Genomic DNA, 57,093 nt, shown 5'->3' on the forward strand with positions numbered 1-57,093 from the left:
AACAGCAAAACGCTTGGAGCCAGGGCTTGAGAGTTTTGTCAGAAACTAATCCGCTCGAGTTTGAAAGGGTGTTTGCTTCCTCTAAGAAGCAGGCTGTGAGGGATGTAGGATTCGATAATTTCATGAATTACAGCAAAGAGTTGGTAGAGCTTGATGTGATTGATCTTGTCTCAATGATTCTTCACCGACCTTATAAGAATCGAAAATTCAAACGTAAACATTTTCATGTTGGCAGGTTAGATCATTCAATAGGATACACGCGTTCAAATGTGGCTTTACAAGACGCTAGATCAAACATCAGAGAGTCTAGAGCTAGAAACGGTGTAGTTTCATCAATTAGATACAACTTGGTCTCTTTGGCGCATTTGCTAGCTAGTGATGAACGTCTACAGCAGTTAGAGTATTTCGTATCGATTCATGTCTGGCTTGTAAATGCTGCTCGGTATGCTCCTGAAGCCTTGCAGGCAAGCTATAACTTAATTGCGGATATGAGAGATGATCTATTTGCTGTTCTTCATGAGCCAGATTCTTTGCTGCCCAGTCAAAGAGATACGATCAGAAACTTTTTGTGCATCAATGAAGGGATGAATCCTTTTTATGACTTGAGAGTAGCTTCTCACATTTCACCGTTCTCTACTAAAACAATAAGCGCAGCCTATTTACCTAAGAATGATACCTTAGATTTTAATTTAGATAGCTCGGAAGAAAATAATCTTGATTATTATATTGAAGAACTGATGGAGTGGTTAAATTATAATTACGTGGTTTGTGATTCTGAAACGCCTTATCTGATTCGAAATATTAAGAAAATGTTCATAGATGGTATGAAAACTTCAGAAGTTGTTGACTTTATGTTGGCTTGATTTAATAGGGAGGCGGAAGCCTCCTTTTTATTTTTAAAATTTGTCATGAATTTTTACAAAAATTCATTATTGCTTTTTTTTCTTTAAAATTATATTTTTGTATTACGGATTAATAATAATAAAAAGAGGTGTCCGCAAATGAAGAATATTAAATTAAATCTAACTCAAAGACCTAGTCTATACAGAATTGGTAAAACTGATTACCAATTTGATGGCAACTTAAGTGAACTGTTCACAGCAGACGAAGTTATCCACGCTTACGAAATAATTAGTGAAATTGGTAATGAAGACGTTGTGATGGCTTCTCCGTTATTTCATTTATTCAAGAAAGCCTACCCCGAAAAAAATGATGAGCTATCACACTCAGAGCACTCAGCTAAGCTGAGGTATACGTTATACAGCCCTGTACAAGACGCGCTTCTAAGATTTGTTACATCAAGGGCATTGGAACTAGCTGATGCAATTCCTGTAAGAGATAAGGTGAATGAAAGTGATCGCTGGGAGCGATTCATTGATGCATTTGATCTGTTATCTAGGAAGTATAAGAGTCTACCTAATAGAATCTTACCTTTAGAATTGTTGTCAGACAGTAAGAATGATCTTTGGAAGATCATGTATAAGCTGCTTAGTGATCGAAAAATGTATTCCGCCGATATGAGTGCTGCAAATTTCTCGGACTGGGTTGAGCAGTATGCAATTGAATCGATAGCGATTGATCACAGTAATATAGCACCTGAATTCTTCGACACTCTTTCGAATGATCAGACTTTCAAGATACTCAAAGTATCTAGGATCGTAGAGCATGAGGTTCCGTATTTGGAAACAAAGACAAAGAACCCTTATACCCTTATGGCTGAAAATAAAGTTCTGGGAGGAGTTGATAAGTCATTTCAACGTTTCGTTAACATCTCTTCGTATAGTGCTATCGGAATTGATTTGGCACAAATTGCAGACAAACTTCTTACTGACGATAAGGAAGATCTCTTAAATTGGAGTGCGATAAAATCAATACCTCCCCGCTACAAGCAAAAAGAAAGATCGGAACTTAATTTCGACTTCTAGGGGCATAGCGAACATAATGTCTAAGCGCGTAGTGAGTGTTCACATGGATGACAGCTTACAGTCGCTTAGAGAGCTATTTTCGGCAACGGGATTTCATCATTTACTCGTGGTACATGACAATGTACTTACCGGAATCATTTCAGATCGCGATTTTTTAAAAGCGATAAGTCCGTTTATTGATACCGTTGGTGAGCGAGTGCGAGACAGAGCAACATTTAGATAAGCGTGCCCATCAAATCATGACCCGAGAAGTCATCACCTTAACCCCGGAGGATTCCGTTTTTACTGCCATCGAATTGTTCAATAACAATAAGATATCGTGCATACCCATAGTCGACATACATTATCACCCAGTGGGTATAGTGTCGTGGCGAAATGTGATGAAGTTTATGCAGAAAAGGGTAGAAGCAAAACGCTAAAATGGCGCTAGCACCTTTGACGAGCGTTTTATCAAAGGTGATAGAGCGTATCGAGCAAGCGCCAAATTAACGTTACATTTATTCAGAAGCTGCTAGGCTTTTCTATAACTTACTTTAAATAGCAGGCTATATAAAACGGGAACGGCAATAAGCGTTAGAATTGTCGCGAATGTGAGTCCGCCCATTATGGTCACAGCCATATCGGCAAAAAAAGCATCAAACAACAATGGAGCCATCCCCAATATAGTTGTCACGGCCGCAAGTGCTACGGGTCTGACGCGGCTTAGTGTGGCTTCAACGATGGCGCTTTTTATTGCCAATCCTTCTTCAATTTGAAGATCAATTTCTTCAATAAGTACTATGGCATTTTTAATCAGCATCCCGAATAAACTCAAAAAGCCCAGTAGCGACATAAAGCCGAATGGCATATCAGTAGACAACAAGCCCGTGACTACACCTACTACCGCCATGGGGACAACCAGCCATATAATAAGCGGTTGGCGTACGTGGCCAAACAATAACACCGAGATAATGAACATCACTAAGAAACCAGCGGGTAAACCTGCACCTAAGGCCTGTTGAGCTTCGCTAGCGCTTTCAAACTCACCACCCCATTCAAGGTTGTAGCCCGCAGGCAAATCAATATCTTCAATTAACGGGCGAATACGCGCCAGCGCTTTGCCTGCGGTTTCATGTTCGCCAGGCTCTGCTTCAACGGTTATGGTGCGCAGGCGATCTTTGCGATGAATGCGCAGCTCTTCAGTCATAAGGTCTAAGCCATGTGATACCTGGGTAAAAGGAATATACTGACGTTGCTGAGAAGACCATACTTGAGACTCGCGAATAGACTGAAGAGCCGTGTCATCGGCGTTCCCCATTTTTGCCATGATATTATAGGCATAATCACCATCTTGCACGGTGCCCAGTTTCACACCACTGCTTGCGTACTGTACGGTTTGACTAAAATCTGAATGCGAAACCCCAGCAATTCCCGCATTGTAGTTGTCGAACTGTGTGTTTATTGCAAACCCTTTCTCTCGCCAGTTATGACGAACATCAATCACCTGACCATCTTCAAATAAACGGGCTTTGGCTTCTTCTGCTAGTTGGCGTAACACTTCAGTATCTGGACCTGAGAAACGCGCTTCGAGTTTAGCGCCTGAGCCTGGACCAAATTGCATGCGCTCCATATAGAAATTGGCATCTAAATCCAAATCACTTAGCTTGCTGGTTAATGCACGTTGAATGGCAGGAATGTGCTCTAATTCGCTGGCACGGACCATAAAGAATGCATAGTTTTCATTAGCGCTTTTTGGCGCGTATGTCAGCGTAAATCTATCAGCACCTTGCCCAATAAATGTGGTTACGGCACTGACATTATCCAGCGCTAAAATACGTTTCTCTGCTTCTTTGGCAATTTGCTCTGTCGCGCGAATGTCGCGGTCTTGGGGCCCCCAATAGTGCACAAAAAATACCGGTGCATTTGATGGTGGAAAGAACCCTTGTTTGACCATACCAAAACTGCCATAGGCAACAATGGTAATAACGAGGAGTGCTGCAATGGTTACCCAACGCAGTTTCAGTGCGCCGATAAGTGTGTGTTTAAACCACTGTTGTGCAGCGGAGGGCGCATCACTTTGTGATTGCGACATGCCCTTGCGATAAAAATGTGCGCCTAATACGGGGACCAACGTTACGGCAAGTATCCAGCTGATCATCAATGAAACCAACACTACGGCAAACAATGAATAAAGGAACTCGCCGGTTGCATCGTTAGATAAACCAATGCCAGAGAAGGCGGCAATACCTATTATGGTTGCGCCTAATAACGGCCATTGTGTGCGCTTAACAATGAAGCTGGCTGCATCTTTTGCTGAGGCACCTGTTGCCATTCGCAGCATCATGCCTTCTGCTACCACTATTGCATTATCGACCAGCATACCCATGGCGATGACCATTGCCCCTAATGAAATACGCTGAAGCTGAATATCCATCAACCACATGATGAGGATGGTACCGAGTACGGTAACAAGTAATACAGTGCCTACCACAACCCCAGAGCGCCATCCCATGAATAAACACAAGGTTAATGTTACCACGGCCACAGACATCACAAGGTTATTGATAAAGCCGTCCACCGAATCATCAACTACTGAGGCTTGATCGTAAATGGGAGTCAGGGTAATACCAACTGGAAGTTGTTTGAGCAGGGCCTCCACTTTTGCATTTACTCGCTCGCCGACATCTACGATGTTCACATCCGTTAATGCTGACACACTTAGCGTAAGGGCTTCTGCACCGTTATATCGCACTAATACAGGCTGAATATCAGCAGGTTCGAGTTTTAAGGTCGCAACATCAGCAACACGCAAAGAACGGTTTGTACCAGGGATCACCAGTGATAGATTTGAAATTTCATCTAATCTGTCTGGTGCACGCTTGACAATCAAGCGCACGTTTTTTTCATCCACCTTTACGCGCCCACCATTGAATGGTCGAAGATTGTCTTGGAACAATGAGGTCAAATCTGGGAAAGAAATACCCAACCCAGCGAGTTGATATGGGTTGATGTAAGCAACAATTTGCTCTTTTTGAATACCGGTTACGTTGACCTTTGCCACACCTTCAGTGGTAAGTAAATCTCGACGAATAATTCGGGCAAACTCACGTAACTCATGGGTGTCGAAATCTGGAGCGCTGAGAGCGTAATAAAGCCCATAAACATCACCGAAGTCATCAAATACTACGGGGTCTTGAGCGCCCGTGGGCAGCGAACTGGCGGTGTCGTGAAGGCGCTTCCTCAATTCGTCCCAAATTTGAGGTAACACATCACTATCGTAAGTACTCTTTACCTCTACGGTAATTTCAGAACGCCCTGGAGAAGATATTGAAGTCACTTCTTTTAATTGGGGCATTTGTTGAATAGCGATTTCTAAACGTTCTGTGATTTCACGTTCAACTTTTTCCGCGCTAGCGCCAGGATAAGCAGTGTATATCTTAACTTGTTTGATGGTAAAAGCAGGGTCTTCAAGTCGACCAATTTTGGTCATAGCCAGCACACCACCTAGTAGCAGTATGATGACCATCAGCCAAACATTTACGGGTTTGTCGATTGAAAAGCGGGCGATATCCATGGTTTATTTTTCTCCCTTATACGGAAGCACTTTCATGTTTTCTCGCATTTGTGCTGCTCCAGCGGCAACCACCTTTTGACCAAGTGAAATTGGCCCTTCTACTACAGCAATATCCCCCTCGATATGTTTGACATCAACGCTGTGTTGTTTCACTGTTTGTAGACTGTCATCAAGTACCCAAACGGCAAAGCCATCGTTCTCATCACCGACTAGTGCTTTCACTGGCACGACTAAGCCGTCGGAATATAAACTACCTTGAAGGCTTACTTTAACCACTGCTCGAGCACCAGGAGTGAGTGGTAATTCTTTTCGAGGCTCCATGGCGAATACTACTTCGTAGGTTTGAGATACGGGGTCCGGTTGTGTGGAATGCTCAACATAAGTTACTGGGTACCACTGACTGCGGTTTGTCGCCAATGTGGCACTCGCTTGCTTAATGCCACGCCCTATGTTGGCGGTAAGTAAGCGCTCTGGCACATTGATATTAAAGTAGATTTTCGACACATCTTGCAAACGGGCGATAGCAGTCCCTGATTTTACAAAACTGTTATTTTCTACAAGACGTTGGGATACTTTCGCATCAAATGGCGCGTAAAGCCGAGTATAACTTAAGTCTTGTTCTGCGTTTTTAAGGTCAATAACAGATAATTCATAGGATGTTTTTGCCGAATCCAGTGCGCTTTGAGATACCAAATTTTGTGCGAACATTTTTTCAATTCTATCGAGTTCTCGTTTTGCTTGTTCTAATCTGGTTTTAGACTCTTCAACTCTGCGCTCAAAGGGCTTTCTGTCTATTGTGGCAAGCAGCTTGCCTTTAGTGATATCACTGCCGGTAACTAAATCGGTTTGTATTAATCGGCCAGAGACTTCAAAACTCAAATCAACAGTTTTCACAGCAGATACGACGGCAGGAAACGTAAATTCGTCAAAATTGGGAATAGGTGAGACTTCAGCAAACTTCACATGCCGCACTACCTCCGATTGTTGCTGCTGAGCTTTTTCAGGTGAGCAAGCGGTGAAAATAAAAATAGAAAAGAGACTTAGCGCTAGAGTATGTGAGTAGTGTTTCAAGGACATAGTCGTATGCCATCCATTAGTAATATGTTGAACATAGATAACCAGTATCGTTGCATTTAAAAACAACCTACGTTGCAAACATTGTGCGCCTTATAGTATGTTAATACAAAAGTAAACTGGCGAGTGCATTATGGTTCATCTGCATTGAAAAGTAAACTGGTCGGTGTAAAAAGAAGTTTTATATGATTAAGAGAGTAGACCAATGGCTGGCAATACACGAACCCTTAGCGACTTAAAACGCGAAGCGATTATTCAAGCAGCGACGCAAGCGTTTCAAGAATTTGGCGTGAAAGGTACTAGCATGGATAAGCTTGCTGAGTTGGCTAATGTGTCTAAGCGTACTGTGTATAATCACTTTTCTACGAAAGAAGATTTAGTTATGCATCTTGTCACCGAGCAGTGGCAAAGTGCCATAATGAATATCACAGCGCATTACTTACCTAACGAACCTCTCGATACACAGCTGCAAAGCATCATTCTCAAAGACATCGAGTTTATGGTAAGTGAAAGTCATCTTGATTTAGCCCGTGTAGCGATTGGCTACTTCTTTTATGAACCTGATAAACTCAAAGACGAAGTAGCGCAGTTAAAAGCTCAGGAAACGGCCATGCATCGATGGCTCAATGATGCAAAGGCTGATGGCAGATTGGCTTTTGATGATGTTAAATACGTGGTGAATGAAATAGACAGTTTGGTAAAAGGGCAGTGTTTCTGGCCACAGCTTTTTAAAATTGAAGATGCGCTAAGTGACGAGGCTAAAAAGAATATTGCCAAGAACATTGTTGCACTAATTTTGAGTCGATATGCAATAGAGAGTAAATAGCGTGTTAAACGGGGAATCTATTATCATACGTAGCTGTTTGAAGTAATGCTCAGAAGATCTGAAGGCTCAGGTGGGCTATCGCAGGCCACGTCATCGTGGTGGTGAGAGTCACATTGTTGTTCCCAACCGGTTGCAGCGTCAGTTTAATCCTACGGCGCCAGATGAAGCCTGGGTAACGGATATTACACATATCCGCACTCACGAAGGTTGGTTATATCTGGCAGTGGTCGTGGATTTGTTCTCACGCAAAGTGATTGGCTGGTCAATGCAGTCACGCATTACCAAAGACATTGTGCTGAATGCGCTGCTGATGGCTGTCTGGCGGCGTAATCCTAAACAACAAGTGATGGTGCATTCCGACCAGGGAAGCCAGTACACCAGCCATGATTGGCAAGCATTCCTCAAAGCTAATGGCCTGGAAGGTAGCATGAGCAGACGAGGAAACTGTCACGACAATGCTGTTGCTGAGAGTTTCTTCCAACTACTGAAACGTGAACGCATCAAGCGAAAAATCTACTCAACAAGAGACGATGCCAGAAGCGATATCTTTGAATACATCGAGATGTTTTATAACTGCAAAAGAAAACATGGTTCCAATAATCTGCTGTCACCAGTAGAGTATGAAAACCGTTACCAAGAAAGGCTGGGAAGTGTCTAAGTTATTGGTAGCGATTCACTGGCATATTAATCTATAATCAACCCTATGAATGAGCCTTGTATAGAGTAAACTTTGTTATGCCACACCATATATCAAAAATTGATAATTCTCACATTATAATGGTGGTATATGAAGGAGAGATAGACTTCGATGAACGCACTCAAATCTTTCAAACAATAATTACTGATTACAAACAAAAAGCCATTTATAAGTTACTCATTGATTATCGATTAGCCAATTTAAAAGCTTCAAAAGTTGAACAAACTATTTTCGCGAGATTTGTAACATCAGAACTAAAATTCAAACACGCTGCAATTGCAATACTCGATAATGAACCTCAAAATGGTATCTATCCTGCAATCAAAGATAATGTCCAACTTACTCAATATAGAGTAAAACAGTTTTCAGATGAACTTGAAGCATTGAACTGGTTAAATTCAATCTAACTCAACACAGTGCCATCTAAGGAAGATGCGAATAAGTTCCTGATGTGAGATCATAGTGACATAGCAATCCAGCAGGAACCAATGTTCCATGAGCCACCAGTTCACCTTTGCCGATAGCGAGTTTTCCAGCAAACGCCGTCAGACTCGTAAAGAGATATTTTTATCCCGAATGGATAACCTGCTACCGTGGTCTCAATTGCTGGATGTAATAGACCCTTTCTACCCCAAGGCGGGTAATGGTCGCCGTCCGTATCCGCTGGAAACCATGTTCCGCATTCACTGTATGCAGCAGTGGTACAGTCTTGGTGATGAAGCCATGGAGGACGCGCTGTACGAGATTACTTCAATGCGCCAGTTTGCACAACTGTCACTGGATAAGGCCATTCCTGACCGCACCACCATCATGAATTTCCGGCACTTACTGGAAAAACACACACTCACGCGCAAGTTATTTAAAACCGTCAACCAATGGCTGTCGGATTGTGGTGTGATGATGACACAGGGCACGTTGGTGGATGCGACGATTATTGAAGCGCCTAGCTCCACCAAGAACAAAGACAAGCAACGTGACCCGGATATGCATCAGACCAAGAAAGGCAACGAATGGCACTTCGGCATGAAAGCCCATATTGGCGTGGATGCCAAGAGCGGCTTAACCCATACGCTGGTGACTACTGCCGCCAATGAACATGATCTGAATCAGTTGAAAAACCTGTTGCACGGCGACGAGGAATTCATCTCTGGTGATGCTGGTTATCAGGGCGCAGAGAAGCGGGAAGAACTGAAAGACTCGAATGTAGAATGGCTAATTGCCGAGCGTCCCGGCAAGGTGCGAGCCCTGAAAAAGCATCCTCGTAAGAACAAAACCATTATTAACATCGAATACTTAAAAGCCAGCATCCGGGCAAAGGTAGAGCATCCGTTTCGGATCATCAAATGTCAGTTTGGCTTTATCAAAGCACGCTATAAAGGACTGATGAAAAATGACTCTCAGTTAGCCATGCTATTCACCTTGGCAAACCTGTTTAAAGTAGACCAAATGTTGCGACGACAGCCAAGATCTGTCTGAAATCCGGGAATCGCCCGAAATAGGGTCGAAATCCGGCCGAAAATTGGGGAGAATTGGAAATTTGGTGTTCAAAAGTTAGGCGGTCAGCTCAAAGCTTCGCTCGATACCTAAATCGCAGGACCTATTCGCAGCTTCCCTAGAATAAGTACACTTACAGAAATTTCATACTTTGGAGTAATTTTTGGGTAAGCTTAATTTTTTTCTTCAACTAATCCGCCAAATGGATTCAGCTGCAAATGACCTTGGGTTAGGCAGTTTGACCGACTCCGATCGAATAGTGCTCGTTAAGTTATGGGATGCCCTTGATCAAAAGAGTTCTCAAGCGACGCTCAGTCATGAAAAGTTTGAAGAGTTAACAAGAAAGCAGGAAATAGAGGTTTCTCGCTCTCAATTCTTTAAATCACTTAAAAAGCTTGAAGATATTGGTCTTATAAAGCGCATTGGTGGCCCCAGAAGCGCTACATACCAGCTAATTGATGATAATTCATGAAACATATTTTAATCACCGGTGTATCCCCTGGTGGAATCGGTTACTACTGTGCTTTACGTTTAAGAGAGCTGGGTCATAACGTTGTTGGGACCATACGAAACAATGAAGATGCTGAAGAGTTAGCATTAAAAGGTATTCCTACAGTCTTCATCGAGATGTCTGATTATAGAAGCATTCAGAGTGGCTTTAATGCAGCGTTAGAACTCTTGGATAATCGTATCGACGTTCTATTTCAAAATGCAGGGTTTGGCCAAGCAGGCTTCGTAGAAGACCTACCCGTCGAAGCGTTTGAAGAACAGTTCAAAGTAAATGTTTTCGGATTGCACCATCTCAATACGCTTGCCATCCCTCACATGAGACAACAAGGAGAGGGGCGAATTGTCATTCACAGTTCTGTACTAGGGTTTGTTGGTATGGCGTGTCGTGGAGCCTATGTCGCCAGTAAGTACGCCCTTGAAGGCATGGTTCAGTCGATGCGAGTTGAGATGAAAGGCAGCGGAATAGAGTTCAGTCTCCTTAATACAGGTCCAGTAGAGAGTCGATTCAGAGCGAATGCTTTAAAAGCCTTATTGAAGTATGTGAATGTCGAGCACTCTGTTAACAAAGATATTTACAATGAAACTGTGTTACCACGCCTAAATAAGCCTGATCATGAGAGCACTGGAAACTACCCACAAGAATACGTTTTTAAAGCGCTAGACCATGCCATCAATGCACGAAAACCCAAAGCGAATTACTTTATTACCCCTCCTACAAAGGCCCTTTACTGGTTAGAAAAGTTGCTTCCGAAGTATCAGCTTGATCGTTTGCTAAGAATAGTGGATCGATAAATCTAAGTGATGTTACTAGTATGAGAGCAAAGGGATTCATCAAGGCTTTAGTTTAGTTCTAGGAAGAGTAAGTCCGTATCAGTAAACCCCAGATCCTTGTCATTATAATTTGAATATCAAGCTTAATTTGAATTTAAATATTAGATTGCACTAATATATATCCACAGCCTTCTCCAATGCACAGTTTTAAATTCAAATCATGTTGATACCAGTATCAAACTTAGTTTGAAATAACATAATTCTGCATCAGTGTCGCCAAAGTACTAACTTAAGTTCTATTTTCGACATTATGATCAAGTTAGGCCCAAAATAGACAATTTAAGATTACATTGCCAATGTAAGTTATTGTTTATTATAGGCTTAATGGTATTGGTTAAATTTTAACCAATTTTCTGCTTTTACCTTTTAATGACGCTTTAGTTCACCTTTGATGACTCTGTGCACAGGGTTATCCACAGATAATGTGAGCACACTTTGCTAGCCCCCATGGTTACTGGGGTGGTCGATTTTAGAGAATTAAAGGTTAAAAACGATCAGTCGATGTCAAGGATTTTGTGGGTCTGAATGCTCAATTTCCATTGAGGATTTTGCATACAATATTCGATACAACGTGCACGATTTTCAAGCGCGTTTTGGTCATCCAGGGGTTGGATGTAGAAGTGTTCGAAGCTTAGATTTTGGAACTGTTCTGGCTGTGCTCTGAGCTCTTTTTGCGGGTAGACCAGCTTCAACTCGTGGCCCTCTAAAAGAAGAATCTCGGAGCTCCCTTTGGGGCTGACACAGACCCAATCGATTCCGTTTGGAAGCGGTAGGGTGCCGTTGGTCTCAATGGCGATCTCAAACCCTTGGTTATGTAGAGCATCGATCAGATCGCTGTCCATCTGCAGGGCAGGCTCGCCCCCGGTGATGACGACAAAGGGTTGTCCTTGCTTAGGATCTGGCCAGAAGCTAGCGATCCTTTGTGCCAGGGCTTCGGCGGAGGTGAACTTGCCGCCGTTTTGACCATCCGTACCCACGAAATCGGTATCACAGAATTGGCAGACTGCAGCCACTCGATCGGCTTCACGACCACTCCAAAGATTACAACCGGTAAAGCGACAGAACACCGCAGGGCGTCCTGCGTGAAAGCCTTCGCCTTGTAGGGTGTAGAAGATCTCTTTTACGGAGTAGGTCTTTGCCAAAATTAAGCCTCTTCTGCCTCACCGCCCAGGGCTTCCAAAAGCTCAGGGAGTAGGCGGGTAAATTCAATGCCCAACAGGGCTAGATCAGCATCCAGTGCCAGTGCTTCGTCCTCTTGCTCGCGGTCGCTCTGTTGCTCTTGGTACTGATCCGTCATTTTAATCGAGTGCAGGGTTAGATCCGAGTGCATGACAAACTGCAATTGATCACGCCACACCAGTTCTAGGCGCTCTGCTAACATGCCTCCGCTAAGGTGCGCTTGGATCTCTTTATCTGTCAGGTTTTGGCCTTTAATCTTGATCTGGCTGCTGGTCTCTAGAGGATCGGTAAACTCGGTGACAGCACCCAGTTCAAGTGCACGGGGTAGATCACGGTTCTCTAGTAGCCAGTCGCTGAATACTTTGTTGGCAGGAAGCGCGGTCGAGGTCAGTTTTACCGATAGTGACCCTAGATCTTCACGCAGTGTGCTTAGCAGCTCTTCTGCGCGCTTAAAGCTGCTGCCTTCCACAATCAGTAGTTTATGGTGAGGCGCAATAAGAGCACGTGTGGTTTTACGGTGTGTAAATGCGCGTGGTAGCAGTGTCAGAGTGATCTCGTCCTTAAGCTGCACCTTCTCTTTACGGTAGACCTTACGATCTTCGGTCGCCTCTATCTGTTCTACCTTCTCGTTGAGCTGATCTTTGATCACGCTCGAGGGTAGGATCTTCTCCTCTTCTCGCAGTGAGATAAGGTGAAAGCCGTGACTGGTCAGTACCGGTAGATCGATGACACCTGGCGCCACTTTACCCCAACCCACTGAACGTGGTTCTGCGCCTTTGCAGGGTACGAAGGGTCTGGCTTCTAGCGCCTCCATCAGTGCGGCTTCATTGAATGAATCACTGGGAGAAAAACGGTACCAAATAGCGTTACGAAACCAGAGCATAAAACCTCTAAATGCGGATTAGGTGAAGGGGCGCTATTATGTTGCTCTGATAGAAGGGATGCAAGCAGAGAGCCCTCTGCTTGCGGTTAGTTTCTGAGCTTAAAAACTGTTACGAGCCGATTTAATCGCTTCATCGATGTAGTAACCGTAGAACTCTGGCGTGTTCACACCGACGATCTTTTTAGCGCGAGTCTCGCCCTTTGCATCGACAAATAGAATGGTCGGGGTGAAGCGTCCACCCAAGCTTTTAGCAACCTGTTCAGCCGAGCCCGTTGAGCCATCAAAGTTGATAACGGGAGTAGGGTTGCTCAGATCCAGTACCTGAATAGGGGGTGCATCGTTCGTTTGTAAAAGAGGTTTTAGGAAATCCTCTTTGACGGTAACACAGAAGGCACAGCCATCCTGAGAGACCAACAGAACAATTACTTCGTTAGGGTTCGCTTTACCAAGCGACTGAAGATCCGTAGCTGTCTCAAGCTTTACCTCGGCTTGGGCGCTTATCATAAGGCCCAAGCTGAGAAGAAGTGCGCTACAGGTTTTCGATAAAATCGACCGCATATTCCACCGCCTCGTCGGCAAACAGATCTAAGAAGAAGTGATCTGCATCCTCAACGACTACTAGTTCAATGTTCTCTTTGTCGATACTTTCCATCTTTTCAGGAAGATCTGCAACCACGGTATCCAAGCTGCCTGCGATGACTAGAGTAGGGATGTTCGTCTCTTTTAACACTGTGGGTGTGTCGTACTCTGGGTAGTTGCCGTAGTAGCTTAGGACGGCTTCAGCCGACGCACCGCTGTTCTCACAGTAGATGACGCTGATGCCATCGATTATCGCTTTAGGGTCCATGCCCTTAGCTTTCTCTAGAATCGGCTCGATGGGCGTTTCATAGCGTTTGCCATAACCCTCTAACGTCTTGCCGTAGTCCCAAGTTGCAGGTGCTAATAGAACTTGGCCTTTGATCTTATCTTGGTTAGCTGCAGCAAATTGAGCCGTCTGGTTGCCGCCACGTGAGTGACCCATTACCCAACGATCGCCTGCGCCCTGTCCATCCAGCCAAGTCTGCCAAGCATCCATTTCAGCCAGTGCTTGCTGCATGGTGTGTTGAGCCGGAACGGTACAGTCGTACATCGCTGATTCGCGGTTATCCAATCCATAACTTAGGTTGATGGCTAAAGTAGAGATGCCGTAATCGACCATCTGTTCCTGCACGTAGCTGATGATCTCCATCTCGTTGTGAGCCAGGGTGCCGTGCGTCAGCATTAGGACACCGTCTGCTAAGGATTTATCAGCAGCCAGTTCAAGATTGCCGTTGAGTGTTAAACCCTCAAAAGGAATCTGAACCTGTTCAGCCTGTGCAGTTGCTGCCATAAGTGATGCAGCGAGTAGGGTGGTCGATAGTCGAAGCATTTAAAACTCCATTAAACTTAAAATTTTTATCGTTTCTAGGTATAAAAAAACCGAGGTGGCTAAACCTCGGTTTCTATTAGAGACCGTCGTAGGCCAGTAAGCAGTATACGGGGACGCCGGTGTCTTGGATTTTTTGTGATCCGTTAAGGTCTGGCAGGTCAATCAGCGCTGCTACCTCAACAACGCTAGCCCCTAGACCGTTGATCAGTGTGCAGGCCGCCAGTGCTGTGCCCCCAGTGGCAATAAGGTCATCGATCAATACCACTTTGTCGCCAGCGGTAACGGCATCCTTCTGAATCTCCACGGAGGCTGTGCCGTACTCTAGCGTATAGTCTTGGTGAATCGTTTCACCGGGCAACTTGCCTTTTTTACGAACCAAAATCAGAGGCTTGTTCAGCTGGTGCGCAATAATCGCACCAAATAGAAAACCTCGAGCATCGATACAGGCTATGTGGGTAATATCCATCTGCATGTAACGATCAATAAAGGCGTTTGCGACCATGCGAGAGGCACGTGGATCTTGAAAAATCGGCGTAATATCACGGAACAGAATGCCAGGCTCTGGCCAATCTGGAATAGAGCGGACAACCGATTTTACATAGTGCTCGTCGTAAGACATTAAAGATCCTTATTTAACCGTGGTGTTGATTGCACTCTGGGCTGGGTGCTTCACCAGCCGCATCCAGCAGCGCTGCTTGATCAAGAATTTCCAGCTCTTTACCTTCAACACGAATCAGCTCTTGTGAAGAGAAGCGTGTAAAGATTCGACTGACCGTCTCGACCGCTAGGCCAAGGTAGTTGCCTATTTCGTTACGTGACATCGAAAGTCGGAAGGATTGTGCAGAGTAGCCACGCAGGGCATAACGTTGCGACAGCTTGAAAATAAAGGTTGCGATACGTTGTTCCGCCGTCTTTTTAGAGAGCAGCATCATCATCTGTTGGTCATCGCTGATCTCGTGGCTCATAGAGCGCATCACAGAACGACGCAGCTCTGGCATTTGACCTGCCAGATCGTCCAAGCGTGAGAAAGGGATCTCACAGACAGTGGTCGTCTCAAGCATCTTAGCCGACATTGGGTAGCTGCCTGAATCGAATCCGGCTAGGCCAACCAGTTCACCTGGGAAGTAGAAACCGTTGATCTGCTCTTCTCCCTCAGGGTTTACAGAGTAAGTTTTTAACGACCCCGCACGAATGGCGAACAGTGACGTGAACTCTTCACCCTGTCTAAACAGGAAGTCGCCCTTGTGAAGTGGTTTGCTCTTATCAACGATATCGTCGAGGCGAAGCGCCTCTTCGTCGTTTAGAGAGACAGGCAAGCAGAGTGTACTCAAGCTGCAGGTGTTACAGCTTACCTGGCCGATGCTGGCGAGTTTGATGTTTTTGGTGTCAGACATAAGGGCTCCTTAGTTGCCTGACAGTATATCCAAAAGCGCTTTATTGACCCAAGTCAATTTAGATAAAAAAGTGGACTTTTTAACGGTCCACTTTTAGTGAAATTTACTGTGCAAAATCGGATTAGATGATTTTAGAAAATCGCTGTTCTGAGTGATCGATATAGGCATCAAAGGTCATGCAGATTCGACGAATCAACAAACGCCCAGCGGCGGTGACATCCATTCCATCCTCTCTTAAATGAATCAGGCCATCCTGTGCCATCGGCTCAAGCAGTTTTAATTCGTTAGCAAAATACTCTTTAAAGTCGATATTGAGCGCTTTGGATTGATCGGCAAAATCGAGTTGGAAGTCACAGATCAGGCGGGTAATCACCGCTCTGCGAATTTTGTCATCCTCATTGAGGCAGTACTCTTTGGTTAATGCTGAGCCCTGAGATTCAATATCTTGCGTGTAGCGCTCAATGTTAGGGCTGTTCTGTAGGTAGTAATCGCCAATCTGACTAATCGATGAGACGCCCAAACCAATCAAGTCACACTGTGAGTGAGTGGTATAGCCCTGGAAGTTACGGTGCAGCGTTCCATCATCTTGGTGTTGTGTCAGTGTGTCGTCTGGCAGAGCAAAGTGATCCATACCAATGTTGCGGTAGCCCGCTGCCGTCAGCTTCTCAATACTTTGATGGTGAATCGCAAGTTTAGTGAGCGCGTCGGGTAACTCATCGGCATTGATACGACGCTGTGGTTTAAAGCGCTCGGGTAGGTGAGCATAGTTAAATACCGAGAGACGATCGGGTCGTAGCTCTAGAATTCGGTCCAAGGTCTCGGCAAAGCTCTCTTCAGTTTGCAGCGGCAAGCCATAGATTAGATCAACGTTGATTGAGCGAAAGCCCAGTTCACGCGCCTCTTTAAGCAGGTCCGTTGTCATCTCTAGGGATTGCACGCGGTTTACCTTGATTTGAACCGCTTCGTTAACATCCTGAACCCCTATGCTGATGCGGTTGAAACCCAATTCACGCAGCAGCTTTAAGCGGTCTTTAGTCATTTCACGAGGATCGATCTCAATGGCGTAGTCACCTTGATCGTCATCACGCAGTTTAAAGGCCTCTTTTAGCGCCTGCATTAAACGAGCGGTCTGCTCATCATCAATGAAGGTGGGTGTGCCGCCGCCCCAGTGAAGCTGATCCACTTGAACGTCACTGCCCAGTTCAGTGCTACGCAGTTTAATCTCTTTTAACAGCGTCTGAAGGTAGGGTTCTGCACGGGAGCGATCTTTTGTGACCACCTTGTTGCATCCGCAGTAGTAGCAGACGTGCGCACAGAAGGGGATGTGAATATAGAGTGATAAAGGCTTACGACTGTCGCGCTCACTGATCGCTTTAGAGAGCGTTTTGACACTGTCTGGGGTGTCAGTAAATTGCAGTGCGGTTGGGTAAGAGGTGTAGCGAGGACCTGCTAAATCATAACGGCGAATCAGGTCGGTATCCCACTGGATGTTGGTCTGTTGCAGCACAGTAATATTCCTTAATCTTCAGATGTCAGAATATTAAGCAATAATAGGGAGTTATGTGTTGATACGGGTCAACCGCTACGCGCTTAGCAGTGTCCAAATGCCCATCAGTATCAACAGTAGCCCCGAGAGTTTGCGCACCAATGTGTGGGCGACCAGCTCGCGTAGTTGTTTAGCCAGTAGCCCAGTGGCGAGCATGGCTGGCAAAGTGCCCAAGCCAAAGCCCAGCATGAGTAGAGTGCTCTCTGCAACGCTACCGGCGGCCGATGACCAGATTAAGGTGCTGTAGACCAGACCGCAAGGTAGCCAGCCCCAGCCAATGCCCAGTACTAAGGCTTTAAACGGGGTGTCGGCAGGCATAAAGGGTTTAAGAAGAGGCGCTATCTGTTTCCACAATAGCGAGCCAGCCTGTTCCAGTTTCGTTAGGCCAAACCACCACTGTGCGATGTAGAGGCCCATGCTGATCAGTAGAAGGCCTGCAATCCAGCGTAGCGCAAAGGCTATCTCTGTCTGTTGTAGGGTTGCACCTAACAGACCAAGAATGGCACCCGCTGCACAGTAGCTAGCGATACGTCCAAGATTGTAGCTAAACAGACCTAATAGGGAGTTGGCTCGACCTGTTCCACCTATACTGAGACTCGAGGCAAGTCCACCACACATGGCTAGGCAGTGTGTTGTGCCAAGAAGGCCAATGATGAATGCCGAGGTGAAGCTAAGAGAGGCGGGCAGCATGCTCAATCTTTTGGTGTTTCAGAGGATGGAGCTTCAGGCTCTTTTTTGACGCGCGCGTCTTCAGGAATCATATCTTCATCATCGTCGTATAGAATGCGATGAGCAGGGGACTCTAGGTCATCAAATTGACCAGAATTAACGCTGTAGAAGAAAGCCCAGGTCGCAAAGGCTACCAAGATGATCGCGACAGGGATAAGTAAATAGACGATTTCCATAAAAACCTACAGCTGTTTGGTTAGACGAAGGGCATTGCCGACAACAATCAGCGAGCTAAGGGACATGCCAATAGCCGCCATCCAGGGGGCAATAAAACCACTTGCTGCTAAGGGTAGCGCGATTAGGTTGTATAACAAAGCCCAGCCAATATTTTGACGAATGATGTTTCGTGTTTTACGAGCCATGTTAAGGGAGCCAGGGATGCGTCTTAGATCAGAGCTGACCAACACAGCATCAGAGGATGTTTTGGCAAGGTCTGTCGCGCCGTTCATCGCAATAGAGGTCTGCGCACCGGACAGAACGGGAATGTCGTTGATACCATCGCCAATCATCAGGATGCGTTCACCGTTGTTTTGCATCGCCTTTACACGAGCTAGCTTATCTTCTGGCGACAAGTGCGCTTCAACATGATCGATCCCTAACTCAGAGGCGATGCGTTGTGCATTCGCTTCGCGATCACCGGTTAGCATGCCAACAGGTAATCCCAATGCTTGGATCTGCTTAACCGCTTCAATAGCCTCAGGTCGAAGTTGATCGTCAATCGAAAACCAGGCGAGAGGGCCGGAGCTATTACCCATCAGAAGAAAAATCCCTGTCCCTTCTGGGTGAGTGGGAGGTTGGTTTCCAAAGAGTTCGGATACAAACCCGGGTTTACCAATACGATAGGTGTTTCCGTTAATCGTTCCCTCTACGCCTCTACCCACATGGTTAGTGGCCTCTTCAACAGAGTATTCAAAGTAGGGAGCAAAAGCGGACGCGATGGGGTGCTCTGAGCGGCTCTCAATTGCTGCCGCTAGTTGATTGAGCTCATCAACGGACTGCTCACAGAGAGGGGTGGTCTCACGCAACGTCAGTTTGCCGGTGGTCAGTGTGCCGGTTTTATCAAAGTAGACGGCCGTGCACTGTGCCAAACTCTCTAATACATGCCCGCGAGTAACCAGCAGTCCCATTTTACGCAGAGAACCTATGGCTGCTGTTAAAGCCGTCGGTGTAGCCAAGGAGAGTGCGCAAGGGCAGGTGACTACTAGGACGGAGAGTGTCACCCAGAAAGCGTCTGAAGGGGATATCTGCCACCAGATAAGACTGACAACGACAGCCGTTAGAAGAACGCCAGCGACAAAATAGCTCGCAACCTTGTCGGCAATCTGAGCCGCCTTGGGTTTATCAGCCTGAGCACGATCCAATAGATTCAAAATGGAGGACATGCGAGACTGTTCAGCACTGCTGGTGATCTCCATCTCAATCGCTTGCTCCATATTGATGGTACCGCCTACTAAAGGGTCGCCAAGCGCTTTGCTGACGGGCAGAGGCTCACCGGTGAGGGCCGACTCATCAATGCTGGTGTGTTGCGTAAAGAGTATGCCATCAGCTGGTATGGAGTGACCGGGCTTAACCAGTACGCGATCGCCTGGGTTGAGTTCCGATACCGGGACAAGCTGTTCGCCTGTCTCGGTCAATCGCGTAGCGCTGGCTGGAAGAATATTGGCCAACTCATTGCCGGCCATACCGGTTCTGTGGCGCGCTTTCATCTCGAAGAAGCGGCCAATCAATAGGAAGAAGGTGAACATCGAGACCGAGTCGTAGTAGACCTCGCCGCTCTGCGTGATCGTAGCCCATACGCTGGCTATATAAGCGCCACCTATAGCGATAGATACCGGCACATCCATACTGAGGTGTCGGGTGCGAAGATCCCGTCGGGCCGCGTTGAAGAAGGGGCGCGCGGCATAAAATACAACAGGGGTGGCAACAATGAAGCTGGTCCAGCGAATAAAGTTCTGGATGTGCTCCTCCATGAAGAAGGCGTCACCTAGGTAGAGTGCCGATGACATCATCATCACCTGCATCATGCCGACACCGGCAACACCCAGTCGGCGCATCGCCTTTTTCTGCTCCTGTTCGTAGAGCTTCTCTTCTTGGTTGGGCGTAAACGGGTGAGGTGTGTAACCGATCGAAATGATGGCGGCCATCAGTTCACTTAAGGGTTTATCTGACGGGTTCCAAACGAGTCGAGCGCGGTGGTTGGTTAGGTTAACGGTAAAGCTAGTGACACCAACCTGTTCGGTCAGATGCTTCTCTAAAAGCCAAACACAGGCAGCACAGTGGATCCCTTCAATGACAAAGAGGGCCTCTTTGCGATCGGAGTCTATGGTTCTGACGAAGGGTGCTTGAATGGATTCATTATCATAGAGTGCGAGTTGATCTTCGGACTCTATTTCAGTGGGGCGTTCTTGCTGTTGACTGCCGCGGTGCTGGTAGTACTTCTCTAGACCTGAGCCCAGTATTGTTTGAGTGACCGCACGGCAGGCGGGGCAACAAAATGACTCTTGCTTTCCATCGATTGAAAGCTCAACGTTCACCCCCTTAGGAATAGGGGTGGCACAGTGAAAACAAGAGTCTTTTGGATTACTCATTTTGGTCTGTTAGAACTTACCCACCTTGAAGGTATTTTGATCGTAAGGGGGCAATATTTCGCGACGTAGACGCCAGTTACCCTCAGTGTTGGTAATGATCAGGTAGCGTTTGCCGGTAAGTGTGCTCTGTAAGTTGCCAACGTAGACACCTGTACCGCCCACTGAACGAACCGTAAGGCTTTGATCATACTTCTGGTGGGTAGGGTGAACCAGATCAACAGAGAGTTGATCACCCAAAAAACTGTTCGATTTAAGATCCAAGCGAATGTCACCGGTCAGTGTGTCCAACAATACTTCACCATGAATGCCTAGGCGATTCGCCTCATCTGAACGGCTGGTGTCGACATTAGTACCACGTGCCTCTTTGTAGTAATCGTCTTTAACCACGCCATCCATAGTCGTAATAGCAAGATAGAGGAAGGTTGTTCCATAGATAACCACAGCGATCAACGGCGCCAATACAAACCATAGCCATTTCTGCTTGTACCAAGGGCCAATGTCGTGAGTCTGTTCAGTCATGTAAACCTCAAAATAGTGACTAAAATAAAGCGCGGATACCCCTAAGAATATCCGCGCGCGAGTATATCACAGATTCTCTGTGACAATGTCTTAACGCTTAGGCGCAGGGCCTATGAAACGACTTTCCGATTCAGCTTCAACGCCTGAGCCATCAGTCGCTGTTACGATAAAATCGATCTCATAGTTTGCTCGCTCCATAGCGCGAGGATCCAGAATGATCGACAGGTTGTGATCCAGTAGTTCACCAACGGCTACATTAACAACGGTATCACCTTTGATGATGGCATCCTCTAACCCTTCAACACGGATCTCATACTGGTAATCACGTTGTGATTTGTTTGCCAGTTTTAGTGTGTAGGTGTTACGAATTAACCCATCATTGGTGGTGCTGTAGAGCTGACCGCGTTCACGAATAACGTCCACCTCAAGCGGTACTCGCGTAAAGAGTACATAACTGAAGGCGATGAACATGGCACAGATCGCGACGAAGTAACCGATCAAGCGAGGGCGGAAGATATGGGTTTTGTTACCGTTAAGCTCATGCTCTGTGGTGTAGCGAACCAGACCTTTCTCATAGCCCATCTTCTCCATGATGTTGTCACATGCATCGACACAGGCACCACAAGCGACACACTCATATTGAAGACCATCACGGATATCGATACCGACAGGGCAGACGTGTACACAGTGACCACAGTCGATACAGTCACCTAGGCCTTCAGCCTTGTGATCGATGTGGCGTTTACGAGCACCACGGTTCTCACCGCGTTTCTCATCGTAAGAGATGATCAAGGTATCTTGGTCAAACATAACACTCTGGAAACGAGCGTATGGGCACATGTAGATACAGACCTGTTCGCGCAACCAGCCAGCCGCACCGTAGGTGCCTACCGTAAAGAACGCCAACCACCACAGCTCCCAAGGTCCAAGATTGAAGCTTAGGATGTTTGGAACCAATTCGCGTACCGGCGAGAAGTAGCCAACAAACGCAACAGCTGATACGGCTCCTATGGCAAGCCAGATAAGGTGCTTAGCCAGTTTGCGCAGTACCTTGTTCGCACTCCAGGGCGCTTTGTCTAGCTTCATGCGAGCGTTGCGATCACCCTCGGTCAGCTGTTCGATGCGTATGAACAACCAAGTCCAGACAAACTGAGGGCAGGCATAGCCACACCAGAGGCGACCGGCAAACACTGTTACAAAGAAGAGGGTAAAGGCGAGAATGATCAGCAGCCATGAAAGCAGCATGAAATCTTGTGGCCAAAACGTGAAGTTAAAGACATGGAACTGGCGGTTTGGTAGATCAAATAGTACGGCCTGTTTGCCATCGTACTGGATCCAAGAGAAACCGTAGAACATCAGCAGCATGATCGCACTTGAGATGTTTCGTAGATTCTTAAATAGGCCGGTCGTGTACTTAACGTAGATCTCTTCACGCTTCGCGTACAGATCGTAGGTTTCAGTAGCGCCAGAGCCCTTTTTTGGGGTGACATCTTTAACTGGGATATTAGACATGCAACTCGCCTGTGCTTATATGACTTGATTTGATTGTCTATTATAAATGGAATAAAAAAAAGGCGACTTGATATATATCAGGTCGCCTTTTCTTCTGCAGGGAGTCTATTAGTTGTTAGACAAGCTGTAGACGTATGCAGAGATCAGTTTGATCTTATCTTCTGAAAGAAGATCTTTATGCGCTGGCATCACGCCTGCACGGCCAGCACGGATAGTGTGAGCGATCTGCTCAAACTTGCCGCCATATAGCCAAGTGTCATCAGTTAGGTTTGGTGCACCCAGTGCCGCCATACCTTTACCTGTTGGCATGTGACATGCCGCACATAGAGTGTTGTATTGTGCTTGACCACGTTCAGCTGCTGCTGCGTCGTGTTCGTTGCCGCTGATGCTAAGCACGTAGTTTGTCACGTCTTGAACACCATCTTCACCCAGTACCGCACCCCAAGCAGGCATCGCACCACGACGACCATTGACGATAGACATCATAATGGTTTGTGGCTCGCCACCGTACAACCAATCTTTGTCGGTTAGGTTAGGGAAGCCGTAAGCGCCCTGACCGCCAGTACCGTGACAAACAGAACAGTTGTTGGCAAACATACGCTGACCCATTTTAAGGCCCGCTTCGTTACCTGGTTGGTTTAGCTCTTCAATTGATAGAGAAGCGTATTTAGCGAAAACAGGTTTGTAGACCTCTTCTGCGTGTGCCACTTCCTCTTCCCACTGGTTAGCCGACGTCCAACCAAGAAGACCTTTGAAGTTACCAAGACCTGGGTATAGCGCTAGGTAACCGAGAGAGAAGATAACCGTACCAATGAATAGTTGGAACCACCAGCGTGGTAGTGGGTTATCAAGCTCTTCGATGCCATCGAATTCGTGGCCCGTAGTCGCTTCAGTTGTTTCTTTGTGTGTTTCACTTTTGCGCGTTGCTAGAAGCAGCCAAGTACAGCCGATAATAACGGCTAGAGTGATGACTGTGATCCATGCGCTCCAAAAAGCACTCATCTTTCTACTCCTTACTCGACGTCTTTGTCTGTTTTTCTGGTGCGTTCATCAATCTCCTCATCCTGGAAGGGGAGGTTGGCTGCATCGTCAAACCGTTTGCGGTTTTTCGGATTCAGTACCCAGATGAACAGGGCCAGAAACGTTACCAGCATCACTACTGGAATGTATGGACCGTAGACGTCGTAGCTCACTATTAATTACCGCTTGTTGTTGTACACAGTATGCATCTTGCCTAGCGCTTGTAGGTAAGCAACTAGAGCATCGATCTCATATTTGCCTTCTACGTTTTCACGCGCTGAAGCGATTGTTGCATCGTCAAATGGAACGCCTAGCTTACGAAGAGCTTCCATCTTCGCAGCAGTATCTTTACCCGTTAGCTTCTGTTCGAACAGCCAAGGGTAAGATGGCATTTTTGATTCAGGTACAACGTCACGTGGGTTGTATAGGTGAGCACGCTGCCAGTCATCTGAGTAACGACCGCCGACACGAGCTAGGTCTGGACCAGTACGCTTAGAACCCCAAAGGAATGGGTGCTCGTAAACGTGCTCGTTAGCAGTAGAGAAGTGACCGTAACGCTCAGTCTCCGCACGGAAAGGACGGATCATCTGAGTGTGACATACGTGACAGCCTTCACGGATGTAGATATCGCGACCTTCAAGCTCTAGAGCTGAGTAGGTGCGAAGACCTTCGATTGGCTTAGTCGTAGAGCTCTGGAAGAACAGAGGTACGATCTCAGCCAAACCACCACCACTGATCACGATGATGATCAGTAGGGCAAGGAGGCCGACGTTCTTTTCAATAGTATCGTGTTTAATCATCTTAATGTCTCCGGTACTAATTACGCAGTAGCTGCTGATGGATCTGGGTTTTCAGCTTTAGCTACTGTGCTGCCTGCACGTACGGTCTGCCATACGTTGTAAGCCATTAGAAGCATACCGGTTACGAAGAAGACACCGCCTAGGAAACGTACAAAGTAACCTGGGTGGCTCGCTTCTAGCGCTTCTACGAAGCTGTAAGTTAGCGTACCGTCTTCGTTAACTGCGCGCCACATTAGACCCTGTAGGATACCGTTAACCCACATTGCACAGATGTATAGAACTGTACCGATTGTTGCCAACCAGAAGTGAGTGTTGATTAGGCCGACGCTGTACATCTGAGCCTTACCAAACAGCTTAGGAATCATGTGGTAAACCGCGCCGATAGAGATCATTGCAACCCAACCTAGAGCACCAGCGTGTACGTGGCCGATAGTCCAGTCAGTGTTGTGTGACAGTGCGTTGACTGTCTTGATTGCCATCATTGGGCCTTCGAATGTTGACATACCGTAGAAGGATAGAGAGACAACAAGGAAGCGAAGAACTGGGTCTGTGCGAAGCTTATGCCAAGCGCCAGATAGCGTCATCATACCGTTGATCATACCGCCCCAAGAAGGTGCAAGAAGGATCAAAGACATAACCATACCCACTGACTGAGTCCAGTCTGGAAGCGCAGAGTAGTGTAGGTGGTGACCACCAGCCCACATGTACGTTGCGATCAGTGCCCAGAAGTGAACGATCGATAGACGGTATGAGTAGATTGGACGCTCTGCTTGCTTAGGTACGAAGTAGTACATCATGCCTAGGAAGCCTGCCGTTAGGAAGAAGCCTACTGCGTTGTGTCCGTACCACCACTGAACCATCGCGTCGACAACGCCAGGGTAGACAGAGTAAGACTTCCACAGTGTAACAGGCATAGAGATGCTGTTAACGATGTGAAGCACTGCAACAGTGATAATAAATGCCATGTAGAACCAGTTGCCCACGTAGATGTGCGACGTTTTACGGTTCTTAACGGTACCTAGGAACACGATTGCGTATGAGATCCATACAACCGCGATCAAGATATCGATAGGCCATTCAAGTTCAGCGTACTCTTTAGTGGTTGTCAGACCCATCGGCAGCGTGATTGCTGCTGCGACGATGACTGCTTGCCAACCCCAGAAAGTGAACGATGCTAAACCGTCAGAGATTAGACGCGTCTGACAGGTGCGCTGTACAACGTAGTAAGACGTTGCAAATAGTGCACATCCGCCAAAGGCGAAGATAACTGCGTTGGTATGCAACGGACGAAGACGTCCGAAAGAGAACCATGCAGTGTCGAAGTTAAGTGCCGGCCAGACTAGTTGTGCGGCGATGAGTACACCCATCGTCATACCAACTATGCCCCAGACTACAGTCATGATGGCGAACTGGCGTACAACTTTGTAGTTGTAGGTCGTGTTTGCTGTTGCAGTGCTCATTTCATGCTCTCATCAAAGCTAAGTGAATTGATAGTTTTTGAAACCGTTGCGAATTATCAGTTATGGGGCAAGATTTTTCAATGCAAAACGCCCCTAAATAGGGCGTTGTAGCTATCCATTAGTATTATCTAATAAGTCGGTTGTCGTGAATTTTAAAAAGGCGGATACGATTTGTTAATGGTGTAAGTTACTGATATTAAATGACTTAATCATTTATTACGATTGGTTCAAACTATATATCTGTTTATTATTTGTTCGATTTTAGTCAATTTTTTGATTCATCAAAAATAACGCTTTTTTGATATGTATCAATTTTCATAAAAGTGACTGATTTTTGCTATTACGACGGCTAACTCGTTAAACTGTCGCCTCTGTTTTAGGGAGAGGTTCCTTTGAATCACATTATTATCTATTGTCGCAGTGGCTTTGAGAGTGAGGCCGCCAGTGAAATATCAGTAAAAGCGGCGGAGGCTGGAGTTTACGGTTATCCGAAGTTTGATGATTTGGCGGGTTATATAGAGTTTGTGATCAACCCTCCTCACAACGCGCTGCAGTTGATGAGTAAGCTGCGCTTTCGCGATCTCATCTTTGCGCGCCAATGGATCGCCTGTGAGCCAATGCTGCAGGGCGTTTCGTCAAAAGATCGCCTAACACCCATCAGTGAAGCGGTTGCTAAGCTGCCCAAAGCCTCTGAGTTGTTGGTTGAGAGTGCGGATACTACTGATGGCCGCAACCTTAATGGTTTGGCTAAAAAACTCGGTAGTGCTGCAGCAGGCTTTTTACGACAGCAGGATCTTTTACTTCCAAGAAAATCAAAGGCTGAATATCGGCTACATATCTTCCTGCTCGAAAATAATCAGATTTGGGTCGGTGTCAGTCCGATCAATAACAGTTCCAAATGGGAGCAGGGGATTAAGCGACTTAAATTCCCAGCCGATGCACCGAGCCGCTCTACATTAAAACTTGAAGAGGCGTGGCACTACTTTATCCCACAAAAAGCCTGGGATGAGCGGTTGCAGCGCGGTATGAAAGCAGTCGATTTGGGGGCGGCCCCCGGTGGCTGGACCTATCAGCTGGTTAAACGCGGCATGTTTGTCACAGCGGTTGATAATGGGCCCATGAAGGGTGATCTAATGGAGACCGGTCAGGTTGATCACCAACGCGAGGATGCCTTTACCTTTGCGCCTGCCAAGCCAGTGGATCTGATGGTGTGTGATGTCGTTGATAAACCGACACGTGTCATTGAGTTGATGGCAAAGTGGGCCATTAATGGTTGGGCTGATCGTTTGATCTTCAACTTAAAGTTGCCAATGAAAAAGCGCTACATTGAAGTATCAGATCGAATAGAGCAGTTGGAGATGATTCTTCAGGAGCATGAAAAACCCTACCGTCTCGTCAGCAAGCATCTCTACCACGACCGTGAAGAGATCACTTGCTACCTGGAGTTAGACGTCTAATCAGTGCTCGTAGATTTTGATCAGCTCGTCACGCTCTAGCATGGGACGCAGTTTGTTCATCAGTTCAAGACGTTCTTGAGATTGATACCAACGCTCCCAGTCAGCCAGTGTGCTGTAAGTGGCAATGACTAAGCGGTGCTCTGGGTCATTGATGTCATGCATGACCTCACCTTTGATAAAGCCTGGTGAGCGCATAGACGCTTGCAGAGTCTCTTTAGCAATGGCCGTGTATTGTGGCTCTAGTTCGGCAGGAACCTTGCGGTTTATAAAAACCTTGATCATCGATTTGTCCTCTAACTACTTGTTATACCTTGAGAATAGCGCTCGGATTTGTCTAGGTAAAGGTGAATCGGGCTTAAACTCGTTGGAGTTTTTAAAAACTATTTGCGACAATGCGCGACTTGATTGAAAGGATAGTGCCATGAGCATTGAAAAACCCATTGAACAGCTGGATGCGCGCGGCCTCTACTGCCCAGAGCCAGTGATGATGTTGCATGGTAAAATTGCTCAACTTCAAACGGGTGATCTCTTTGAAGTGATCGCGACGGACCCCTCTACAGAGCGTGATATCCCAAAGTTTTGTAACTTCTTAGGGCACGAGTTGGTCAGTCATGAAGTGAAGGATGATCTTTTCATCTATCGAATACGGAAAGGTGGATGAGTAAAATCATTCAACAGATAGCCTCTGATACAGAGCGCCTTCTGCAAGAGGCAGAAGAGATTTTAATCAGAGTTGAACAACAAGTTGATCGAACTGAACCTCGTCAACTTCAAGAGAATAAAACAGTGACAGAACAGAACACAGCTAAGCCTCGCAATAAAAACCGTGAAGCTAACCAAGCCGCAGTCGAACTGCTTATTGCCGCTTACCCCAACACATTTAGCCTGGAAGAACCCAAGCCTCTGAAAATTGGTATTCAAGAGGACTTAGTGGCGGATGAAAAAGTAAGTCGCGGTAAGATTAAGCGTGCGCTAGCGACTTATGTTCGTAACCCACGTTACCTTCAGTCAATGGTTGTTGGCGCTCAGCGTGTCGATTTGACCGGTGCTGAAGTAGCTGAAGTGACTGCTGAAGATGAAAAGCATGCTAAAGCTAAGCTAGACGAATACAAGCAGCGCCGTAAAGAGCGCCACCAAGAGGCTCGTAAACAACAACGCGTTGCTCAAAAAGAGGAGCGTCTTACCTCTAAACTAGAAGCTCTCGTTAAGAAGTTCTAATCGTTCGAGCAGGGCAGCGGATCTCGCTGCTCTGTTTTTCTCTCCCCTTGAACTCTGAATTTCCGCCTATATATTAGTAGTTAATGATATAGGAGACGTTATGAGTCAATCAGTCAATCTCAGCTGCCCACACTGTTTAGCAACCAATCGAGTGCCTAAAGATAAGCTCGATAGAGGGCCTGCCTGCGGTAAATGCCGAAAAGCGATCTTTACTCAGCAACCGATCGCCCTGAGCGAAGAGAATTTCGCTAAGTTTATTCGCAATACGGATATTCCGGTTATTGTTGATTTCTGGGCAGGTTGGTGTGGACCCTGTCGAATGATGGCACCCGCCTTTGCCGAAGTGGCAAAACGCACTGAGCCTGAGATGCGCTTCGTTAAAGTTGATACCGAAGCCAATCAACAGCTGGCCGCTCGCTATAACATCAGAAGCCTTCCAACCGTTGTCCGTTTTGAGGGCGGTAAAGAGGTTAAGCGTCAGTCGGGCGCAATGAACATCAGCCAGCTGCAGCAGTGGGTGGGTTAATTCAGTTCTGATTACCCGGACGAAGTCCACACTGATCCAAAATATTCTGCCAAGATTGGGTGTGGTTCTCTCGAGCTTTTAGATACCTAGACCAGACCTCTCCTTCGGGATGGGTATAGGTGTCTAGCCATCGGCTTTGAGGGAGGTTGAGTGACGCGATGATGGCTTGATGAAGGTTACTCCATTGGCGGCCTGTACGTTCAACCTGAGCGATGTAGGGTTGCAAACTGTTGACGTAAAACTTCATAAAGACGTTCCAGAGTATCTCTGACTTCTGGTTTTGCCTCTGATTAAAGCAGATCGGTCTGTCATTGAGTCTTTGGTTAATCGCTTCTGAGGTCTGCTCTAAAACCTGAGTTAACAGTGCCATGCTGGCGAGCCACTCTGATCCGAAATTGGATCGATAGAGCGTTTCGTAGTCACGCTCTAGCTCATTGGCAAAAGAGGGTGTTTGCCAGTCTGTATTGTTTTGGGTTTCAGCGATCTCAGCAAAGCGCTGCATTGTCAGCATTAACTCTGAGGTTGAGTAGTCTGCATCGGGTAACAGTGGTGCAGCCCCCAGTGAGAAGTGTTGTTCCATCTCTGGGCTGCTGTATAGGCTGTTCCATATCTGCTTTGGCCAGTTATCGCTCTTGATCTGATTGATCTCTTGAACACGCGCTAACACATCAGTTTGACTACTGTCACCTGTGAGCAGCTTCTGACAGCTGCGTAATTTTGGGATGAACCCCAGTTCGTAAATCAGTCGTTGTGAGCCACCGGCCAATTTGCCAAGGCTGGTGTTTCTCTGTGCGATTAGATCGATCAGCCCGCACTGCTTAAGATCGAGAACATCGATCAGGCCTTCGGTAATGGGTCTCAGGGTTTCAGTTCGCTCTCTTCGATCGGGAAGAATGGGGTAGAGCTTAGAGGTTTTGTTCAGTTGAAGATCAAAATCGATATCTATGGCTCGACTGGTACGCTCGGCATAGGTCTCAACCAGAGATTGGGCTGGATCGGTATTGATACAGCCCGTGATAAAACTAGTTGAAAGTAGGAGGGTTAACCAGTGCTTCATTGGATAGCTTATAGAGTCGTTTTATCAGTAATACGGCGGCAAAGCTTAAGCCGATGAGTATGCCTAACCAGTAACCGATAGCCCCCATCTCTAAATGTTCGGCAATGACATACCCACTGGGTAGCCCAACCACCCAGTAAGCGATAAACGCGATCAGCAGTGGGATTCGAGTATCCTTGTATCCGCGCAGTGCGCCATTCGCGGTCAGCTGAAGCGCATCGGAGAACTGGTAGAGTGCGGCGTAGCCAATCAGGGTTGAGGCGATGGCGATTAACTCAACATCTTTAGAGAAGAGTGCAGCGATTCCGTCGGACAGTATAAACAAAATCGTTGAGCTGAAGCAGGCGATCAAAAGGGCGATGCGCAGTCCTAGGAAACCTACTTGCTGGGCGTCAGCAAAGCGTTTAGCGCCATTCAGTTGGCCCACCCTGATGGTGACGGCTAAACAGAGCGAGAGCGGCATCATAAAGATCAGGCTCGATATCGAGAGTGTAATCTGGTGAGCAGAGATTACCGTTGCACCGTAATCGGCCAAAAAGAGCGCAATCAGGCAGAACATGGTGGTCTCAACGCCAAGGCTCGCGGCAATCGGTATGCCAATAGAGAGCTGATGTTTGATCTTCTCTCTGTTCGGTTTGAGCGTCTGTTTGAAGAGGTTCAACGGTTTGAAATAGCGGCTGTAGATCAGATAAGCAGCACCGGCTATGAACATGTACCAGAATACAATTGTTGTCGCCCATCCACAGCCTACACCGCCCATTTCAGGCATTCCCAGTTTGCCGAAGATGAAAATATAGTTAAGAGGTAGATTGAGCAGTACAGCGCTGATGCCTATTTTCATGACGATCTTTGTCTGCCCATGTCCCTCAGCAAAAGCCCTGATCGATTGATAGAGCAGCATGCCTGGTATGCCCCAGCTGATCGCAAACAGATAGTCATTGGCTGTGGATTTCAGAGCCGGTTCTACAGACAGTAGGGTAAGAATCCAGTCAGAGGCGCCATTGATGAAAAGCCAGCTGAGCACGCCGATCGCAAGTGTGATCAGAAGATTGTTAAACAATTCTGAGGCGGTCTCCTCTTCACGTTTTCCACCAACATGATGTGCCACGATCGGAGTCAATGCCATCATAGCGCCTGCTAAGGATAGCGAGAGTGGCGTCCATATACTGGAGCCCAGAGCGATAGCTGCCAGCTCTTCAGCGCCCGCCCAAGAGGCCATCAGAGTATCGGATAGACTCATCGCTGTTTGCGAGGACTGAGCCAGCAGCATGGGCCAGGCAAGGTGTAGTAGCTGCTTGATCTCTACTCTGGAGTTGGGCGGAAAAAATGACATGCTATTTCTTGTATCAGGGGCGCTTAAAGCTCTCCTGCCTCCTCAAGCACTGTCCGTGCAATACGAAAGCACTCAACGGCGGCAGGCACACCGGCATAGATGCCGACGGCATGAATAGCTGCTCGAATCTCGTCAACACTGCAACCATTATTCAATGCGCCCTTGCAGTGGGTTGCCCATTCGTGACTTTTGCCCATGGCGCCAAGCATCGCTAGATTCATTAACGAACGTGTTTTGGGATCAATGGCATCATCGCCCCAACCAAATCCCCAGCACCAAGCGGTCATCGCCTCCTGAAAGGGGCGGTTAAAGTCATCAGCAGCGGCTAGGTTTTTATCAACGTATTCAGCACCCAGTGTGCTGCGACGCATCTCTAAACCCTTATCAAAAAAGTTATCCATGTTGATCTCCTGATCGTTTCAGTCACACATAAAAAAACCGGGCACACAGTGTCCGGTTTTTTACATCGATTTGGAAGATTAATCGATACGAACTTTTACATAGCTACCAGGTGCGGCTTCAAGCGGTTTGTTCTCTTTGCTACCCAGAGTTTTCGGTGCATCCACTTTTTTACCAGCACGACGACGAACCCACTCAGCCCAGTTTGGCCACCAAGAACCTTCAACTTTTTCAGAGGTTTCAAACCAGTGGTCAGCGCCTTGGCCCTGCTCACCTTTAACCCAGTAGTTGCGACGGTTTTTAGAAGCTGGGTTGATTACGCCGGCAACGTGACCGCTTGCGCCAAGGACGAACTCGATCTCTGAACCAAAGGTCTCTGTCGCTTTGAAGGTCGCTTTCCAAGGTGCAATGTGGTCTTCAATGGTCGATAGGAAGTAACAAGGGATCTTGATCTCGCCTAGATCGATCTTCTCACCACAGATCTCCAGTGCATTCGGCTCAACCAGTTTGTTCTCTAGGTACATCTTATTGATGTAGTAGGTGTACATGGCCGCTGGAAGGTTAGTGCTGTCCGAGTTCCAGTAGAGGATATCAAACGGCGGTGGTGTCTGACCTTTTAGGTAGTTGTTAACAACGTAAGACCAGATGAGATCGTTCGAGCGCAACATGTTGAACGACGTCGCCAGTTCGCGTCCGTTTAGGAAGCCTGCTTGGCTCACTTTCTGCTCCAACTGTTTGACTTGGTAGTCATCAATGAAGACGCAGAGATCACCTGGATCAGAGAAGTCTGTCAGTGTTGTTAGGAAGGTTGCGCTTGCGATGCTGGTATCTTTACGCTTCGCCATAACCGCCAGTGCAGTTGCTGTTAATGTGCCACCGACACACCAGCTCACCGTGTTGATCTTATCGCTGCCTGAGACCTCTTTGGTCACACGAACGGCTTCGAAGATACCTTCTGACACAAGATCATCCCAGCTAAGGTTTGACTGTTCAGAGGTTGGGTTGCGCCAAGAGACTAGGAAGGTGTTTTGGCCCTGTTCAACACAGTACTTAACAAATGAGTTGTGTGGCTGAAGATCAAGGATGTAGAACTTGTTGATGCTCGGTGGAATGATCAGAGTCGGGCGAGTGTAAACCTGTTCACCCTCTGGCTTGTAGTGAATCAGCTGAATGACATCGTTCTGGAAGATAACAGAGCCTTCGGTTGTCGCTAGGTTCTCGCCCAGCGTAAACGCGCTCTCGTCAGTCATTGAGATGCGACCTTTCTCAAAGTCGGCTAGTAGGTTTTTCATACCATCGAGCAGTGACTGACCCTTAGTATCAAGCGCTTGTTGCAGGACTTCAGGGTTGGTTGCTGCAAAGTTGGTTGGCGACATCGCATCGATGAACTGGCGTGTGTAGAACTCCAGTTTGTTCTGTTCTTGATCTGATAGGTTCGCGCTCTCAGCCATCTGAGTCAGCATCTTAGAGCTCAGTAGGTAAGACTGCTTGATGTAGTCGTAAATAGGATTAGTTGACCACTCTTCAGCCTGGAAACGACGATCGCCACGCTCTGGCTCAGCAACCGGTGCTTCAGTAGTATTACCGGTTAACAAGTTGCGCCATAGGTTAAACTGCGCGGTTTGGTAATCGGCGATTGCACGCATCCACAAGGTTGGATCTTGCAGTGAACGCGTCGCAAGTTCTGTCCATGACTTGGTGAATTGAGAGAACATATCCTCAGCACCCTTGCCAGAGAAGTTTTCAAGCATCTTGCTTGTCTCTTGGCTTACGTAGTTGATGAACTCTTGAGGATCGGTCGGTCCGTTACCTTTAGTCGCCATGGTAAAACTCCAGTGTGAATGACGTTTAATGCAGTCAATGTTGCACCGCAAAATATTATCGTAGAATAACCCCAAGATTCGTAGGGAACAAGTTAGAGGTTAGTCTTACTCTATGGCTTTAATGTTAAGGGATTTTTAAATCGTGAAATTGTTGGAATTAATGACGACAGAGGGTTGCCATCTGTGTGATCAAGCACTCCCTCTGTTGGTCTCTGGTATTGATCCGTCAAAGTATGAAGTGGATCTGGTCGATATAGCCTTTGATGACGAGTTGATGAATCAATATGCCACCCGGATACCGGTCTTGGTCGATCCTCAATCTAAGCAGTCACTGGATTGGCCGTTTGATGCTGAGCAGTTGGCACAGTTTATCAGATCAGTTGAGGGCCAGTAGGGCCTGTTCGGTCGGTGTTAGCATCTGTCGTGTTTGGCCCTTACGCTGTGCGTAGATGACAGAAAAGCTGAGAACATTCTGCACATAGGTACGGGTCTCATCAAAGGGGATGAGCTCTATGAATATCTCCAACGGCAAATTCTCACGGCCCTTCAGCCAACGGCTGACACGGTGAGGCCCCGCATTATAGGCCGCCGTTGCATAGATTCGATTTTTATCAAATTGACGATACATCTGCGCTAGGTAAGCTGTACCTAGCTGTACATTGAAATCAGGATCGTAGAGGCGGTTACTACTTTTATACTTCACCTTGATAGATTTGGCAGTTCGCTTAGCTGTTCTGGGCATCAGCTGCATGAGCCCTCTAGCACCAACACTGGATCGAGCCCAGGGGAATAGGGCGCTCTCCTGTCTAGCAAGAGCCTGTGCCCAGATAGGGTCTATATTTCGCTTATTGGCATGTTTGATAAAGAGATTCTCAAAGCCTTCTGGGAAGCGAAGGTCCATATCATTCCAAAACTCATGGTAAGCGGCGGCTAGAATTCCCTGTTGGTACCAACCTAGCTCATTCATCAAGTGCGCGGCGTGTTGGATCTCATTCGAAGACATCGTCTCTATCCAACGATTAAACTCAGATCGTGAAACTGTATAGCGATCAAGCGCTGTCAGCTCTTTAATGCGCAGATAGTGTTTGGAGTCTCTTAATTTAGCTAGCAGGGTTGGATCAAGCGTGATCGGTTCATGATTCAAATCAGCGGGTTGCCCAAGATGATCAGCTGCTAGAAATCCGTAAAAACTGCGTTTGGTACGAAGTGTATCTAATATCTCTGTTCGCATTGGATTATTGGGGAGTGCGGCTAGCCAATATTGCCAACGAGGGGAGTCTTGCAGCTCTTTAGGGAGCTTGGCAATCAGGGTGGCGACCTCCTGCCAGTCCTGTTCAAGCAGGGCTAAGCGTATGCGCCATTCAGTGAGTTAAGCACTGGCAAAGGTTGGATCAAGCTTGGCGAGTTTGATTCGATCATGTGCATCAAGCTCCTTAGCGACCCTTACACCAACACGCGTGAGCTCTTGTAAATTATCCGCCAGACTCAGATCAAATCCTTTGCCCAGTTTTAGCAACAGATTTAACGCTTCATATGGGTCGTGACGATACGCACGTTCAATCGCAATGCGTTGAATTTTGGCGAGCTGCTTAGCTGAGTAACCGCTGCCCATTCGAAGGACTTTAAAGGGTGATCGATAGACCGATCGAGCCGCATCAGCAATGCGACGATCAGACTCTGACTTAACAAAGCGCAGCGCATAACCCGACAGTCCCCATTTGTTGGCATCCAACGCATTGAGAACCCGTTTGAGTGCGACATCGCTGGTCAGATCACCATTGGCTCTAAACAGTCTGAATAGATCATCACAACTGTCTGGCTGAGAGCGGCCCACACTCCAGAGTGATGCCGCAAGTTTAGAGGCTTCAGTTGTGCGCTTTTGTCGATAGAGAGCTTCGGCATAGCGACACTGCATCTCAGTATTAGGGGAATCGATCTCAGTGTAGTGGCTGAGGAATGCCCCCCAATCTCTCTTTTCCCCTAGATGCTCTGTGTAGTTGAAACGCAATAGCCCCTCTAAGTGTGAATCAGGGTACCGGTTGGCAAACTGTTGAATATCCTCTGGCGTGAGTCGATTCAGTTCGGCACTGTACTGATTGAAGACTAGGTAGGGGTAGAGAGGGTAAGACTCGAGCTGTTTAGCGGCGGGGTCATCAAGATCTAAGCGACCCAGTTTGGCGAGTCTCTCGGCTTTTAGAAATGCGAGTTGCTCTGCACTCTCTTTACCTTTGGCCATGGATTCTATGCTGATGGCAAAAGTGCTAAAGAGAATGGGGGCTAAGTATTTGTTCAATTTATTCGTTGTTAACAAAGCTCGCACTCAAATAAGTCTCTGCACTAACTATGGTTTAAATCTGCAAAAATTTCACCCCTTGTCAGGTTAATTTTTAGCAACTGAGTTAAACTACGCGACCAGTTTTACAATTAAGCGACTCACATGGCATTTATTCGATTTGATCAGGTCTCTCTGGCCTTTGGTACCCGAGCAATTTTAGACAACGCAAACCTGCAAATTGAGGCGGGTGAGCGAGTAGCGCTGGTCGGTATTAACGGTACGGGTAAATCAACCCTACTAAAAATCGTTTCGGGTGAAATGGACGTTGATAGCGGTGTCATTTGGCGCAGCCCAACCGCTCGAATTGCTCAGTTACCACAGAGCCTACCCGCGGCCGATGAACGATCGGTTCGCAGTGTTGTAGAAGCAGGTTTGGCTGATCTGGTTGAGTTGCGAGATCGCTACGAGACATTACTGGCTAACAGTAATGCTTCGCTCGATGAGTTGGAGCGTCTTCAGCATGATCTGGAAGCCCGTGATGCTTGGTCACTTGAGACGCGTGTGGATCGCATTCTTAGTCAACTTCAGCTACCTGGCGAAAAGCTGATGTCTGAACTCTCAGGTGGCTGGCGCCGTCGAGCTGCCTTAGGGGCTGCACTGGTTCAAAGCCCTGATCTGTTGCTGCTGGATGAGCCAACCAACCACTTGGATATTGAGACCATCGAGTGGTTAGAAGAGGTATTAGCCGCTTACAAAGGCGGGCTTCTATTTATCTCGCACGACCGTGCTCTAGTCGAGCGTTTAGCAACCCGTATTATTGAGTTAGACCGAGGTCAGTTGGTCGACTTTCCAGGCAGTTATGCAACCTACCTTACGCAAAAAGAGAAATTGCTCGAGGAGGAGGCCAAGCAGGCTGCTCTGTTTGATAAAAAATTGGCGCAGGAAGAGGCGTGGATACGTCAAGGCATCAAAGCTCGTCGTACCCGTAACGAGGGACGTGTTCGTGCTCTGAAGCAGCTGCGTGTTGAGCGATCCGAGCGCCGTGAACGCCAAGGTAAAGCCAAGTTCGATGTGGAAGAGGCGGTTCGCTCGGGTAAGTTGGTGGCCGAGCTGCAGAATGTCTCGCTGAGTTATGCGGGACAGCCAGTCGTTAAGGATCTGTCAGTGCGTATTCAGCGAGGCGATCGCATCGGTCTGATTGGTCCGAACGGTATTGGTAAGAGTTCGCTGCTTAAGTTGATTTTAGGGGAGCAGGCTCCGGATCAGGGGGATGTGCGCCTTGGTAGCCAACTGGTGGTGGGTTATTTCGATCAGCTGCGTGGCCAAGTGGACCCCGAGAAGAGCATCATCGATAACGTCTCAGGCGGTCGTGAAAGTATCGATATTAACGGTCGATCACGTCATATCATCAGTTATCTTCAAGATTTCCTGTTCACACCAGAGCGAGCGCGCACACCGGTTAAAGCCCTGTCCGGCGGCGAGACTAACCGCGTGATGTTGGCTAAGTTGTTCAGTCAGCCCTCGAACCTGTTGGTGCTCGATGAGCCGACCAATGACTTGGATGTCGAGACACTGGAGCTGCTCGAAGAGATTCTGCTCGACTATCAAGGGACTCTTTTGTTGGTGAGCCATGATCGTCAATTCCTCGATAACATCGTCACCAGCACGCTTGCGTTTGAGGGTGAGGGTGTCATTCGTGAATATGTGGGCGGTTACAACGACTGGTTACGTCAGCGACCTAAAAATGTAGTGACTCAGAGTGTTGTACCAAAATCTGAGCCAGCTAAACCGGGTAAAAAGGAAGCTGCAGAGGCTAAAAAGCCCGTTAAACTCTCCTATAAACTGCAGCGAGAGTTGGACATGCTTCCAGAACAGATGGAGCAGACTGAAGCGGCCGTTGAAGCGCAGCAGGCCGTTTGTGGTTCAGCGGACTTTTATCAGCGACCTCATGAAGAGGTCACCGCTGAACTTGAAAAGTTAAGCACTCTAGAAGCCCAGCTGGAGACGCAGATGGAGCGCTGGATGGAGTTAGAGGCGATGGCTGAGGGTTAATGCCCCAATCGTACGGCCAGAATATCGCACTCTGCGCCGTGCAGAACGCCATTGGAGGTGGACCCAAGTAACAGCGATAGACCATGGCGACCGTGAGAGCCAATCACGATGAGATCAGTTTTAAGATCTTTCGCGACGGCATGAATCTCTGAACCAGTGTTGCCCGTTGCGACAATCGCTTTATTAACAGGGTAGCCAAGGCTGGTGGCAAGGGCGCTCAGTTTAGACTCGGCGTGGTTCTCAATTTGAGTTTGGATGTCGGCAATGTCGACAGGGATCTCACCGCCATAGGCGTAGCTGACAATCTCGACCACATGAATCAGATTGAGCTCAGCTTGATTCTGTTCGGCTAGCAGTTTGGCTCTTTCAAGCACAACACCAGACTCTTCAGAAAGGTCGATGGCAACAAGAATACGATTGTAGTGACTCATGGTGATTCTCCCTGTTTAGTCCCTACTACTATTAATAGCAGACAAGAAGGTTTTTAACATATGAAGTGGGCAATTATTGTTCTGATCATGCTCTCTTTGATCGGTTCTATGATGTGGGTCATGCCAAGTCCTCGTCAGCGCTTCCAATCTAAGCTCAGACTAGAGGCACGCAAGCTCGGTTTTCAGGTGCAGCTATCGCGTCTAGAGATACCCAGAGCCAAGGGCGAGATGGAGTCAGAAATTATCAACATGGCGGCTTACCGTATGCTGCGTGGCAAATTGGATCGATCAGCAAAAGAGCAGTGGGTTGAGTGGATGGTGGCTCGAGTCGACGCCATGGCCGCTGATGGCCTTCCTGAGGGCTGGTCCTGGGCAAAGGGTGAAAGATCGTTGAGTCCTACTAAGCTGAAAGCGCTCAGTGATTGGCTTGATCAGTTGCCTGAAGAGGTCGTTGCGGTTGAATCAACCGCCATTCACCTGACGCTCTATTGGCGCGAACCCGAGCGGGCTGGCGCACTGGATGAGCTAGGTGAAAAGGCCAATCAACTGTTAACGGAGATGATTTAATGAGCGGCGAGTTAACCCCAGGGATTTACAGACACTATAAAGGCAATGACTACGAAGTGATTGGAACCGCCAGACACTCAGAGACAGAAGAGTTGATGGTGGTCTATCGAACACTCTATGGCAACTTCGATCTCTGGGTGCGTCCCTATGAGATGTTTGTTGAAAAAGTGCGTTTAGAGTCTGGGGAAGAGGTTGATCGATTTTCACTGATCTAAACAGCTCTCTTAGCACTTATTATTAAGGCGTTTATTTGCATTTATTTTTTAGCGCTGTATTGTTGCGCCGATAAATTTTTTGCAATGCTCACTTGACGCTGAAGTCAGTTTCCACGTATTTGTAAAAAAAGACACAGTTTTGAATAGGTAGATAAAAATGGGTAAAACCCTGGTAATTGTGGAGTCACCAGCCAAGGCCAAGACGATCAATAAGTATCTTGGTAACCAGTACGTGGTTAAGTCCAGTGTTGGTCACATCCGTGATCTGCCGACCAGTGGTAGTGCCCAGAAGTCTGATCCTAAAGAGCGCGCTAAACAGGCTGCTTTGACACGCAAACTCTCGCCAGAGCAGAAGGTTGAGCATAAAAAGCGCAAACAGAAAGAGCAGCTTATTGCCCGTATGGGGATTGATCCCAACAAGGATTGGGCAGCTCATTATGAGATCCTTCCCGGTAAAGAGAAGGTCGTTGATGAACTGCGCAAACTAGCTAAGAGCGCTGATCAGATCTATCTAGCAACCGATTTGGACCGTGAAGGGGAGGCCATTGCATGGCACCTTCGCGAAGCGATTGGCGGTGACGATTCACGCTACCGTCGTGTTGTCTTTAACGAGATTACCAAGAAAGCGATCAATGAAGCGTTCGAAAAACCGAGCGATCTAGACCTAAACCGCGTTAATGCGCAGCAAGCGCGCCGTTTTCTTGATCGCGTTGTTGGTTATATGGTCTCTCCACTTCTTTGGGAGAAGGTCGCTCGTGGTCTGTCGGCGGGTCGTGTTCAATCCGTTGCGGTACGCCTGGTCGTTGAACGTGAACGTGAAATTCGTGCCTTTATTCCTGATGAGTATTGGGAATTGCATGCGGATGCGCAGACTCAAGGTGATAAAGCGGTTCGTCTAGAGGTCGTTAAACAGGCCGGTGCGGCATTTAAACCGACCAATGAAGATCAGGCGATGGCTGCTGTCAAAGCGCTGCAAAGTGCCTCTTATGAGGTCGTTAATCGTGAAGATCGTCCAACCAGCAGCAAGCCCTCTGCACCCTTTATTACCTCTACCTTGCAGCAGGCCGCCAGCACCCGTTTAGGTTTCGGTGTTAAGAAGACCATGATGCTCGCTCAGCGTCTCTATGAAGCGGGTTACATTACCTACATGCGTACCGACTCGACTAACTTAAGTAACGAGGCGGTTGAAGCGGCACGAGAGTTTATTGGTTCTCAGTTTGGTGGTGAATACTTGCCACCTCAGCCGATTCGCTACAGCTCTAAAGAGGGCGCACAAGAGGCGCACGAGGCGATCCGTCCATCGGATGTCAATGTTACCTCTGACACATTGAATGGTGTCGATGCCGACGCTGTTCGTCTGTACGACCTGATTCGTAACCAATTCCTAGCCTGTCAAATGACACCCGCTCGTTACCTAAGTACCCGTGTCACAGTGAAAGCGGGTGCCTATGAGCTGACCACTAAAGGTCGTGTCTTGCAGTTCGACGGTTACACCCGTGTGATGAACTTCCGCGGTAAATCGGATGAAGATCAGATCCTACCTGACATGCAGGTGGGTGAATCACTAACACTTAAAGCCTTGGACCCTAGCCAGCACTTTACGAAACCGGCACCGCGCTACACAGAAGCGAGTTTGGTTAAAGAGCTTGAGAAGCGCGGTATTGGTCGTCCGTCCACCTACGCAGCGATTATCTCGACAATTCAAGATCGTGGTTACGTCGAAGTTCAAAACCGTCGCTTCTATGCACAAAAAATGGGCGATATCGTTACGGATCGTCTGGCTGAAAGTTTCCCAGACCTTATGGACTTCAGCTTTACCGCGCGTATGGAAGAGAAGCTGGATGATGTGGCAGATGGTGACATCAACTGGAAGGATCTTCTTAACAACTTCTACACACAGTTCGAAGGCGAACTGGAAGCGGCTCAATCAGCGGATGGTGGCATGCGTGCCAATGATCCAACCGAGACCGATATCAGCTGTCCAGCATGTCAGCGCCCAATGATGATTCGTACGGCAACGACGGGCGTCTTCTTGGGTTGCTCTGGTTATGCTTTGCCACCTAAAGAGCGTTGTAAAACGACCATCAACCTGATTCCTGGTGATGAGGTTGTCGCAGTGGATGCAGACGATGAGGCAGAGTCACGTCTGCTTCTAGAGAAGCACCGTTGTGGTAAATGTGGCTCCTCTATGGACTCCTACTTGATCGATGAGAAGCGCAAGTTACACATCTGTGGTAACAACCCAGATTGTGACGGCTTTGAGGTCGAAGAGGGTAACTACCGTATCAAGGGCTATGAAGGCCCTGTAGTCGAGTGTGATAAGTGTAGCGCTGAGATGCACCTTAAAACGGGCCGTTTCGGTAAGTTCTTTGGTTGTACCAACTCAGAGTGTAAAAACACACGTAAGCTGCTCAAGAATGGTGAAGTGGCTCCGCCTAAGATGGATCCAGTTCCGATGCCGGAGCTTAAGTGTCAGAAGGTTGACGATACCTACATCCTGCGTGATGGAGCCAGTGGTCTATTCCTGGCAGCAAGCCAATTCCCACGTAATCGTGAGACCCGTGCACCTCTGGTCAAAGAGTTGATTCCACATAAAAATGCGATTGACCCTAAATATCACTTCTTAATGGAAGGACCTCAGCAAGATGAGCAGGGTAACCCCGCTCAAATACGTTACAGCCGCAAAACCAAAGAGCAGTACCTTATGACGGAAGTTGACGGTAAGGCGACTGGTTGGAGAGCTTACTTCACCAATGGTATGTGGCAAATTGAAGCAGCCAAAGCTAAGAAGCGTTAATGGCTGACCTATACTCCCAGCGTGTGAATCAAACACTCGCGTTTGCACAATACGCGCTGGTGGGTATCAACACTGAGTTGACCGGTGAATCGACCAATCGTATGAAGCTTCGTGGCCTGCAAGAGGCTGCGCTGTTTCATTTAGACAGCGCCTATAAAGCCTATCTTAATGAGTTGGCTGAACGTGAGCGTGTCCTGCTGACCCAGTCGACACCCTCTGAATTGAGCAAGGCTTTTAAGCAACAGGGAATCCATTCCAGTGAGTTGGATGAGATGGAGCTGCTCTGTCAGGATTCCGGTAGTTGGTTGTCTAAGTTGATCAGTGCCATCAAAGCTATTCATAAACCCCTACCTCCCTCGCAAGAGAGCGCTAGCCAATCTGACATAGCAATTATAGATTTGGCCAAAGAATCGAGCCTTGAGGAGCAACTGGAGACTGAGTTGCAGGGGTGGTTTGAGCAGTTACGAGCGATGATCCTAAGACATCGCTCTAACGCGCAAGAGTGGTAAACTCAGTTCATTCCTTTCGTTTCAACACCCTTCACAAAAAGATGATCATTTAGATAGTGTCCTGTTGCATCACCAAGAGGGGCTGATTTGCGACTGCTCACATCCATCTGAACAATGGTCGTCTCTGCCGTCGCGACACAGACATCATCTTGGAATAGCACCTGGTAGAGTCCAAATGAGCTGGTACCCACGCGAGTTACACCGGTGCCAATATCCAGACGTCCTGGCCAAGTGATCTCACCTAGAAAGTTCAAATGCAGACTGGCAATGACAAATTCGCAATTGTCATTGGCGAGTGGGTCTTTTGGATCGTAGAGAAATTCGACACGGCCCGTCTCTAGGTAGGTACTGAATGCGGCATTATTCACCTGGCCCTGACGATCGGTATCGGCATAACGGATCTTATCAAATGTTTGGATAGGGAAGTCGGTTAACTGATACGGCTGCTGATTTGGCTTGTGCGATCCCACACTGTTCTCCTTGTAAGTGGTGCTTCTCTATTGAGCCTATGATGGTTCTGGGTCTGATTCAAGCTAAATAAAAAAGCCGCTCAAAGAGCGGCTATGGGGGTCTTTGCTACAACGCAGCAAAGGGGGAGGCTAAATTTTTTTACGTACCAATAGACACTCTGTTTCGCTAGCGATCTGTGTGCGTTTCAGTTGGCTGACTAACGCGTCATCGGCAGGGTCGTTGTGCCAGCAGATCAGTGTGTGACAGGTTCCCGCTTGCAGTGCGCGCTGAGCCAGTTTGTCTAAACCATGGCGCTTATCACGACGAAGTATCCATACTTTTTTAAGGTCGACGCCTGCATCCGCGAGCACCTGCTTAGTTAATGATTTTGGCGGCTCTAACATAACTAGCCAGCTCTCTTTTTGACTTAATGCGGCAAGCATCGGCATAAGCATGGTGTTCAGATTTACCTGTGAGGTGTGCTGAATCAGCTCAGTCAAAACCAGTGGTTTAAGACCCGCATCATTCTGTGCAAATTGATTGTAAGCAATCATGGTGATTACCTTTAAAAGTCATTCTGTTGACGAATTACGCCAACACCCAAGCCTTCGATGGTTAACTGCTCTTCACGAAGATCAACTTTAATCGGGTCGAACTCTTCGTTCTCTGCTATCAAGTAGACCATGTGACCATCGCGGTGGAATCGTTTTACCGTGACATCTTCACCGACACGAGCAACGACTATCTGACCCTCACGTGCTTCACGTGTTTGGTGAACTGCCAAGAGATCACCATCCATAATGCCGATGTCTTTCATACTCATGCCGCGGACACGGAGTAGGTAGTCTGCTCTTGGGCGAAAGAAGTCTGAACTGATGGTGCAGTAATCATCGATGTGTTGTTCAGCGAGGATGGGTTCACCTGCGGCAACCTGACCGATGATCGCTAGGCCCTCCTGCTCCTCCTCTTCACCGACGATACGGATACCGCGAGAGGTGCCAGGGATCATCTCAATGGCCCCTTTACGTGCTAAGGCCTTTAGGTGCTCCTCTGCTGCATTGGCAGATTTAAACCCTAGATCGCGAGCAATATCGACGCGTGTAGGTGGAAATCCTGTTTCATCAATATGGCGACGGATGCAATCAAGCACCTCTTCTTGACGATTTGTAAGCTTCATAAACGCCCCCTATGACAGTACTGATTGGAATTTAAATGACTGTCTGTTTATTCAGTATTTGTATTTTTATACAGTATTTTAAATGTCGTCAAGTTTTTTCTGTTTGTATATCCAGTATTTTTGTATGATGGCCAACTAATTCGGAGGCGATGTGCTTAACAAAGAGACCCAAACCACCATACAGACAGCTTATCGCGCATTTCTAAATGCTCGCGATTTAAAGGCTCGTTATGCACAAAAGCATATGATTGCAGCGGTCGCACGGCAGTTGGGTGGTATCTTGTCGGACGATGCGGGTCAGCGTCTGGGTGAAAATCATCTGGTCGCCGTAGAGGCTGGAACGGGCACCGGTAAAACCATTGCTTACCTGCTGGCCGCACTTCCAATAGCGCAGGCTAAAGGTAAAACGCTGATCATTTCCACTGCTACCGTTGCACTTCAGGAACAGCTCTTATTGAAAGATCTTCCTGAGTTGGCTGAGCACGCTGGTATTGAATTTAAGTACGAAATTGCCAAAGGGCGTCGGCGCTACCTCTGTGTTAGCCGATTAGAGTCTCTTCTTAGTAATCAGCAGGATCTTTCACAGTCAGCCCTGTTTGAAGATGAGTTGGCCCAAGTTTTGGGGCCTGAACAGATCAAAGAGTACAGCGGCCTGTTGGATGAGTTTGCCAGTGGTCGTTGGAAGGGTGATCGTGATGAGCTAGAGCGCAACCTGGATGATGAGACCTGGATGCCGCTTACCTCAGACCATATGCAGTGTACCAATCGTCGCTGTGCGCATTTCAACGCCTGTCCGTTTTATCGTGCTAGGGCCGATATTGAGACAACCGATCTCTTGGTGGTCAACCACGATCTTGTACTGGCTGACTTGGCGTTAGGCGGTGGTGCGATTCTTCCTGAACCGGCCGATTCAATCTACATATTTGATGAGGCGCATCATCTGGGTGATAAGGCGACTAACCACTTCGCGCTCTCTATGCGAGTTAAAGCGAGTGAAAAGGCCTTCAAAACCCTGGAGCGTCAGTTAAAAGGGCTGTTGGATGAAGCGGATTCTGCATTGGTTTTGCAAGATCCAATCAGTCGTATTCAATCCAGTCTCAATGTGGTTCAGGGGCATTTGCAGCGTCTGGACGATCTAGTCTCTGAACAGTTTTTGCCACTCCCGGTGGATGAGCGCAGGTTGCGCTACCCGCAAGGCAGGGTACCCGACAGTTTGGCTAGCCTGACACGTGAATTGGCTCAGTTTTTATCACAGGTTGATCCTCAGTTAGAGAAGATTATTAATGCCCTTAAAGGGGCGATGGAAGATGAAGAGTCTGCACTCGATAAGGGTGTAGGGGAGCGCTGGTTGCCACCGCTAAGTACCCAGTTTAGCCGTGTCCAGAAGATGATGTGGCTGTGTAGAAGTTTTTCGCAAGATATTGAAAATGAAGAGGATAAAGTTGCAAGGTGGTTGGTTCGTCATGAGTCTGAAGCGGGTCGCGATATTGAACTTCACAGCGCCCCTGTCTCCGCTCAAAACCATCTTCAAGATCTGCTCTGGGATCAGTGTTACGGTGCGGTTTTAACCTCAGCAACGCTAACGGCCCTTGGGCGGTTTGATTCCCTCTTTACTCAATTGGGTCTCCCTTTGGATACGCCAGCACTGCGAATGCCTAGTCCTTTTGACTACGCCAATAAGGCCGTTTTGCATGTCCCGAAAATGAAGTTCGATCCTTCAAAAGCGGATCTTCATACCGAAGAGGTTGCTGATTGGCTTAACCGAGAGTTACCCAATTTAACCTCTGTATTGGTTCTGTTTACCTCTTGGCGCCAAATGCGTCGAGTCGAGGAGTTAATCGATACCAAGCTGCTGTCACGGTTAACCGTTCAAGGTGAGCTCAGTAAGCAAGCGATGCTGGTAGAGCACAAAGCAAGAATTGATCGTGACGAACCCAGTGTTATTTTTGGTTTGGCGTCGTTTGCAGAGGGTGTAGATCTACCCGGTCACTACCTAAAAGATGTTATCATTACCAAGTTGCCTTTTAGTGTTCCAGATGATCCTGTGGATGCGACCTTGGCTGAGTGGATAGAAGCCCGCGGTGGTAACCCTTTCATGGAGATAAGTGTACCCGCAGCCTCTATCAAACTAACTCAAGCGGCAGGCAGATTACTGCGTACGGAGAATGATTCCGGTCGTGTTGTTTTACTTGATAGGCGTGTCGTGACACGTCGTTATGGACAGCAGTTGATCGATGCGCTTCCTCCTTTTGCGCGCCATTTTGAATGATCTATTGATTGAGAGATCCCGGTTTTGACTACAGATACCAACCCAGAACAGCAACAAGATAACCAAGATTCAAATGATAAGCGCCGTCGCACCCAGCGTCGTCGTCCACGCAAAACCCGTGATGACAAGCCTCGTCGCTCACAAGAGTGGAACCTTGATCAGTTTGTTGTAGAGCCACAAGAGGGTAAGGATCGTTTCCACGATTTCTACCTGCCAGATTCATTGATGCGTGGTATTCATGAACTTGGCTTTGAGTACGCAACTCCGATTCAAGCGGCAACGATTAAGCCGGCACTTCAAGGCCGTGACATCATTGGTAAGGCTCAGACCGGTACCGGTAAAACTGCAGCTTTTCTAATCGGGATCATTACCGATCTTCTCGACTTCAAGTTGGATGTTGAACCGCGCAAGGGTGAACCCCGTGCATTGATCATTGCACCGACACGAGAGTTGGCTCTGCAGATTGCAGCCGATGCAGAAGGCCTATGTAAATACACTGGTTTAAGTATCGTCTCGCTGGTAGGTGGCATGGATTATGACGTGCAGCGTGCAGCACTCGCCAAAGCGCCTGTCGATATTTTGGTCGCGACACCGGGTCGCTTGATCGACTTCGTCAGAAATCAGGATATCGATCTCTACAACGTAGAGGTGTTGGTGCTGGATGAGGCTGATCGTATGTTGAGCATGGGCTTCATTCCCGATGTGCGTACCATCATTCGTTCAACACCGCGTAAGGGCGCTGAGCGTCAAACACTGCTCTACAGTGCAACCTTCACCGATGAGATTATGCGTTTAGCGGCGCAGTGGACGCGTGATCCGGTCACGATTGAGATCGAATCAGAGCATCAAACTACGGATAACGTTTCTCAAACGGTATTTCTTGTCTCAAGTGATGAGAAGTACAACTTGCTGCGTAACTACTTACGTATCAATGGCGTCGAGAAAGCGATCGTATTCTGTAACCGTCGTCATGAGACGCGTAAGTTGGCAGAGCGTCTAGAGAAAGACGGTGTCAAAGCGGCCATGATGTCGGGTGAGATCCCACAGAACAAACGCATCAAAACCCTAGAGGGTTTCCGCAGTGGCAAGATCGAAGTCCTAGTGGCTACCGACGTTGCTGGTCGCGGTATACACATTGATGGTGTGAGCCATGTTGTGAACTATCAGCTTCCTGAAGATGCGGATGACTATGTTCACCGTATTGGTCGAACCGGCCGTGCAGGCGCTACCGGTGAATCAATCTGTTTTGCCTGTGAAGACGATTCGTTCCTTATCCCAGACATTGAGTCGATGACCGGTGTTAAATTGAACTGTATCCACCCTGATGCTGAATTGCTGGTTGATCCAAACAGTGTTGTAGTGGAAGAGGCTGTTGAAACAGAGTCGACCGAATTGGAAGCGACAGAGACTGAAACTGAAACCGTTGTTGACGCGCCAGTGGCGGAAGAGCCTCTAGCAAATGAGTCAGTCGACCTAACGGAAGTCTCATCAGAAGAGACGGCTGGCGAGATTGATGTGCTACCCCTTGAAAGAGCTGCTGAGACAAGCGAAGAGCAGTTAGATTTAGAGATCACTGAAGAGAACGACGATAAGGAGTCTCGCAGTTAATGAGTGGTGATCGTCACGGCCTAGCGGGTATTCAAAAAATAGTGGCCATGATTGTCAGTGCGTTTTTCGCAGTGATTGGATTGCTAGGCTTTAGCAATAGTGGAGATCCGGTTCAACTGATCCTCTTTCTCGTTGCAGCGATCATCTCTTGGTATGTGATTGCGATGTTGTTCAAGTTGGTTGAACGAATTTTAGATTCCTTAGGTTAGGTTGAGTTAGGTAAAGGTAATGCAGACAGTGACTAAGGTTGCCGTGTTAGGCGGTGGGAGTTTCGGTACCGTCATCGCCAATATGACGGCTGAAAAAGGTATCCCGACCTCCTTGTGGGTACGTCGAGCTGAACTGGCTAATGATATTAACCAGCAGCGTTGTAACGATCGCTATGTGCCCAACTACCCATTAGCCGACTCCTTGGTTGCGACTGATGATATCGAGTCCGCATTAAAAGACGCTCAGGTTGTCTTTATTGCGATTCCAAGCAGTGGCTTTCGAGCGGTTCTGAATCAAGCTAAACCCTACCTCAACGATGAACAATTGATCGTTAGCACGACCAAAGGCATCGAAGCTGTTAGCTTCAGTCTGATGAGTCAAATCATGGAGCAGGAGTGCCCAGCGCATCGATCGGGTGTGATCAGTGGCCCTAACCTGGCTAAAGAGATCGCCAAGCGTGAACTGACCGCTACGGTCATTGCCAGTACCGATGAGAATCTTCGAGAGACGGTTCAAGAGCTTCTTCAGTCTAGCTATTTCCGTGTCTATGCCAGCGCTGATACCTTCGGTGTGGAGCTCGGTGGCACCTTGAAGAACATCTACGCCATTGCGTCCGGCATGAGTGCTGCGTTGGGTATGGGTGAAAACACTAAAAGCATGCTGATCACGCGCTCTCTAGCAGAGATGAGTCGTCTTGCGGTGAGCATGGGCGCTAATCCATTGACCTTCCTTGGATTAGCGGGTGTGGGAGATCTGGTCGTGACCTGTCTATCACCTCTGTCACGTAACTACCGAGTTGGTTATGCGTTGGGGCAGGGTAAGTCGTTGGATCAAGCAGTGGCTGAGCTGGGAGAGGTCGCTGAGGGTGTCAATACACTGAAGTTGGTGAGCGAGCACGCAGAGCAGCAAGATGTCTACATGCCTCTTGTGCGTGGCCTCTACGAGGTAGTCTTTAATCAGGCGCCCGTCAAAGTGGTCATCGGTAAGATGATGGAAGGTGCCCACAGTGCCGATGTTGAGTTTACACTCTCGGGTTCCTGAACATGCGAATCCTATTGATGCGTCATGCGGAGGCTGCCCCTGGCTTCCCAGACGAATCACGTCGCTTAACCCCTTATGGGGAGGCGTCACTGCAAAATCGCCCTGAAGGTCTACAGCCTTTCTTAGATGAATTGACCCACATCTTTGTCAGCCCCTATCAGCGTACTCAGCAGACATTAGCTAACCTTCTGCCCAATCGGGAGGCTCTGCTTCTTGATCTGATTACCCCTGAGGGTGAGCCTGAAGCCGTGTTTAACTATCTGCAATCTCTGCCCGATGAGAGCAGGGTTCTATTAGTGACACACATGCCCTTGGTGGGTCGTCTATTCAGCTCGCTCGTTGAGGGTGAAAGTCGCTTTGGCGTTGGGTTTATGCCCGCTCAAATCGAGGTGGTCGATTGTGATCTGCCTGCAGCGGGGCTGGGTCGCTCCATTGCTCAGTTTACTCATTACCCCTGAACCTACCGCTTACATTTGATAGAAAACAGCATGATTCATCCAAGAGAGATTAGGTTTACCGTTCACAGTCGAACCATTACTGCACTGCAGTGGGGTGAGGATGACCAACCGTTGATTTTGGCACTACACGGTTGGCTAGATAATGCCGAGAGTTACTACAAATTAGCGCCTCACTTGGCGGGTTTTCGTGTTGTCGCTATCGATATGGCAGGGCATGGTCAGTCAGATTGGCGCAGTGCGGATTCGGGCTATCCTGTTTGGGGTTATGTAGAAGATCTTCATGCGGTTAAGCGCCAACTTCAACCCGATGGGGCAATTCGAATACTGGCTCACTCTTTAGGTGCTGGTGTGGCGTCTCTCTACGCCGGGACATTTCCGGATCAGGTGTTAACACTTGGCTTGATAGAGAACCTAGCTCCGTTTACAAACGCCCCCGATCAATTTGCTGAGAATTTAAGCCAGTCGATAACGGATAACTTGTCGATTCAAAAACAGGCTTCTGCTAAATCCAAAGCATTGCTGACCAAGTTAAGAGCAACGGGTCGCTTCCCTGTGCCAGTGGATGCGGCTGAGCGCTTAGTGGTGCGCAGTAGTGAACAACTGCCCAATGGAGAGCTCAGAATACGAGTGGATCCCAGACTCAAATTGCGCTCTTCAGTACGTTTAACAGAAGAGCAGGTTCGCAGCACTCTTGCTCAGATAGAGTCACCTGTTTTGGTGATTGCGGGTCAGTCAGGTTTGAGCCAGGAGCTGACCCAAGCACGCTTACCCTTCGTAAAAAATATCGAATTTAGATGGATGCCGGGTGGGCATCATCTACACTTAGAGGATGAGGTCGTGCCACAGATGGCTGCGGCATTTAATGAGTTTTTTGGTTGAGTGAGTGTGTTGAATGATTAGGCTAGTGTTACATCGACTGTTACCCCTGTTTCTATTCTCCTCCATGGCGTTTGCGAATGGGGCTGCTCCTCTGCCCAATGGTATCAGTATTGACCCATCCGCTGAGCTCGATAAACAGATCACTCAAACCGTTCGAGATTATCGCTTTCCTTTAGGCGCTGTCGTTAAGATCAATCGAGATGTTCGCATCGATAAAGAGCAGCAACTGTCGGGCCAACTCACGCGTACAACCTGGGAGATGCCAAAATCATTTGATCCCCATGAACTGCTGCAGGTGCTTCGTGATCAGGTAATTACCCAAAAAGGTGAAATCCTGTTTGAGTGTGATGGTAGAGATTGCGGAACCAGTAATATCTGGGCGAATGACCTATTTAATAATGCCGACCTCTATGGTCGTGATGACTACCAACGCTATTTTGCTGCTAAGCTGGATGATCAATACCTTGCGGCTTACGCGGTAAGACGGGGTAACCGACGTGTCTATCTTCACCTCGATCAGATCACTGAAGCGGAACAGGCGGTGCCTTGGTTGGTGCTACTAGAAGAACGTGGCTGGGTTAAATTACCCAACATCGAAGAGCCAACCCTTAAGCTGTTAGCTGATCATCTGCAGCAAAATCTTTCGCCAATTCGATTGGTCGGTCATCAGCAGGGCAGTGATCAAGGAATTGCTGAACAGGAATCAATGCGCTTAGTTGAACAGGTGAAGGCTTACCTGGATAGGGCAGGCGTAGCCACTGGCCAACTCGAAGTACACGGAATAGGGGCATTAGCACCCAGTGTGCTGGGTGCCGACCAATCTGCTGTGGTCGTGATCGCTAAATAGAAGATCCGATTGGGTGTCAGACTGGAAGTCAGACACCAAACAGCTGAGGTGACTAGTTTACCAGTGACAGGAATTCAGCACGTGTTGCGGGATTAGATCGGAAGCTTCCCAGCATCATTGATGTCTTCATCATCGCGTTTTGCTTTTCGACACCGCGCATCATCATGCACATGTGTTGCGCTTCAATCACAACGCCTACACCCAGAGCACCGGTCACCTCTTGAAGTGCTTCGGCAATCTCTTTGGTCATGTTCTCTTGGATCTGAAGACGGCGTGCGTACATGTCTACGATGCGCGCTATTTTCGACAGACCAATCACTTTACCCTGTGGAATATATGCAACGTGGGCTTTGCCAATGAAAGGGAGTAGGTGGTGTTCACACATTGAGTAGATCTCAATATTTTTCACGAGCACCATTTCAGAGTTGTCTGATGGGAAAAGCGCTCCGTTAACCACCTCTTCAAGCGACTGGTCGTAGCCTTTGGTCAGAAACTTCATCGCTTTTGCAGCGCGTTTAGGCGTATCTAACAAACCTTCGCGGTTAAGATCTTCGCCAATCGCTTCAATGATGTTTTCGTAGGCTTTTTCCATGACTCTATTCCTTTCTCGGGCCTATTTATGCCCGTTAACAACTAAGCGGGCAAACATACGCCAATGTCACCCTTGGGTAAAGGTTTACCGATTGGATTTATGACGCTCATCCGATTTAAGAAGCAGGTAGAGTGCTCCGGTTCCGCCATCTTTTGGCTGAGCAGAGCAGAACGCTAGCACGCCCTCTGTCTGTTGCAGCCACTCGCTGACGTAAGTCTTCAAAAGGGCAGGTTTGTTAGGGTCAGTATAGGATTTGCCATGAACAATCAGTATCGATTTGAGGCCCTGCTTACGACAATCCCTAATAAACAGATGCAACTCGTTGCGTGCTTGGTCGACGGTAAATCCGTGCAGATCAAGACCAGCATCCCAACCTAAGTGACCCGATTGCATCCGTTTGATTAACTTCAGTTGAACACCGGGTACTGCAAAAAGAATGCTCTCTTCGGCACTGAGTAATTCGTGATGAGTAGAGTTTAGCCCATCGACGATAAGCTCCTCTTTTTCGGCGGCCGCCAGTCGACGATATTCAATCGATCCCTCATCGGGTTTGTTGACGGGGCGTTGAATATCAGCGCGATTCTGCTCAATCGGCGTCACATCCTTAAAAAGCTCCTTTAGAGAAGCGAAATCACTGATCTTATCACTCTTATCAGACATGTTGATTACAGGTAAACTATGGCAACTTTTGATTCGGATATTATCAGGTTAGCCATGAGCTCAGATCAAGCAGTGATCGAACAACTTCTCACTCTTCGCGATTACGTTCGCTGGACACTCAGTGAGATGAACCGTCACCAAGTCTATTTTGGTCATGGCCATGTAGACGCTTGGGATGAGGCGCTGCAGTTAGTGTTTAATGCGGTTGATCTTCCGTGGGATAGTTCAGCTGAACTGTTAGACGCAAAACTTCTGCCCTCAGAAAGAGAGCGTGTCATCGATTTTGTGCAGCAGCGCTGCCAGCAACGTAAACCACTACCGTACATCACCGGTGAGGCTTGGTTTATGGGACTGCCATTCACTGTTGATGAGCGTGTCTTGGTTCCGCGGTCGCCGATCGCACAGCTGATCGAACAGCAGTTCCAGCCTTGGCTGGGCGATGTGGATGTAGAGCGCGTTCTGGATCTTTGCACCGGAAGTGGTTGTATCGGTATCGCTTGTGCTTATGCATTTGATCAAGCTGAGGTAGATCTTGCCGATCTATCAGACGATGCACTTGCGGTGGCTAATATCAATGTGGCACGTCATGAGATGGAAGAGCGTGTGCGCGTTGTCCACAGTGATCTGTTTAACAATTTAGAAGGTGAGGTTTACGACCTAATCGTCACCAATCCCCCGTACGTTGATGCTCTGGATGTAGCCTCAATGCCTGCTGAATATCAGCATGAACCTGAAATGGCGTTAGGTTCAGGTGATGATGGTTTGGATATTACTCGCCGCATCTTGAGAGAGGCGGGTCGTCATCTGAGTGAACAGGGGCTTCTGGTGGTGGAAGTGGGCAATTCAGAGGTGCATCTAATGCAGGCTTACCCTGAGCTTCCACTAATATGGGTTGAGCTCGATCAGGGCGGTAATGGTGTCTTTGTTATTGATGCTCCCAGTCTTCGTGCACACCAAGAATTTATTTAATGACTGAGCTGCGGCTCAAACAGAAGGATTAGGACCATGTCCGGTAATACATACGGAAAGCTTTTCACAATCACCACCTTTGGCGAGAGCCATGGCCCAGCACTGGGTGCCATTGTCGATGGCTGTCCTCCTGGGATTGAGTTGTGTGAAGAGGATCTTCAGCTGGATCTTGATCGTCGTAAACCAGGAACCTCACGTCACACGACGCAGCGTCGCGAACCAGACCAAGTGAAGATTCTGTCTGGGGTTTTTGAAGGTAAGACCACCGGTACATCCATTGGTTTGCTGATCGAGAATACCGATCAACGTTCAAAAGATTACGGCAACATCAAAGATCAATTCCGTCCTGCTCACGCCGACTACACCTATCATCACAAGTACGGTATCCGTGACTACCGTGGTGGTGGTCGATCTTCGGCTCGTGAGACTGCGATGCGTGTAGCAGCCGGTGCTATTGCGAAGAAAGTACTAGCGAAGCAGGGCATTGAAATTCGTGGCTACCTGTCACAGCTCGGTCCTATCGCTATTGATCACACTCAGTTTGATTGGAATGAAGTGGGTAATAACCCCTTTTTCTCACCTGATGCTGATGCTGCAGCAAAAATGGAAGTCTACATGGACGAGTTACGCAAAGAGGGTAACTCAGTGGGCGCTAAGATCTCTGTCGTTGCTTCGGGTGTTCCTGTCGGGCTGGGTGAACCTATTTTCGATCGCTTGGATGCCGATCTTGCCCACTCACTGATGAGTATCAATGCCGTGAAAGGGGTAGAGATTGGTGATGGTTTTGCATCGGTTGCGCAAAAAGGGACTGAGCATCGCGATGAGATGACGAAAGAGGGCTTCCTTTCGAATCACGCGGGTGGAATCTTAGGCGGTATCTCCAGTGGCCAAGATATCATTGCGCACATCGCGCTTAAGCCAACCTCAAGCATGCGCCTGCCTGGACGCAGTATTGATAAGTTTGGTAATGAAGTGGAGGTGGTTACCAAAGGCCGTCATGACCCCTGTGTCGGTATTCGTGCCACACCCATTGCAGAAGCGATGATGGCTCTGACTTTGGTTGATCATCTGCTGCGTCATCGCGGCCAAAATGCGGATGTATCGGTTGATACGCCGGTGCTGGGTCAGCTTTAAAATTTATCCATAATTTATGGAGTTGCTGGTACTGTCGGTGACAGGCTTAAGCCAGTCACGGCGACTCCGTAGTTAACTGAGTGTACCGGTGACTGGCTTTCAGCCTGTCACCCTATTAACTTGATTATTTGCTCATATGTTGAAAACGCCTTACTACCTTATCGATCGATCGAAACTCCAAAAGAACCTGGAGAAGATCGCCTACGTACGTGAGCATTCGGGTGCTAAATCACTGCTTGCACTGAAATGCTTCGCGACCTGGTCCGTGTTTGATCAAATGTCGCAGTATATGGACGGTACTACATCATCCTCACTCTATGAAGTTAAATTAGGTCATGACAAGTTTCCCGGTGAAACACACGCTTACTCGGTCGCCTATGACGATCATGAGATAGAGGAGGTGCTCGCTAACTGTGACAAGATCATCTTCAACACCATCAATCAGTTTGAGCGCTTTGAAGAGCAGAGCCGTGAGAAAACGCGTGGCTTGCGCGTGAATCCGGGTATTTCAACCTCTGAGTTCATCATTGCCGATCCAGCACGTCCGTATAGCCGCCTGGGTGAGTGGGACCCTGAGCGTATCGAAACGGTAGTCGATAAAATTTCCGGTTTCATGTTCCACAACAACTGTGAAAATGGCGATTTTGAGCGTTTCAGTGCCATGCTCAGTGATATCGAAGCGCGCTTTGGCCACCTGATTGCCAAAATGAAATGGATCAGTCTAGGGGGTGGTATCCACTTTACCGGAGATGACTATCCGCTTGATCAATTCTGTCAGCGTTTGAAGTCCTTTTCTGAAACCTATGGTGTTCAGGTCTATTTAGAGCCTGGTGAAGCGGCCATTAGCAAGAGTACAACGCTCGAAGTATCGGTATTGGATACACTCTACAACGGTAAGCACCTAGCGATTGTTGATAGCTCGATTGAAGCGCATATGCTCGATCTTTTGATCTATCGAGAGGACGCTCGTATGCCACCTTGTGATGGTGAGTACAGCTATCAGCTGTGCGGTAAGTCTTGCTTGGCAGGCGATATTTTTGGTGAGTTTAATTTTAATCATGAGCTTAAAGCCGGTGATCGACTCTCAATAGAGGATGCGGGTGGCTACACCATGGTTAAGAAAAACTGGTTCAATGGTGTGAAAATGCCCTCTATAGCCATTAAAGAGTTTGATGGTTCGATCAAACTTGTTCGTGAATTTGGTTATCAAGACTTTGTCGATAACCTCTCTTAATAGTGTTAAGTAACGCATCGGAGTGCGCGATCTTATGAAAAAGAATGTACTAATTATTGGCGGCGGTGGTGTTGCCCAGGTGGTGGCGCATAAATGCGCCCAACACAACGATATCCTCGGTGATATAGCGATCGCTTCAAGAACCAAATCGAAGTGTGACGCGATCATCGACAGCATCCACGAGAAGGGTGCAATGAAGGTGGATGGCAAGTTAACGGCTCATGCACTGGATGCAATGGATACAGCCGCGACGGTTGCATTGATCAAAGCGACGGGCTCTGAGATCGTGCTTAATGTCGGTTCAGCCTTCGTCAATATGTCGGTACTTGAAGCCTGTATTGAAACGGGTGTCGCTTACCTAGACACCGCTATTCACGAAGACCCACTTAAGATTTGTGAAAACCCACCTTGGTACGGTAACTACGAGTGGAAACGTCGCGAGCGCTGTAAAGAGACAGGCACCACGGCTATTTTGGGCTGTGGCTTTGATCCAGGTGTCGTAAACGCTTATGCGGCACTGGCTAAAAATGAGTACTTCGATACGCTCGAGTCAGTCGACATTATCGACATCAATGCGGGCGATCACGGTCACTGGTTCGCCACCAACTTCGACCCTGAGATCAACTTCCGTGAGTTTACCGGACGTGTCTACTCTTGGCAGAACAATCAGTGGCAAACCAACCAGATGTTTGAGATCAGTCGTACTGACGATCTGCCTGTGGTGGGTGAGCGCACAAGCTACATGACGGGTCACGATGAGATCCACTCTCTATCAGCCAACCTAGGTTGTCCTAATGTACGTTTCTGGATGGGCTTTGGGGAACGTTACATCACCGTATTCACGGTTCTAAAGAATCTGGGTCTTCTCTCTGAGCAGCCAATCGAAACGGCTGAAGGGCAGAGTGTTGTCCCTCTTAAAGTGGTTAAAGCTTGTCTTCCAGATCCTGCGTCACTTGCA

The 57,093-nt window shown here is 47.8% G+C and carries 60 protein-coding genes and 2 pseudogenes (1 of these 62 only partly in view); 31 read left to right on the plus strand and 31 right to left on the minus strand.

Going from position 1 to position 57,093, the window contains the following annotated elements; genetic code table 11:
- From XMG48_RS03920 to XMG48_RS12160, 4 genes are all read left to right on the plus strand, one after another.
- The coding region (locus XMG48_RS03920) for a hypothetical protein (protein WP_217363818.1) at positions 1 to 863 on the plus strand (863 nt) is incomplete at its 5' end.
- Positions 864 to 1,001: 138 nt separating this feature from the next.
- Entirely contained in the window at positions 1,002 to 1,925 is a 924-nt protein-coding gene (locus XMG48_RS03925; RefSeq protein ID WP_173480770.1) for a hypothetical protein, read from the plus strand.
- A 16-nt stretch (positions 1,926 to 1,941) separates the two neighbouring features.
- Complete coding sequence (locus XMG48_RS12155; protein ID WP_371731429.1) at positions 1,942 to 2,148, plus strand: CBS domain-containing protein; 207 nt, start codon at positions 1,942 to 1,944, stop codon at positions 2,146 to 2,148.
- 16 nt (positions 2,149 to 2,164) lie between these two features.
- Entirely contained in the window at positions 2,165 to 2,344 is a 180-nt protein-coding gene (locus XMG48_RS12160) for an HPP family protein (RefSeq protein ID WP_254856799.1), read from the plus strand.
- Positions 2,345 to 2,436: 92 nt separating this feature from the next.
- Here the strand turns inward: XMG48_RS12160 and XMG48_RS03935 are convergent, their stop codons facing one another.
- Together XMG48_RS03935 and XMG48_RS03940 are read right to left on the minus strand one after the other, a co-directional pair.
- Positions 2,437 to 5,478: an efflux RND transporter permease subunit gene (locus XMG48_RS03935; protein ID WP_116369200.1), complete on the minus strand. Its 3,042-nt coding sequence runs from the start codon at positions 5,476 to 5,478 to the stop codon at positions 2,437 to 2,439.
- Positions 5,479 to 5,481: 3 nt separating this feature from the next.
- On the minus strand, positions 5,482 to 6,633 hold the full coding sequence (locus XMG48_RS03940) for an efflux RND transporter periplasmic adaptor subunit (RefSeq protein WP_217363819.1): 1,152 nt from the start codon (positions 6,631 to 6,633) through the stop codon (positions 5,482 to 5,484).
- 124 nt (positions 6,634 to 6,757) lie between these two features.
- Between XMG48_RS03940 and XMG48_RS03945 the strand changes: the two genes are divergently transcribed.
- From XMG48_RS03945 to XMG48_RS03970, 6 genes and pseudogenes are all read left to right on the plus strand, one after another.
- Entirely contained in the window at positions 6,758 to 7,378 is a 621-nt protein-coding gene (locus XMG48_RS03945; protein WP_136249857.1) for a TetR/AcrR family transcriptional regulator, read from the plus strand.
- 58 nt (positions 7,379 to 7,436) lie between these two features.
- Positions 7,437 to 8,036: pseudogene (locus XMG48_RS03950) on the plus strand (IS3 family transposase); the annotation flags it as partial.
- Positions 8,037 to 8,113: 77 nt separating this feature from the next.
- Positions 8,114 to 8,482: a hypothetical protein gene (locus XMG48_RS03955; RefSeq protein ID WP_136249858.1), complete on the plus strand. Its 369-nt coding sequence runs from the start codon at positions 8,114 to 8,116 to the stop codon at positions 8,480 to 8,482.
- Positions 8,483 to 8,570: 88 nt separating this feature from the next.
- Positions 8,571 to 9,551, plus strand: coding sequence for an IS5 family transposase (locus XMG48_RS03960; protein WP_136249859.1), 981 nt, complete (start codon positions 8,571 to 8,573; stop codon positions 9,549 to 9,551).
- A gap of 181 nt (positions 9,552 to 9,732) precedes the next feature.
- Positions 9,733 to 10,041, plus strand: coding sequence for a hypothetical protein (locus tag XMG48_RS03965; protein ID WP_173480772.1), 309 nt, complete (start codon positions 9,733 to 9,735; stop codon positions 10,039 to 10,041).
- Entirely contained in the window at positions 10,038 to 10,871 is an 834-nt protein-coding gene (locus XMG48_RS03970; RefSeq protein WP_173480773.1) for an SDR family NAD(P)-dependent oxidoreductase, read from the plus strand. Before XMG48_RS03965 ends, XMG48_RS03970 begins: the two co-directional genes overlap by 4 nt.
- Positions 10,872 to 11,404: 533 nt before the next feature.
- Here XMG48_RS03970 and queE read toward each other — a convergent pair.
- The 16 genes from queE to ccoN all read right to left on the minus strand — a co-directional run bounded on the left by queE (position 11,405) and on the right by ccoN (position 25,948).
- Positions 11,405 to 12,055, minus strand: a complete 651-nt coding sequence (gene queE, locus XMG48_RS03975; RefSeq protein ID WP_173481156.1) for a 7-carboxy-7-deazaguanine synthase — start codon at positions 12,053 to 12,055, stop codon at positions 11,405 to 11,407.
- Positions 12,055 to 12,972: a recombination-associated protein RdgC gene (locus XMG48_RS03980; protein WP_173480774.1), complete on the minus strand. Its 918-nt coding sequence runs from the start codon at positions 12,970 to 12,972 to the stop codon at positions 12,055 to 12,057. Before XMG48_RS03980 ends, queE begins: the two co-directional genes overlap by 1 nt.
- A 99-nt stretch (positions 12,973 to 13,071) precedes the next feature.
- Entirely contained in the window at positions 13,072 to 13,476 is a 405-nt protein-coding gene (locus tag XMG48_RS03985) for a thioredoxin fold domain-containing protein (protein WP_173480775.1), read from the minus strand.
- Positions 13,477 to 13,501: 25 nt separating this feature from the next.
- Entirely contained in the window at positions 13,502 to 14,380 is an 879-nt protein-coding gene (locus XMG48_RS03990; RefSeq protein ID WP_173480776.1) for an alpha/beta hydrolase, read from the minus strand.
- A 76-nt stretch (positions 14,381 to 14,456) separates the two neighbouring features.
- Complete coding sequence (locus tag XMG48_RS03995) at positions 14,457 to 14,999, minus strand: adenine phosphoribosyltransferase (protein WP_173480777.1); 543 nt, start codon at positions 14,997 to 14,999, stop codon at positions 14,457 to 14,459.
- A 13-nt stretch (positions 15,000 to 15,012) separates the two neighbouring features.
- Positions 15,013 to 15,774: a fumarate/nitrate reduction transcriptional regulator Fnr gene (fnr, locus tag XMG48_RS04000; RefSeq protein WP_173480778.1), complete on the minus strand. Its 762-nt coding sequence runs from the start codon at positions 15,772 to 15,774 to the stop codon at positions 15,013 to 15,015.
- Between the two features lie 121 nt (positions 15,775 to 15,895).
- Positions 15,896 to 17,281 (minus strand): oxygen-independent coproporphyrinogen III oxidase, encoded by a 1,386-nt coding sequence (hemN, locus tag XMG48_RS04005; RefSeq protein ID WP_173480779.1) that lies wholly within the window; start codon positions 17,279 to 17,281, stop codon positions 15,896 to 15,898.
- A gap of 75 nt (positions 17,282 to 17,356) precedes the next feature.
- The gene (locus XMG48_RS04010; protein WP_173480780.1) at positions 17,357 to 18,010 is read right to left on the minus strand and encodes a sulfite exporter TauE/SafE family protein; all 654 of its coding nucleotides are present in this window, start codon (positions 18,008 to 18,010) and stop codon (positions 17,357 to 17,359) included.
- A 2-nt stretch (positions 18,011 to 18,012) separates the two neighbouring features.
- Positions 18,013 to 18,225, minus strand: coding sequence for a cbb3-type cytochrome oxidase assembly protein CcoS (gene ccoS / locus XMG48_RS04015; RefSeq protein WP_173480781.1), 213 nt, complete (start codon positions 18,223 to 18,225; stop codon positions 18,013 to 18,015).
- A 6-nt stretch (positions 18,226 to 18,231) separates the two neighbouring features.
- A complete protein-coding gene (locus tag XMG48_RS04020) occupies positions 18,232 to 20,637 on the minus strand; it encodes a heavy metal translocating P-type ATPase (protein ID WP_173480782.1) in 2,406 nt (801 codons plus the stop codon).
- 9 nt (positions 20,638 to 20,646) lie between these two features.
- The gene (locus XMG48_RS04025; RefSeq protein ID WP_173480783.1) at positions 20,647 to 21,156 is read right to left on the minus strand and encodes a FixH family protein; all 510 of its coding nucleotides are present in this window, start codon (positions 21,154 to 21,156) and stop codon (positions 20,647 to 20,649) included.
- A gap of 90 nt (positions 21,157 to 21,246) precedes the next feature.
- Entirely contained in the window at positions 21,247 to 22,668 is a 1,422-nt protein-coding gene (gene ccoG, locus XMG48_RS04030) for a cytochrome c oxidase accessory protein CcoG (protein WP_173480784.1), read from the minus strand.
- 108 nt (positions 22,669 to 22,776) lie between these two features.
- The gene (ccoP, locus tag XMG48_RS04035) at positions 22,777 to 23,670 is read right to left on the minus strand and encodes a cytochrome-c oxidase, cbb3-type subunit III (RefSeq protein ID WP_173480785.1); all 894 of its coding nucleotides are present in this window, start codon (positions 23,668 to 23,670) and stop codon (positions 22,777 to 22,779) included.
- A gap of 11 nt (positions 23,671 to 23,681) precedes the next feature.
- Complete coding sequence (locus XMG48_RS04040) at positions 23,682 to 23,861, minus strand: cbb3-type cytochrome c oxidase subunit 3 (protein WP_173480786.1); 180 nt, start codon at positions 23,859 to 23,861, stop codon at positions 23,682 to 23,684.
- A 6-nt stretch (positions 23,862 to 23,867) separates the two neighbouring features.
- Positions 23,868 to 24,488, minus strand: a complete 621-nt coding sequence (gene ccoO / locus XMG48_RS04045) for a cytochrome-c oxidase, cbb3-type subunit II (protein WP_173480787.1) — start codon at positions 24,486 to 24,488, stop codon at positions 23,868 to 23,870.
- A 20-nt stretch (positions 24,489 to 24,508) separates the two neighbouring features.
- Positions 24,509 to 25,948, minus strand: a complete 1,440-nt coding sequence (ccoN, locus tag XMG48_RS04050; protein WP_173480788.1) for a cytochrome-c oxidase, cbb3-type subunit I — start codon at positions 25,946 to 25,948, stop codon at positions 24,509 to 24,511.
- Between the two features lie 392 nt (positions 25,949 to 26,340).
- Between ccoN and rlmM the strand changes: the two genes are divergently transcribed.
- Complete coding sequence (gene rlmM, locus XMG48_RS04055) at positions 26,341 to 27,405, plus strand: 23S rRNA (cytidine(2498)-2'-O)-methyltransferase RlmM (protein WP_173480789.1); 1,065 nt, start codon at positions 26,341 to 26,343, stop codon at positions 27,403 to 27,405.
- Here the strand turns inward: rlmM and XMG48_RS04060 are convergent, their stop codons facing one another.
- Positions 27,406 to 27,687: an antibiotic biosynthesis monooxygenase gene (locus XMG48_RS04060; protein WP_173480790.1), complete on the minus strand. Its 282-nt coding sequence runs from the start codon at positions 27,685 to 27,687 to the stop codon at positions 27,406 to 27,408.
- Positions 27,688 to 27,826: 139 nt separating this feature from the next.
- Here XMG48_RS04060 and tusA point away from each other — a divergent pair, with 139 nt between their 5' ends.
- From tusA to trxC, 3 genes are all read left to right on the plus strand, one after another.
- On the plus strand, positions 27,827 to 28,066 hold the full coding sequence (tusA, locus tag XMG48_RS04065; protein ID WP_173480791.1) for a sulfurtransferase TusA: 240 nt from the start codon (positions 27,827 to 27,829) through the stop codon (positions 28,064 to 28,066).
- A complete protein-coding gene (locus XMG48_RS04070) occupies positions 28,063 to 28,623 on the plus strand; it encodes a ProQ/FINO family protein (protein WP_173480792.1) in 561 nt (186 codons plus the stop codon). The genes tusA and XMG48_RS04070 overlap by 4 nt, the downstream gene beginning before the upstream one ends.
- A 100-nt stretch (positions 28,624 to 28,723) precedes the next feature.
- Positions 28,724 to 29,149, plus strand: coding sequence for a thioredoxin TrxC (trxC, locus tag XMG48_RS04075; protein WP_173480793.1), 426 nt, complete (start codon positions 28,724 to 28,726; stop codon positions 29,147 to 29,149).
- A gap of 1 nt (position 29,150) precedes the next feature.
- Here the strand turns inward: trxC and XMG48_RS04080 are convergent, their stop codons facing one another.
- From XMG48_RS04080 to XMG48_RS04095, 4 genes are all read right to left on the minus strand, one after another.
- Entirely contained in the window at positions 29,151 to 30,206 is a 1,056-nt protein-coding gene (locus XMG48_RS04080) for a DUF3080 family protein (protein WP_173480794.1), read from the minus strand.
- Positions 30,172 to 31,539, minus strand: coding sequence for an MATE family efflux transporter (locus XMG48_RS04085; RefSeq protein ID WP_173480795.1), 1,368 nt, complete (start codon positions 31,537 to 31,539; stop codon positions 30,172 to 30,174). The genes XMG48_RS04080 and XMG48_RS04085 overlap by 35 nt, the downstream gene beginning before the upstream one ends.
- 23 nt (positions 31,540 to 31,562) lie before the next feature.
- A complete protein-coding gene (locus XMG48_RS04090; RefSeq protein ID WP_173480796.1) occupies positions 31,563 to 31,940 on the minus strand; it encodes a carboxymuconolactone decarboxylase family protein in 378 nt (125 codons plus the stop codon).
- Between the two features lie 78 nt (positions 31,941 to 32,018).
- Positions 32,019 to 33,761: an alpha/beta hydrolase gene (locus tag XMG48_RS04095; protein ID WP_173480797.1), complete on the minus strand. Its 1,743-nt coding sequence runs from the start codon at positions 33,759 to 33,761 to the stop codon at positions 32,019 to 32,021.
- 142 nt (positions 33,762 to 33,903) lie between these two features.
- On the opposite strand from XMG48_RS04095, the gene XMG48_RS04100 reads away from it, so the two are divergent.
- On the plus strand, positions 33,904 to 34,155 hold the full coding sequence (locus XMG48_RS04100) for a glutaredoxin family protein (protein ID WP_371731430.1): 252 nt from the start codon (positions 33,904 to 33,906) through the stop codon (positions 34,153 to 34,155).
- Here the strand turns inward: XMG48_RS04100 and XMG48_RS04105 are convergent.
- A complete protein-coding gene (locus tag XMG48_RS04105) occupies positions 34,138 to 34,992 on the minus strand; it encodes a transglycosylase SLT domain-containing protein (protein ID WP_173480798.1) in 855 nt (284 codons plus the stop codon). The genes XMG48_RS04100 and XMG48_RS04105 overlap by 18 nt on opposite strands.
- Before the next feature lie 138 nt (positions 34,993 to 35,130).
- Positions 35,131 to 35,997, minus strand: a complete 867-nt coding sequence (locus XMG48_RS04110; RefSeq protein WP_173480799.1) for a hypothetical protein — start codon at positions 35,995 to 35,997, stop codon at positions 35,131 to 35,133.
- Positions 35,998 to 36,198: 201 nt separating this feature from the next.
- On the opposite strand from XMG48_RS04110, the gene XMG48_RS04115 reads away from it, so the two are divergent.
- Positions 36,199 to 38,088, plus strand: coding sequence for an ATP-binding cassette domain-containing protein (locus XMG48_RS04115; protein WP_173480800.1), 1,890 nt, complete (start codon positions 36,199 to 36,201; stop codon positions 38,086 to 38,088).
- Here the strand turns inward: XMG48_RS04115 and XMG48_RS04120 are convergent.
- Positions 38,085 to 38,519: a universal stress protein gene (locus XMG48_RS04120; protein ID WP_173480801.1), complete on the minus strand. Its 435-nt coding sequence runs from the start codon at positions 38,517 to 38,519 to the stop codon at positions 38,085 to 38,087. The genes XMG48_RS04115 and XMG48_RS04120 overlap by 4 nt on opposite strands.
- A 60-nt stretch (positions 38,520 to 38,579) precedes the next feature.
- On the opposite strand from XMG48_RS04120, the gene XMG48_RS04125 reads away from it, so the two are divergent.
- The 4 genes from XMG48_RS04125 (at position 38,580) to XMG48_RS04140 (ending at position 42,607) form a co-directional block, all read left to right on the plus strand.
- On the plus strand, positions 38,580 to 39,086 hold the full coding sequence (locus XMG48_RS04125; protein WP_173480802.1) for a hypothetical protein: 507 nt from the start codon (positions 38,580 to 38,582) through the stop codon (positions 39,084 to 39,086).
- Positions 39,086 to 39,301 (plus strand): DUF1653 domain-containing protein, encoded by a 216-nt coding sequence (locus XMG48_RS04130; RefSeq protein ID WP_173480803.1) that lies wholly within the window; start codon positions 39,086 to 39,088, stop codon positions 39,299 to 39,301. Before XMG48_RS04125 ends, XMG48_RS04130 begins: the two co-directional genes overlap by 1 nt.
- A 157-nt stretch (positions 39,302 to 39,458) precedes the next feature.
- On the plus strand, positions 39,459 to 42,098 hold the full coding sequence (gene topA, locus XMG48_RS04135) for a type I DNA topoisomerase (protein WP_173480804.1): 2,640 nt from the start codon (positions 39,459 to 39,461) through the stop codon (positions 42,096 to 42,098).
- The gene (locus XMG48_RS04140; protein WP_173480805.1) at positions 42,098 to 42,607 is read left to right on the plus strand and encodes a DUF6586 family protein; all 510 of its coding nucleotides are present in this window, start codon (positions 42,098 to 42,100) and stop codon (positions 42,605 to 42,607) included. The genes topA and XMG48_RS04140 overlap by 1 nt, the downstream gene beginning before the upstream one ends.
- Before the next feature lie 2 nt (positions 42,608 to 42,609).
- On the opposite strand, the gene XMG48_RS04145 is transcribed toward XMG48_RS04140, so the two are convergent.
- The 3 genes from XMG48_RS04145 to lexA all read right to left on the minus strand — a co-directional run bounded on the left by XMG48_RS04145 (position 42,610) and on the right by lexA (position 44,234).
- Positions 42,610 to 43,077 carry a thioesterase family protein gene (locus XMG48_RS04145; protein WP_173480806.1) on the minus strand — a complete coding sequence of 156 codons (468 nt, stop codon included), beginning with the start codon at positions 43,075 to 43,077 and terminating at the stop codon, positions 42,610 to 42,612.
- A gap of 129 nt (positions 43,078 to 43,206) precedes the next feature.
- On the minus strand, positions 43,207 to 43,611 hold the full coding sequence (locus XMG48_RS04150) for a SulA-like leucine-rich domain-containing protein (RefSeq protein ID WP_173480807.1): 405 nt from the start codon (positions 43,609 to 43,611) through the stop codon (positions 43,207 to 43,209).
- A gap of 11 nt (positions 43,612 to 43,622) precedes the next feature.
- A complete protein-coding gene (gene lexA / locus XMG48_RS04155) occupies positions 43,623 to 44,234 on the minus strand; it encodes a transcriptional repressor LexA (RefSeq protein ID WP_173480808.1) in 612 nt (203 codons plus the stop codon).
- A gap of 151 nt (positions 44,235 to 44,385) precedes the next feature.
- Here lexA and dinG point away from each other — a divergent pair, with 151 nt between their 5' ends.
- From dinG to XMG48_RS04190, 7 genes and pseudogenes are all read left to right on the plus strand, one after another.
- Positions 44,386 to 46,503: an ATP-dependent DNA helicase DinG gene (dinG, locus tag XMG48_RS04160; RefSeq protein WP_173480809.1), complete on the plus strand. Its 2,118-nt coding sequence runs from the start codon at positions 44,386 to 44,388 to the stop codon at positions 46,501 to 46,503.
- Between the two features lie 24 nt (positions 46,504 to 46,527).
- Positions 46,528 to 47,841 (plus strand): annotated as a pseudogene (locus tag XMG48_RS04165) (DEAD/DEAH box helicase); the annotation flags it as partial.
- Positions 47,842 to 48,110: 269 nt separating this feature from the next.
- The gene (locus tag XMG48_RS04170) at positions 48,111 to 48,320 is read left to right on the plus strand and encodes a hypothetical protein (protein WP_173480811.1); all 210 of its coding nucleotides are present in this window, start codon (positions 48,111 to 48,113) and stop codon (positions 48,318 to 48,320) included.
- A gap of 19 nt (positions 48,321 to 48,339) precedes the next feature.
- On the plus strand, positions 48,340 to 49,362 hold the full coding sequence (locus XMG48_RS04175; RefSeq protein ID WP_173480812.1) for an NAD(P)H-dependent glycerol-3-phosphate dehydrogenase: 1,023 nt from the start codon (positions 48,340 to 48,342) through the stop codon (positions 49,360 to 49,362).
- 2 nt (positions 49,363 to 49,364) lie between these two features.
- On the plus strand, positions 49,365 to 49,820 hold the full coding sequence (locus XMG48_RS04180) for a histidine phosphatase family protein (protein WP_173480813.1): 456 nt from the start codon (positions 49,365 to 49,367) through the stop codon (positions 49,818 to 49,820).
- Between the two features lie 30 nt (positions 49,821 to 49,850).
- The gene (locus tag XMG48_RS04185) at positions 49,851 to 50,699 is read left to right on the plus strand and encodes an alpha/beta fold hydrolase (protein ID WP_173480814.1); all 849 of its coding nucleotides are present in this window, start codon (positions 49,851 to 49,853) and stop codon (positions 50,697 to 50,699) included.
- 25 nt (positions 50,700 to 50,724) lie between these two features.
- Positions 50,725 to 51,546, plus strand: coding sequence for a DUF4892 domain-containing protein (locus tag XMG48_RS04190; RefSeq protein WP_173480815.1), 822 nt, complete (start codon positions 50,725 to 50,727; stop codon positions 51,544 to 51,546).
- Positions 51,547 to 51,598: 52 nt separating this feature from the next.
- Here XMG48_RS04190 and folE read toward each other — a convergent pair whose 3' ends face one another.
- Together folE and XMG48_RS04200 are read right to left on the minus strand one after the other, a co-directional pair.
- Positions 51,599 to 52,138, minus strand: coding sequence for a GTP cyclohydrolase I FolE (gene folE, locus XMG48_RS04195; RefSeq protein ID WP_173480816.1), 540 nt, complete (start codon positions 52,136 to 52,138; stop codon positions 51,599 to 51,601).
- Between the two features lie 84 nt (positions 52,139 to 52,222).
- Entirely contained in the window at positions 52,223 to 52,798 is a 576-nt protein-coding gene (locus XMG48_RS04200; protein ID WP_173480817.1) for a Smr/MutS family protein, read from the minus strand.
- A gap of 54 nt (positions 52,799 to 52,852) precedes the next feature.
- On the opposite strand from XMG48_RS04200, the gene prmB reads away from it, so the two are divergent.
- The 4 genes from prmB to XMG48_RS04220 form a co-directional block, all read left to right on the plus strand.
- Positions 52,853 to 53,767 (plus strand): 50S ribosomal protein L3 N(5)-glutamine methyltransferase, encoded by a 915-nt coding sequence (prmB, locus tag XMG48_RS04205; protein ID WP_173480818.1) that lies wholly within the window; start codon positions 52,853 to 52,855, stop codon positions 53,765 to 53,767.
- A gap of 36 nt (positions 53,768 to 53,803) precedes the next feature.
- The gene (gene aroC / locus XMG48_RS04210; RefSeq protein ID WP_173480819.1) at positions 53,804 to 54,901 is read left to right on the plus strand and encodes a chorismate synthase; all 1,098 of its coding nucleotides are present in this window, start codon (positions 53,804 to 53,806) and stop codon (positions 54,899 to 54,901) included.
- A 136-nt stretch (positions 54,902 to 55,037) separates the two neighbouring features.
- Positions 55,038 to 56,135 carry a carboxynorspermidine decarboxylase gene (locus XMG48_RS04215; RefSeq protein WP_173480820.1) on the plus strand — a complete coding sequence of 366 codons (1,098 nt, stop codon included), beginning with the start codon at positions 55,038 to 55,040 and terminating at the stop codon, positions 56,133 to 56,135.
- Between the two features lie 34 nt (positions 56,136 to 56,169).
- Positions 56,170 to 57,093 carry the 5' portion of a saccharopine dehydrogenase family protein gene (locus tag XMG48_RS04220; RefSeq protein WP_173480821.1) on the plus strand. Its footprint extends 318 nt past the window's final position, so the window shows 924 of its 1,242 coding nt (coding positions 1–924); its start codon is at positions 56,170 to 56,172; the stop codon falls past the right edge of the window.

The sequence above is a fragment of the Marinobacterium sp. xm-g-48 genome, from assembly GCF_013282925.1.
In the GTDB taxonomy this organism is placed as follows: domain Bacteria; phylum Pseudomonadota; class Gammaproteobacteria; order Pseudomonadales; family Balneatricaceae; genus Marinobacterium_E.

Coding starts and splice junctions, on each gene's coding strand:
- XMG48_RS04120 (WP_173480801.1), bottom strand. CDS start 38,519: ATGAGTCACTACAATCGTATTCTTGTTGCCATCGACCTTTCTGAAGAG.
- XMG48_RS03935 (WP_116369200.1), bottom strand. CDS start 5,478: ATGGATATCGCCCGCTTTTCAATCGACAAACCCGTAAATGTTTGGCTG.
- XMG48_RS12155 (WP_371731429.1), top strand. CDS start 1,942: ATGTCTAAGCGCGTAGTGAGTGTTCACATGGATGACAGCTTACAGTCG.
- ccoG (WP_173480784.1), bottom strand. CDS start 22,668: ATGTCTAATATCCCAGTTAAAGATGTCACCCCAAAAAAGGGCTCTGGC.
- XMG48_RS03945 (WP_136249857.1), top strand. CDS start 6,758: ATGGCTGGCAATACACGAACCCTTAGCGACTTAAAACGCGAAGCGATT.
- topA (WP_173480804.1), top strand. CDS start 39,459: ATGGGTAAAACCCTGGTAATTGTGGAGTCACCAGCCAAGGCCAAGACG.
- XMG48_RS04110 (WP_173480799.1), bottom strand. CDS start 35,997: ATGGCCAAAGGTAAAGAGAGTGCAGAGCAACTCGCATTTCTAAAAGCC.
- aroC (WP_173480819.1), top strand. CDS start 53,804: ATGTCCGGTAATACATACGGAAAGCTTTTCACAATCACCACCTTTGGC.
- XMG48_RS03995 (WP_173480777.1), bottom strand. CDS start 14,999: ATGTCTTACGACGAGCACTATGTAAAATCGGTTGTCCGCTCTATTCCA.
- XMG48_RS03925 (WP_173480770.1), top strand. CDS start 1,002: ATGAAGAATATTAAATTAAATCTAACTCAAAGACCTAGTCTATACAGA.
- XMG48_RS12160 (WP_254856799.1), top strand. CDS start 2,165: ATGACCCGAGAAGTCATCACCTTAACCCCGGAGGATTCCGTTTTTACT.
- XMG48_RS04180 (WP_173480813.1), top strand. CDS start 49,365: ATGCGAATCCTATTGATGCGTCATGCGGAGGCTGCCCCTGGCTTCCCA.
- XMG48_RS04130 (WP_173480803.1), top strand. CDS start 39,086: ATGAGCGGCGAGTTAACCCCAGGGATTTACAGACACTATAAAGGCAAT.
- XMG48_RS04025 (WP_173480783.1), bottom strand. CDS start 21,156: ATGACTGAACAGACTCACGACATTGGCCCTTGGTACAAGCAGAAATGG.
- XMG48_RS03990 (WP_173480776.1), bottom strand. CDS start 14,380: ATGCTTCGACTATCGACCACCCTACTCGCTGCATCACTTATGGCAGCA.
- lexA (WP_173480808.1), bottom strand. CDS start 44,234: ATGAAGCTTACAAATCGTCAAGAAGAGGTGCTTGATTGCATCCGTCGC.
- ccoS (WP_173480781.1), bottom strand. CDS start 18,225: ATGGAAATCGTCTATTTACTTATCCCTGTCGCGATCATCTTGGTAGCC.
- XMG48_RS04115 (WP_173480800.1), top strand. CDS start 36,199: ATGGCATTTATTCGATTTGATCAGGTCTCTCTGGCCTTTGGTACCCGA.
- XMG48_RS04125 (WP_173480802.1), top strand. CDS start 38,580: ATGAAGTGGGCAATTATTGTTCTGATCATGCTCTCTTTGATCGGTTCT.
- XMG48_RS04080 (WP_173480794.1), bottom strand. CDS start 30,206: ATGAAGCACTGGTTAACCCTCCTACTTTCAACTAGTTTTATCACGGGC.
- ccoO (WP_173480787.1), bottom strand. CDS start 24,488: ATGATTAAACACGATACTATTGAAAAGAACGTCGGCCTCCTTGCCCTA.
- XMG48_RS04070 (WP_173480792.1), top strand. CDS start 28,063: ATGAGTAAAATCATTCAACAGATAGCCTCTGATACAGAGCGCCTTCTG.
- tusA (WP_173480791.1), top strand. CDS start 27,827: ATGAGCATTGAAAAACCCATTGAACAGCTGGATGCGCGCGGCCTCTAC.
- XMG48_RS04020 (WP_173480782.1), bottom strand. CDS start 20,637: ATGAGTAATCCAAAAGACTCTTGTTTTCACTGTGCCACCCCTATTCCT.
- XMG48_RS03960 (WP_136249859.1), top strand. CDS start 8,571: ATGAGCCACCAGTTCACCTTTGCCGATAGCGAGTTTTCCAGCAAACGC.
- XMG48_RS04060 (WP_173480790.1), bottom strand. CDS start 27,687: ATGATCAAGGTTTTTATAAACCGCAAGGTTCCTGCCGAACTAGAGCCA.
- XMG48_RS04010 (WP_173480780.1), bottom strand. CDS start 18,010: ATGCTGCCCGCCTCTCTTAGCTTCACCTCGGCATTCATCATTGGCCTT.
- XMG48_RS04140 (WP_173480805.1), top strand. CDS start 42,098: ATGGCTGACCTATACTCCCAGCGTGTGAATCAAACACTCGCGTTTGCA.
- XMG48_RS03955 (WP_136249858.1), top strand. CDS start 8,114: ATGCCACACCATATATCAAAAATTGATAATTCTCACATTATAATGGTG.
- XMG48_RS04085 (WP_173480795.1), bottom strand. CDS start 31,539: ATGTCATTTTTTCCGCCCAACTCCAGAGTAGAGATCAAGCAGCTACTA.
- XMG48_RS04215 (WP_173480820.1), top strand. CDS start 55,038: ATGTTGAAAACGCCTTACTACCTTATCGATCGATCGAAACTCCAAAAG.
- XMG48_RS04170 (WP_173480811.1), top strand. CDS start 48,111: ATGAGTGGTGATCGTCACGGCCTAGCGGGTATTCAAAAAATAGTGGCC.
- fnr (WP_173480778.1), bottom strand. CDS start 15,774: ATGTCTGACACCAAAAACATCAAACTCGCCAGCATCGGCCAGGTAAGC.
- ccoP (WP_173480785.1), bottom strand. CDS start 23,670: ATGAGTGCTTTTTGGAGCGCATGGATCACAGTCATCACTCTAGCCGTT.
- XMG48_RS04150 (WP_173480807.1), bottom strand. CDS start 43,611: ATGATTGCTTACAATCAATTTGCACAGAATGATGCGGGTCTTAAACCA.
- trxC (WP_173480793.1), top strand. CDS start 28,724: ATGAGTCAATCAGTCAATCTCAGCTGCCCACACTGTTTAGCAACCAAT.
- XMG48_RS04090 (WP_173480796.1), bottom strand. CDS start 31,940: ATGGATAACTTTTTTGATAAGGGTTTAGAGATGCGTCGCAGCACACTG.
- XMG48_RS03985 (WP_173480775.1), bottom strand. CDS start 13,476: ATGATAAGCGCCCAAGCCGAGGTAAAGCTTGAGACAGCTACGGATCTT.
- XMG48_RS03970 (WP_173480773.1), top strand. CDS start 10,038: ATGAAACATATTTTAATCACCGGTGTATCCCCTGGTGGAATCGGTTAC.
- XMG48_RS04095 (WP_173480797.1), bottom strand. CDS start 33,761: ATGGCGACTAAAGGTAACGGACCGACCGATCCTCAAGAGTTCATCAAC.
- XMG48_RS04200 (WP_173480817.1), bottom strand. CDS start 52,798: ATGTCTGATAAGAGTGATAAGATCAGTGATTTCGCTTCTCTAAAGGAG.
- XMG48_RS04175 (WP_173480812.1), top strand. CDS start 48,340: ATGCAGACAGTGACTAAGGTTGCCGTGTTAGGCGGTGGGAGTTTCGGT.
- XMG48_RS04105 (WP_173480798.1), bottom strand. CDS start 34,992: ATGCGAACAGAGATATTAGATACACTTCGTACCAAACGCAGTTTTTAC.
- prmB (WP_173480818.1), top strand. CDS start 52,853: ATGAGCTCAGATCAAGCAGTGATCGAACAACTTCTCACTCTTCGCGAT.
- XMG48_RS03980 (WP_173480774.1), bottom strand. CDS start 12,972: ATGCTCTGGTTTCGTAACGCTATTTGGTACCGTTTTTCTCCCAGTGAT.
- ccoN (WP_173480788.1), bottom strand. CDS start 25,948: ATGAGCACTGCAACAGCAAACACGACCTACAACTACAAAGTTGTACGC.
- XMG48_RS04185 (WP_173480814.1), top strand. CDS start 49,851: ATGATTCATCCAAGAGAGATTAGGTTTACCGTTCACAGTCGAACCATT.
- folE (WP_173480816.1), bottom strand. CDS start 52,138: ATGGAAAAAGCCTACGAAAACATCATTGAAGCGATTGGCGAAGATCTT.